The following is a 57,671-nucleotide window of genomic DNA, read 5'->3' as shown; positions in this document are numbered from 1 at the left end:
TTGTATTTATCTAAAAACTCTTCGGCACCAGAAAATGCTACCTGGTTGATGTATTTTTCAACTTCTTCAGCACTCATACCAATACCTTGATCGATAATGTGAAGTTTTTTTCCTTCTTTGTCTATTTTAACTTCAATTTGTGGGTTGCCATATTCTGAAGTTGACTCACCGATACTGGTTAGGTGTTTTAATTTTAAAGTGGCATCGGTACCATTACTTATTAATTCACGTAAAAAGATTTCGTGGTCGCTGTATAAGAATTTTTTAATGAGCGGGAAGATGTTTTCAACCGAAACATTAATATTTCCTTTTGTCATGATATATTGTTTTTATTCTGTTTATAATTATATGTTTTTGCTTTATTCAACAAAAATGCCAACCCAAAAAATGTGACAAACTGACATTAAAAAAGGTCATTCTGTAACTTTGAATGACCTTTTTGTGAATTTTATATGTTTTATAATTTATTCTTCTACTTTCCTGTTTTTTACGTGTTTTTCTAACCATTGGTCTTGTTCCCATAACAGGTGAAGTATAGATTCTTCAGCTGCATAACCATGACTTTCTTTAGGTAACATAACTAATCTTACAGGAGCGCCTAATCCTTTTAAGGCATTAAAATAACGCTCACTTTGTAGTGGGTATGTTCCGGAATTATTGTCTGCTTCACCATGAATTAATAATAAAGGTGTTTTCATGGTATCGGCATGCATAAATGGCGACATATTATAATATATTTCCGGGGCTTCCCAGTAATTGCGTTCTTCACTTTGGAAGCCGAATGGGGTAAGTGTTCTGTTGTAAGCACCACTTCTGGCAATTCCTGCAGCAAATAGGTTAGAGTGAGAAAGTAAGTTAGCGGTCATGAATGCCCCATAGGAATGTCCGCCAACAGCCACTTTATTTCTGTCTATATAACCTAAGTCGTCAACAGCATCAATTGCAGCTTTAGCATTTCCAACTAATTGTTTAATAAAGGTGTCGTTAGGTTCTTCGTCACCTTCACCAACAATTGGGAAAGAAGCATCGTCTAAAACCACATAGCCTTTTGTAATCCAGAAAATTGGTGAGCCATAAGAAGGATACGTAAATTCGTTAGAGTTGGAGGTGCTTTGTCCGGCACTGCTTTTGTCTTTGTATTCTCTGGGGTACGCCCACATCACCATAGGGCACTTTTTACCTGGTTCGTAGTCGGTAGGTAAGTATAAGGTTCCGGTTAGTTCTAAACCATCATAGCGTTTGTATTTGATGATTTCTTTATGAACATCCTGAATACTTTTAAACGGATTTTCAAACAGAGTAAGAGGCACGGGAGCCATACGTTTCTTAATATTTCTTACATAGTAGTTTGGGTATTCGTTTTTAGATTCTACTCGAACTAAAATTTCACCTTTGTTAATATCTATGGCCATAGCTATATCTTCTATTTTGTCTTTGAGTGAAGATTGATATAGTCTGGTTGTTTTTTTTGTGTTTAAATCGAATTCATCAACAAAAGGAAATTTCCCGTTTTCGGTATAACCATCACCAATTAAAAATATTTTATTTCTGTTAATATTTAATGTATAACGTCCGTATTCATTTCTCGACGTTACAGGATTACCAGGATTGCTGTATACATCCTGATAATTTCTATCGTAAATAATCTCTGGTTTTAATTTATTGTTGGAAGGATTAAAGATATAAGCTTTAGTGTTTCTGGTGTTCCACCATCTATCAAAAGCGATAGCGGTAGTTTCATTACCCCATTCAATACCTGCATAGCGATTAATGGTTTTTAATAACGATGTTGGCTGGTCTGAAAAGGGTGCTTTTTGTTGGAATATCTCGTCTCTAAAGTCGACTTCTACAGCAGGGTCTCCTTGATCTAAGGCTTCTGCCCAAACAAGTGTTGCCGGCTGGTCGTCTCTCCAGGATAGATTACGCATACCTGTTCTAACAGCCATAAACCCCTGAGGTAAATCTTCAATTAAAGGAACTTCTAAAATGTTTTTAATAAGTTTGGCATTGGTGTCATAAATTTTAGTTGCCGAGGGGAATCTGGAATAAGGAACCAGATATGAAAAGGGTTTTTTTATGGTTTCTACCATAATGTAATTCCCATCCGGTGAAAAGGAAATGTCAGAATACATATCACTAGCCATCCATGATGATTCTTTACCATTTAAATCTACTTTGTGTAATTCTGAAGTTACCAGCTGTTCAAAATTATGTTCGTCAGTTTTGTTTTTAAGTAAATCCTGATACGTTCTGTTTTGTGCCATAACACCAGCTTCACTTTCGGAAATTGTAGGACCGGTTGGAACAGCTGTTTTTGTGTCAATAAGATCTTGTCTTGTTTTAGGTAAAACTTTAATTAGCAAAGAGGCATTATCTTTAAACCAGTAAAAAGGATTTCCTGTATTAGCGTTTAAATTATCGTTCGTGATTTTTTTAGCTGATTTTGTGGCAATATCCAATACCCAAAGTTCAACACCGTTAGAGGTTGTATTTGTAAATGCCATTTTTTCCTGATTTGGAGACCATGAAAAATTAGAAAATCTTGGGTTTGTAGGTAATCCTGAAACATCACTTTCCAAGCTTTTTCTTCCAACACGAACTTTTAAATGGTTATAATAACGTTCTCTACTACTTATGTTGGTTTTCGGATTAATACGTAAACCACCTAAACGCATTTCGGTTTCCGATAATGTAGCAATGCTTTTGAAATTACTGCGGTATAGAAATACCATATTTTCTCCTTTACTATCAATTCGAATGGAAGGAGCCAAAGGCGCAGTCGCAAGTTCTAAGATTTCTTTAGAAGGTTTTTGATAGGTTAAGTTTTCTTGGCCATGAATAGTAAGTCCGGTGACAAGAAAACAGTAAAATAGAATTTTTTTCATTTTGAATGATTTGAATTAGTCAAGTTTTAAATTTAATTAAAACGGGGTAATAAAATTAAAAAGTAATGTTAAAAGGTCTGGTATGCTGACTTGAGATGTTAGAATACATTTTAATGGCTTTTTGTAGTTTTGATAGTAAATAATATATAACTTGTAATGAGTATAACTAAACTAAATTCAAAATAATGTATAATTCAAAAATTATTGGCTTAGGAAAGTATGTACCGGATCATGTGGTAACCAATCAGGATTTATCTAAAATGATGGATACCAATGATGAATGGATTCAGGAACGTACAGGAATACAGGAGCGCCGATGGGTGAAAGAAGGAAGTGGAGATACCACGGCCACCATGGGTGTTAAAGCCGCTAAAGTTGCGATTGAGCGCGCAGGGATTGATAAAGATGATATCGATTTTATCATATTCGCGACCTTGAGTCCGGATATGTATTTCCCAGGACCGGGTGTTCAGGTGCAACATGCCTTAGATATAAAAACCGTGGGAGCTTTAGATGTTAGAAATCAGTGTTCAGGTTTTGTTTATGCGCTTTCTGTTGCCGACAATTTTATTAAAACTGGCATGTATAAAAACATATTGGTTATTGGTAGTGAATTGCATTCTCACGGATTAGATAAAACAACTCGGGGACGTGGGGTTTCGGTGATTTTTGGTGATGGAGCAGGTGCTGCTGTATTAACCAGAGAAGAAGATAATACAAAGGGCATTTTATCAACCCATTTACATGCTCAGGGAGAGCATGCCGAAGAATTGGTATTAATGGCTCCTGGTATGGGAACGCGTTGGGTAAATGATATTTTGGCAGATAACGACCCGAATGATGAAAGTTACTATCCGTATATGAACGGACAGTTTGTGTTTAAAAATGCCGTAGTTCGTTTTAGCGAGGTGATAATGGAAGGCCTACTGAAAAATAATTTAACGCCTGAAGCTATCGACATGCTTATTCCTCATCAGGCGAACTTACGTATCGCTCAGTTTATTCAAAAGAAATTTAATTTGAAGGATGATCGGGTATTTAATAATATCCAGAAATATGGTAATACCACAGCAGCATCAATTCCTATTGCACTAACTGAAGCTTGGGAAGAAGGCAAAATAAAAGAAGGAGACACGGTGGTTTTAGCGGCTTTCGGAAGCGGTTTCACCTGGGGTAGTGTGATCATCAACTGGTAAAAAAAACAATAAAAAAACCCAAAACGATAAGTTTTGGGTTTCAAAGCTATTAATCAACTTCAAATTAACACAATCTGTATGTTTTGAAGAATGTACTATATAAGACGTTGTAAAATGTATTTTATTGCAATGGTCTTTCTGTTTAACGTCATTTTAACAGAATAAAAAATCCGGAAGTTTGAGAACAACCGGATTTTGTTTATACAATTCTTACATGTGTAATGTTATAATAATGTGTAGACGACTAACTCTAAATAATTATTTTTTTGAATAATAGCAAGATTGTATAGAATCGTAACGTATAGGATTTCTAATTATTGTGTAACAAATGTAATTTTTTTAAAACTTTAACATTTTGACAATTAATTAGTTATAATTTAATGAAAATAAAGCCTCAAAGTATTTATGCTTTGAGGCTTCTTTTCAGCGATAAAAAGGAATCACTAATCAAAAATTTTTATTTAAAGATTTTTAATGTTCATTTTACATAAATCCGCCACCACCAGATTTGGTATTATTATCTCTGTTTTTTCTTGATTTTGCTTTGTATTTTCCTCCACCAAATCTATAGGATAATCCAACATTCCAGGTGTTGCTTTCCCAGTTAAAGGCACCTTCCTGTATAAACGGTTTCTCTCCATAAAAGGCGAATTCCATGGTGTTGAAAATATCGTTGTAATTTAAACTCAACATGCCTCGGCCTTGGGCAAATGCCACACGAGCTCCAAGATTAACAAAATACATTGGTTTTCTCTCAAACTGAATGGTTTTGTTTTTTCCACGGTAAAACCCAAAGGCGGTTAGACTAACTGTTTTACTAAGACTAAAGTTGTTGTACATTCTTAAATTCCATAGCACATTGTCTACTTCATCAATATTGGTTTCTATATCGTTAACAGTTGCATTTTCAATAGGTGCGGTTAATTCTTCAGCAATACCCTTTTGGGTTTGAGAGTATAAATCGAAGCTACCATTAATATTCCACCATTTAAAAGGACGGTAATTACTGGATAATTCCATTCCAAAGGCTGAGGTGTCGTCAAAATTGTCGTGAGTTAAAATGACTCTTCCCGAAGTCACATCACTTCTGTCGATAAATAGGGCTCTATTAATTTCATTCGAGATTATTCTGTAAAACACACCGCCGGTAACGGTTCCTTTGTGTTTGTTAAGGGTTCTGGTATAATTGGCTTCGATGGAATTGGTGAATTGAGGTTCTAAATTAATATTACCGTAAGAAGAAATTAATGGCGTACTCCATTCTTTAATTGGGTTGACCTGACCAATGCCTGGACGATCAACACGACGACTATAACTGAGCTGATAGGCATTTTTTTCTGAAGGCGTATAGGTGAAAAATGCTGAAGGATATAATTCAAAATAATCATTTTTAAATCGTTGCGTACTTTCAGCTTCTGAAGATAAAGCATAGGCATCTTCTTTTACATTTTCAGCACGCAGGCCGATTTGATAGTTCCATTTTTCGAAAGATTTACTGTAAGTTGCATACGCCGAATAAATATCTCGGGTGTAGTCGAAATTAGTATCTGGTGTTGGTCTTAAAATACCTTCACTATTTAGGGTTTTCCCGGTTGATGAATAAGCAATCTCCGAATTAAACAATCGTGCTTGCAGACCGGCTTCTAATTTTGCAGTTTCAGAAAGTGGGTTTACATAATCTAAGTTTAGAGTAATACTTTCTCGATCGGTAAAATTAAAATCTTTATAATCTTCATTTGGGCCAAGAAGAAAGGTGAAATCAACAGGGCTTTCATCGTCAAACACATTGTAATCGGCTTCAAATTCAATATTGTGTCCTTCTTTTTTAAAATCTAATTTATAGTCAAAATTGTATTGAGACGAATTGTTGTTTCCTGTAGAATTGAAAATCTGACTTTGGTTATAGATTTCATCATCGTAAAAAATGGCATCTGTTTTACCATAAGTGCTGTTTTCAGAGGTATTTTGTGTGGTGAAAACAGAAATGGTGTTTTTGTCGTTTAAATAAAAATCAACCCCAACTTTATATAGATGTGATTTCCTTTTGTCTAGAAAATTGAAAAACTGTTCAGAATTGTTTTCAGGTCTGTAAACGTAGCCGTTATTTCTGTTTTTTGAGATGTCGTTGCTATAACTTCCGTAAAAATTAAATTTCCCGTTGCGATAATTTAAATCCAGAGAACTGTTGAATTTCGCTTCATATTCATGAGTAAGTCCTACAGAAACATTGCCGTTAAAACCTTGCATGGTGTTTTTATGAAGAATGATATTGATAATACCACTCATACCTTCAGGATTATATTTTGCCGAAGGATTGGTAATAAGTTCTATGGATTTAATAGCCGTTGAAGGAATTTGTTTTAGTAACTGGGCTGTTGGAATATTAGATAGTTTACCATCGACCATAACCCGAACGTTTTGGTTTCCGCGTAAGCTAATATCTCCGGTTTGCTCATCGATACTTACAGATGGAATCCCAACCATAAGTTGTGATGCGCTTCCGGTTGCTGCCAGATCTTTACCAATGGTTATTATTTTTCTATCCACTTTTTGTTGAATGGATGAGACATCGGCAACGACAGTAACTTCATCCAAACCTTCGGCTTCTTCCTCCAAAAGAATATTCCCTAAATTAATGTCGTAGCTGTTTTTTCCTATAAAAATAGGTTTGTTTACAGTTTTGTAACCAATGTATTGAATATTGACAACGATATTGCCTTCCTCTAATTTTTCAATTTTAAACGTTCCGTTTTCCTGGGTGATACCGCCTGTGATAATTGATCCGTTGGATGATTTTATAACGATATTTACATAGGGTAAGGGTTGGTTTAAATTAGCGTCTAATACGGTGCCGAAAATAGTACCTTTTTTGTCTGTAGATAATGCAAAAGCTTCAATAGTAGAGAGGACTACTATTAAGTATAGTGCCAGTAGTTTTTTCATTTTGATTGATTGATTTTTTGATTGATGTATAATTAAGACGCTCCAATTCAAAATCTGTTACTATATTTAAAAAGTATTAACAGTTTTTAACATATGAATAAGAAAACACTTGTGCTTGGCGCTTCCTTAAAACCCGGTAGATATTCTAATTATGCAATTCACAAATTAGTGGAAGAGAATTTTGAAGTCGTGGCTATTGGAAACCTTAAAGGTGAGGTCGCAGGAGTTAAAATTGATACTGCCCAATTACCTTATGAAGGTATTCATACCGTGACCTTATATTTAAATCCGAAGAATCAGATACCCTATTATGATTATATTGTTTCGTTAAAACCACAGCGCGTAATATTTAACCCAGGAACAGAAAATCCGGAGTTATTTGTGATTTTAAAGGAGAATAATATTTATTTTGAAACGGCCTGTTCGTTAGTGCTGCTTTCTACGAATCAGTATTAAACCTAAAAAGGTAAGTAGTCCGTTAATGATTAATATTTCAAACCCAATTTGGTAGCCGTTAAGCAATTCAACGGAATATTCATTGATGAAATAAGAGAATATTGGAGCTACCAAAGCGATAATCCAAACGTACTTGTCTTTTAGATTTTCTTTGGTGAAAATACCGAAAGCGAACAAACCAAGTAATGGTCCGTAAGTATAGCCTGCAGCTTTAAACAGTTCCCAAATCACGGAAACGTCTTTAAATAAAGCATCGAAAATAATAATGACAACAACAAGAAGTGCACTAATAAAGGCATGAGCTTGCTTTCTAATACGTTTTCTGTTGGCTTCAGGTTTTTTATCTAATTCAATAATATCTATACAAAACGATGTTGTTAAAGAGGTTAAGGCAGAGTCTGCACTACTGTAAGCCGCCGCAATTAAACCTAGGATAAAAAAGGCTGAAGTGGCGAAGCCGATGTCTGGTAACATGGCAATGGTCGGAAATAAATCGTCCTTTCTTGCTGTAATATTATTTTGAATGGCATATTGCGTTAGCAAAAGTCCTAAAACCAGGAATAGGATATTTACAAAAATTAAAACCACACTAAATGAAAGCATATTTTTTTGAGCTTCCTTTATATTTCGGCAGGTTAAATTTTTCTGCATCATATCCTGATCTAGTCCGGTCATGGTAATGGTGATAAACATACCAGATAAAAAGCTTTTTATAAAATACTGTGCATCGTTAACATCATCAAAAAAGAAGACTTTACTCATAGCATTCGATGTTACATTGTTGTACACATCTGAAATACTATGAAGTTCTAAAGCATTAGCTAAAAAGAAAATGGTAACCACAACCGATATGAGCATGAATAAGGTTTGAAGCGTATCGGTAAAAATGATGGTTTTTATGCCGCCTTTAAAGGTATAAAGCCAAATAAGTAATACAGTAATAATTACAGTAATCGAAAAAGGAATGCCGTATTGGTCGAATACCAAAAGCTGTAAAACTTTAGCAACTAAAAACAATCGGAATGAAGCCCCAACGATTCTGGAAATTAAAAATGCAACCGATCCTGTTTTATAACTGGTGTTTCCAAAACGGTCTCTTAAATACGTATAAATAGAGGTTAAGTTAAGTTTATAATAAATAGGAAGCAACACATAGGCAATAGCCAGATAGCCAAAGAAATATCCGAAAACAACCTGTAAATACCCAAATTGTTTGGTTTCAACGGCTCCAGGAACAGAAATGAAGGTTACACCCGAAAGCGAAGCGCCAATCATCCCAAAAGCAACCAAATACCATGGAGCAGATTTGTTGGCCTTAAAAAAGGCATCGTTAGAGTCTTCCTTTCCTGTGAAATAGGAGATTAAAATTAAAACACTAAAATAAACTGCAATTAAGATTAAGATTTGAGTTGCCGACATTTAAATTTGTTTTAGCGACCAAAATACAAAATTACTTTTCAGTCTTAGGAATTCATATAGTTTTATTAATTTAATACTTATTAATTAAGATGTTTAAAAAATATTAAATTCACGGCATGGAATTCTCATCAAAATTATTAGAACGCGCAGTTAATGAAATGTCTCAGTTACCAGGTATTGGTAAACGAACGGCCTTGCGTTTGGTGCTCCATATGTTAAAGCAGCCCAAAGAACAAACGTCAATGCTTGTAGCGGCTTTACAGACAATGCGAAACGATATCAAGTTTTGCAAGTCCTGTAATAATATTAGTGATGTGGAATTGTGTGAAATATGCTCAAATCCAAACCGAGATGAATCGGTTGTTTGTGTTGTTGAAGATATTAGAGACGTGATGGCTATTGAAAATACAAGTTCATTTAAAGGCTTGTACCATGTGCTTGGTGGTAAAATTTCTCCAATGGATGGGGTGGGACCTCATGATCTTAATATTCAGCCTTTAATAAAAAAAGTTCAGGAAGGTAAAATAAAGGAGCTCATTTTTGCGTTAAGTTCTACTATGGAAGGCGACACCACTAATTTTTATATCTATAAACAGATACAGGAATATAATATTTACACCTCTACAATTGCCCGTGGTATTTCTGTTGGCGACGAATTAGAGTATGCTGATGAAATTACCTTAGGTCGGAGTATTGTGAATCGAGTTCCTTTCGAATCATCTTTAAAATCTTAATAGCTAACAAAAACCAAATAAATTGCAACCTCCCAAAAGCTGTATCAATCATCCTTTGAAACTCTCAATAGTCATTTTAAATTATAACGTACGCTACTTTTTAGAGCTCTGCTTAAAAAGTGTTCAGGCTGCTATCACAGATGTTGACGCAGAAATCATCGTTGTTGATAATGATTCTGAAGATGATAGTTGTAAAATGGTTAAAGAGTTATTTCCGGAAGTAAAACTTATAGAAAATAAAGAAAATTACGGATTCTCCAAAGGAAATAATATAGGTGTTGCTCAGGCAAAAGGAGAATACATATGTATATTAAATCCCGACACAGTAGTTGCTGAAGATACTTTTATCAAGCTATTAAATTTTGCAGATAATACCACCGATTTAGGTATTGTTGGTTGTAAATTGATTAACGGAAGCGGTGAGTTTTTACCGGAAAGTAAACGTAATGTGCCTTATGTAAAGGTGGCTTTCAAAAAAATGCTTGGCAAACCTGAATTGTATTATGCCAATCATATTGATGAAAATGCAATAGGAAAAGCTAAAATATTAGTAGGAGCCTTTATGTTGATGAAGAAAGATGTTTTTTTTGAGGTTGGCGCGTTCGATGAGGAGTATTTTATGTATGGTGAAGATATCGATTTGTCATACAGTATTTATAAAGCAGGATATTCTAATTATTATTTTGGGGAAACTACCGTTTTACATTATAAAGGAGAAAGTACCCTAAGAGATAAACACTATGTAAAACGCTTTTATGGGGCGATGCAGATTTTCTATCAGAAGCATTTTAAAAAGAATTTACTTTGTGATTTCACGGTTTGGTCTGCGGTTAAAATGGCTTATCTAATAAATAAAGCGCCAGTAAGTAAGGCAAAACAGGTTAATGAGTACGCCTTCATGTCATCTCAAATGAACGACAGTTTAAAGGCGGTATTGCCAAAAGAAGTTGTTCTGAAAAATTGTTTGGAAAGTATTCAGGATACCACCGAAATTATATTTGATGGAAATACCTGGTCTTATAAAGAAATTATAACAGCCATTGAGAAGAAAAAGGCTTATAAATCGGTTACTTACAAAATCTTACCTAAAGACAGTGCCTATATTATAGGAAGTGATAATGCCATCTGTAGAGGTGAAATTATAAATTTAACTTAGTTTTAATTGAAAATTATTTAAAGGAATTGATGATTTTTAAGTAATTTTGCAAGCGCAAATTAAAAACTAAGTATTACTTTATTGATATGGCAAAATTCGAACTTAAGTTACCAAAAATGGGAGAAAGTGTTGCAGAGGCAACCATTACATCTTGGTTAAAAGAAGTAGGAGATACGATTGAACTGGATGAAACCGTCTTAGAAATTGCAACAGATAAAGTAGATAGTGAAGTGCCAAGTGAAGTAGAAGGGGTGCTTATCGAAAAGTGTTTCGATGTTGACGATGTGGTTCAGGTAGGACAGGTTGTCGCAATTATAGAAACAGAAGGAGAAGGAGTTATTGAGAAAGAGGCGACTGAAACTTCAGTTGTTGAGTCTAATGATGAAGAAACTGTTGCGGTAGAGGAAGTTGTTGAGTCTATAAAGAAAGTAAAGGAAACTTTGGCACCTGTTGCTGTAGCTTCAACTGAAGATAGATTTTATTCACCGTTAGTTAAGAATATCGCAAAAGAAGAAGGTATTGCTCAGGAAGAGTTAGATGCTATTATTGGAACAGGGAAAGAAGGAAGAGTAACTAAAAACGATATTTTAGACTATATCGCCAATAAAGAAAACGGTACAGTTGTAGCACCAAAAGTTGAAATTAAACCTGTAGCCGAACCAAAAGCTCCGGAAAAACCAAAAGCGGCACCGGCTCCTGTAATCAGTAGCGATGGTGACGAGATTATTGAAATGACGCGTATGGGTAAAATCATTGCGCATCACATGGTGGAGTCGGTACAGACTTCGGCTCACGTGCAAAGTTTTATTGAGGCTGATGTAACAAATATCTGGAACTGGAGAAAGAAAGTTAAAGATAACTTCATGAAACGTGAAGGAGAAAATCTGACTTTTACACCGATCTTCATGGAAGCGATTGCTAAGGCTTTACGCGATTATCCGCTAATGAATATTTCTGTGCAAGGCGATACCATTGTAAAGAAAAAGAATATCAACCTAGGTATGGCAGCGTCTTTACCTGATGGAAATTTAATTGTTCCGGTTATTAAAAATGCCGATCAGTTAAACTTGGTTGGTATGACAAAGCAGGTTAACGATTTAGCAAAACGTGCTAGAGCAAATCAGTTAAAGCCAGACGATATTCAGGGTGGAACGTATACAGTTACTAATGTGGGAACCTTTGGCAGTATCATGGGAACGCCAATTATCAATCAGCCACAAGTAGGTATTTTAGCGCTTGGAGCGATTAGAAAAGTGCCTGCGGTTATTGAAACGCCTGATGGAGATTTTATCGGTATCCGTTATAAAATGTTCTTATCGCACTCGTACGATCACCGTGTAGTTAATGGTGCTTTAGGAGGAGAGTTTGTAAAAGCGGTTAAAGATTATCTTGAAGCTTGGGATATGAACAGAGAAATCTAAAGAAAAATTAAAATCAAATTATATCGAAACCAACCTATAAAAGGGTTGGTTTTGTTTTTTACGCTTACTCAATTTAGTATCTTTACCGCAAAGTAATTGTTTCCTTTTTCAAATAGAGGGAAGAGATAAGAGATTGATGATTCGAATCAGGTTTCGAAGGAATCTATTCTCATTTAATGAGTAAAAATTATAGAATGCAACTTAATTTAAATAAGCCCATTTGTTTTTTCGATCTAGAAACAACAGGTGTAAACATTACAACCGACAGAATTGTTGAAATTGCCATTTTAAAAGTACATCCTAACGGAAAGGAAGAAAGTAAGCGTTGGTTGGTCAATCCAACCATTCCAATTCCTAAAGAAGTAACGGCCATTCATGGTATTTCAGATGAAGATGTAGCCGATAAACCAACGTTTAAGGAAGTTGCTAAAGAAGTTTATAACCTGATAAAGGATTCCGATTTAGGCGGATTTAACAGTAATCGATTTGACATTCCCTTGTTAGCTGAAGAAATGCTGCGTGCTGAGGTAGATTTCGATATGAAAAACAGATTGGCGGTAGATGTCCAAACCATTTTTCACAAAATGGAACAACGTACCTTAAGTGCTGCTTATAAGTTTTACTGCGATAAAAATCTAGAAGATGCACATACGGCAGAGGCCGATACTTTGGCGACTTACGAAGTGCTGAAAGCGCAGATCGCCAAGTACGACGATTTAGAAAACGACACCAAGTTTTTGGCAGAATTTAGTTCAAGAAAACAGTTTGCAGATTTTGCAGGATTCATAGCTTATAATAAAAATGGAGAAGAATGTTTCTCTTTTGGAAAACATAAAGGGAAATTAGTAACCGAAATTTTAGAGGCTGAACCAGGCTATTTTGGATGGTTGCTTAATGCCGATTTTCCGCTTTACACTAAAAAAGTATTAACATCCATTAAGCTAAGAAGCTTAAATAATAAACTTGGGTAATCTCTATTTCAATCTGTTTTAATTATGAAGATTATTTGCATCGGTAGAAATTATACCGAACATATTAACGAGTTGCAAAATGAAAAACCAACCGATCCGGTGGTTTTTTTGAAACCTGACACCTCGGTATTGTTAAAGAAACAACCGTTTTTTATTCCAGATTTTTCAAACGATGTACACCACGAAGTTGAGATCCTTGTTAAAATCAATCGCATTGGTAAGCATATCGACAGAAAGTTTGCGCATAAATATTATAGTGAGATTGGCTTGGGTATTGACTTCACGGCACGCGATCTGCAAAGCGAATTAAAAGCTAAAGGCCTACCTTGGGAAAAAGCAAAATCTTTTGATGGAGCAGCAGTAATAGGTGAGTGGTTACCGGTATCTGATTTCGAGGATATTAATGCCGTTGAATTTTCGTTAAAAAAGAACGAAAAAATTGTGCAATTAGGAAATACCAGCCACATGCTTTGGAAAATTGATGAATTAATAGAATATGTTTCTAAATATTTCACTTTAAAGATTGGAGATATTATATTTACGGGAACTCCATCTGGCGTTGAAAAAGTGAATGCAAACGATAAGCTCAAGGGCTATATAGGAGAAAAAGAAATGTTTTCAATAACAGTTAAATAAATGGAACAGCATTACAAATTAGAAAGAGTACGCGAATTAGCAGATAACGACGAAGATTTCATAAAAACTTTGGCTGAGGCGTTTTTAGAAGAAGTGCCGGAAGATGCCGAGCGTTTAAAAAAGGCCGTTGCCGAAAAAGATTATAATGAAGCCTATCAGGCGGCACATAAAATGAAACCTACAATAGATTTATTCGAATTAGGGGTTTTAGAAACGTTGATAGAAGTACAGGACTGGGGGAAGTTTACAAAAACAGATTTAGATATAACCAATCAACTGGAAATAGTAATAGCAGCTGTCGATAATGCCGTAGCTGAAATAAAATCAGACTTTAATATATAGAGAATTACATGTTAGCCGAAATCATCACCATAGGAGACGAACTTCTAATTGGTCAAGTTATTGATACCAATTCTGCATTTATTGCAAAGCAGCTCAATAAAATTGGGGTTTCGGTGTATCAGATAACCTCGGTTCAGGATGATAAGGATCATATATTAAAGGCGCTTGAAGATGCTGAAAAACATGTCGATGTCGTTATTCTTACCGGAGGTTTAGGACCAACGAAAGACGATATTACTAAAAAAACGATAGCCGAGTATTTTGGTGATACTTTAGTGAGGAACGAAGCTGTTCTAAAAAATATAGAGACTATTTGGAGTGGACACGTAAGCGGACTTTTACTTCAGGTAAATAAAGATCAGGCTTTAGTGCCTTCGAAATCTAAAGTACTTATGAACCGTTTAGGAACGGCACCAGGTATGTGGATGGAAAAAGGAGATAAGACCTTTATTTCGCTTCCGGGTGTACCACATGAGATGCAGGCTTTGGTTGAAAACGAAGTCATTCCAAAAGTTAAAGGCAAATACAATTGTCCTTTTATTTTACACAAAACTTTATTGGTTTATGGCTTAGGTGAAAGCGCCCTTGCCGAACGTATTGAGGCCTGGGAAGATGCTTTGCCTAAATATATTAAACTGGCGTATTTGCCAAGTTTGGGTAAAATGCGTTTGCGCCTATCCGCGAAAGGATTTGATGAAACCGAGTTGCGTAAAAATGTAGATGCCGAAATCGCGAAAGTTATTCCTTTAATTAAAGACGAGTTTTTCGGATTAGAGGATGAAGAGGGTTCTGTTGAAGTGGTAATCGCTAACAGATTGACCAAAATAGGGAAGACCCTGGCTATGGCCGAAAGTTGTACAGGAGGAAAAATTGCCGAGCAATTCACATCACACCCGGGGGCATCAGCTTATTTTAAGGGAGGTGTTGTAACGTATTCTACACAATCGAAAATCAATATTTTAGGAATTTCAAAAGAACTTGTTGAAGAGCATTCGGTGGTTAGCAAAGCTGTTGTTGAAGCGATGGCTAAAAATGCTTTAGATTTATTTCAATCAGACTTTGCCGTAGCCACGACAGGTAATGCCGGACCAAGTAAAGGCGATTCTGATGCCGAAATTGGTACGGTTCATATTGCCATTGCTACAAAAAATGGGGTCTATTCAGAAAAATTTATGCTTGGAAATCAGCGTGTGAAAGTGATTGATAAAGCAGTAAATAAGGCCTTGGAAATGCTTTTAAAAGAAATTTTTAAAAATTGATGAAATTTAAGTTGTTACAAATGAAAGAATTTGTATATTTGCACCTCGATTTTAAACAATAAAGAAAATTTAAAGTTATATAATAATGTCAAGAGTTTGTGAACTAACAGGAAAGAAGGCAATGGTTGGAAACAACGTGTCTCATGCTATGAATAAAACTAAACGCAAATTTAATGCGAATTTAGTAAAGAAACGTTTTTACATTCCAGAAGAAGACAACTGGATAACTTTAAAGGTTTCTACATCTGCATTAAAAACTATCAATAAAATTGGTATTTCTGCAGCGTTAAAAGAGGCAAAGTCTAAAGGATTTTTAAAATAATAGCCACATTTAATACGATAGAAAAATGGCAAAGAAAGGTAATAGAATACAGGTAATTTTAGAGTGTACTGAGCACAAAGAGTCTGGACAACCAGGAACTTCAAGATACATCACTACAAAAAATAAAAAGAATACGCCAGACAGAATGGAGATTAAAAAATTTAATCCTATCCTTAAGCGTATGACTGTTCACAAAGAAATAAAATAATTATTAGTCATGGCAAAGAAAACAGTAGCATCGTTACAAACGTCTTCTAAAAGATTAACAAAAGCGATTAAAATGGTAAAGTCACCAAAAACTGGTGCTTATATGTTTGTTGAGTCTATCATGGCTCCTGAAGTAGTTGATGATTACTTTAAACAAAAGTAAAAACAAACTTTTTTGAGATATACAAAGCTGCTTTCATTTCGAAAGCAGCTTTTTTATATTTATATTTGACAGGTTTCTGCCATAATTTTTGAAAATAATTGTGGTAGGGAATTTGACAATAGTGTTGTAGTCGTTTTTTAACCAACCAGGGTTTTAAGACGCTTAACATAGTAACCAACCAATAAAAGTGAACAATGAGCTTTTTTAAAAAAATATTTTCTTCAGAAAAAAAGGAAACTCTTGATAAGGGGTTAGAAAAATCAAAAACCAGTTTTTTTGGTAAGTTAAGTAAAGCCGTAGCAGGAAAATCTAAGGTAGATGATGAAGTTTTAGATAACCTGGAGGAAGTATTGGTTAGTAGTGATGTTGGTGTTAATACCACATTAAAAGTTATTGAGCGTATAGAAGAACGTGTATCTAAAGATAAATATTTAGGTACTGAAGAGCTCAATCAGATTTTACGTGAAGAAATAGCTGGGTTATTAAGTGAAACAAATACAGGAGAAGAAACCGAATATACGATTCCTGCATTAGCACCTCAGGCAGACGGAACAAAAACACCGTATGTTTTAATGGTTGTAGGGGTTAATGGCGTTGGAAAAACAACAACCATTGGTAAGTTAGCATATCAATTCAAGAAAAAAGGGTTGAATGTTGTTTTAGGAGCAGCCGATACCTTTAGAGCTGCAGCTATCGATCAGCTTCAGGTTTGGGCCGATCGTGTAGATGTGCCATTAGTAAAACAAGCTATGGGAAGCGATCCGGCTTCAGTGGCTTTCGATACCTTAAAAAGTGCGGTGTCGCAAAATGCAGATGTGGTAATTATCGATACTGCCGGTCGTTTACATAATAAAGTTAACTTAATGAATGAGCTAACCAAGGTGAAGCGTGTCATGCAAAAAGTAGTTGCCGATGCACCTCACGATGTCTTGTTGGTGTTAGATGGTTCTACGGGGCAGAATGCTTTCGAACAGGCAAAACAGTTCACGGCAGCAACCGAAGTAACATCATTAGCCGTAACTAAGTTAGACGGAACAGCCAAGGGTGGTGTTGTTATTGGGATTAGCGATCAGTTTAAAATTCCGGTAAAGTATATCGGTGTAGGAGAAGGAATCGAAGATTTACAGGTATTTAATAAATACGAGTTTGTAGATTCATTCTTTAAATAATCACAAACGTATAAATGATATAAAAGGTAGTTGATTTTAAATTAACTACCTTTTTTTGTAGATATTTAGTAAATTTAGGTATGAGTTTTAATATTTACCATAACCTGATAATTAATGCGTCTCAAAAGGAGGTTTTTGATGCGGTGTCAAAGCCAGAACATCTCGATAACTGGTGGTCACTAAAAAGTACAGGAACTCCGGAGCTTGAAGCAGAATATAATCTGAATTTTACAGAGGAGTATAATTGGTTTTGTAAGGTTTCGAAAATTGAGCCTGACAGTATCATTGCTTTTAAAATGACGGTGTCTGATAAAGATTGGAATCCTACCACCTTTCAATTCGAATTGGAACCATATAAAGAAGGAACCATGCTAAAGTTTAGCCATGTGAACTGGCCGGAGGCAAATGATCATTTCAAGTATTCTTCGTTTTGCTGGGCGATGTTATTAAACGGATTGAAAAATTATTTAGAAAAGGGAATTATCGTTCCTTTTGAAGAACGTAATTAATTAATCACTTCATTTATTTTAGCCCACAACTCATTATCAAAATTAGATAGAGCAAAATTGTCAGCATCGGCAGCATCACCCATTCTAATCACTACAAGTTTCTTACTGGGTACGACATAAATTTTCTGATCGTTTTTTCCAAGAGCGGCATACATGTCATTTGGAGCATTCGGAATTAGAGAGCCACTAAATTGTAACTGAGTTTGTGGTAAATGATAACTTGATTTTCCATTTAACCACCATAAATAACCATAAGCTTCATTAATTGATTGTGAGGTTTTAATGGCATCATCAAAATAGGATTCAGGTATAATTTGAGTATCGTTCCATTTGCCTCTATTGTAAGCTAATAAGCCAAAACGAGCCATACTTCTCGTGTTACTGTAGTACACACTTAAGTTGTCAAGATTTAACCACGTACCAGACATACCAATTTTATCTCTTAGCTTTGTGCTGAAGTAATTACTCCAGGTATCATTTGTTGTTTCAGCTACAACATCTTGTAATTTGACATAAACATTATGATAGGCCCAACGCGTCCCGGCATCAGCCTTGTAAAATAGGTTTTCAGGAGAAACATCATCACCGTAACTATCGTCTATACCTGAAGTCATGGTTAACAGGTGTTTGCAGGTAATCAGGTTTTCCTGTTCTAAAGTCGTGCTGGTCCATCCTGTTCCTATATAGTCCGATACTTTGTTGTTAATGTTTATATAGCCTTCAGCTTCAGCAATACCGGTAACAGCAGAGGTTAGGGTTTTTCCGGCACTGGCCCAATACCAGGGTTTTGTTGCATTATGATCATTAAAATAGGTTTCCACAACAATTTTACCGTTTTGTAACATGATAAAACTCTTGGTGTTTTTTTCGGCAAGGAAATCGAGTAGGGGTTGTACTTCCGAAGTATTCCAGTTAGCATCAGTAACAGATATGGTTTCCCATGTATCAGAATTTATTGGTGGAAAATAAAGGCTAACATCTTCGGTTTGATCATCCTTAACGGATTCATCTTTAGAACAATTAAAGAGAAGGAAAAATAATATTATGATTAAGTAGGGCAGCTTTTTCATAATCAGTGTTTTAGGTTAAGGTAGTTAAATATACTAAAGGTTTCTTAATATCAGGAGTTAATCGCACTAAAAACAAAATCTAGGCATAAAAATCGACTATGATTATGTATCTTTGCGCCCTGATTTAATAAAAATTATGCGTACAAAATCACTTAAAAAGAACAGGATTAATGTAGTAACCTTAGGTTGTAGTAAAAATGTTTACGACAGCGAAGTTTTAATGGGGCAACTGAAAGCCAGTGGTAAGGATGTTGTTCATGAAGAAGAAGGTAATATTGTTGTGATTAATACCTGTGGATTTATTAACAATGCCAAAGAAGAAAGCGTGAATACTATTTTAGAGTACATGCAGAAGAAGGAGGATGGCGAAGTTGATAAAGTCTTTGTTACAGGATGTTTAAGTGAACGCTATAAGCCGGATTTAGAAAAGGAAATTCCGAATGTCGATCAGTATTTCGGAACCACTGAATTACCAGGATTATTAAAAGCTTTAGGTGCCGATTATAAACACGAATTAATAGGTGAGCGTTTAACGACAACACCTAAAAATTATGCGTATTTAAAAATAGCCGAAGGTTGCGACCGTCCGTGTAGCTTCTGTGCCATTCCATTAATGCGTGGTAAGCACAAAAGCACGCCTATTGAAGATTTGGTTATTGAAGCTGAAAAATTAGCAGCTAATGGTGTTAAGGAGTTAATACTTATCGCTCAGGATTTAACCTATTACGGACTTGATTTATACAAAAAACGTAATCTGGCAGAATTACTTGAAGCTTTAGTGAAAGTTGAAGGTATCGAATGGATTCGTTTGCATTATGCATTCCCTACAGGTTTCCCAATGGACGTGTTGGAGGTGATGAATCGTGAGCCAAAAATCTGTAATTATTTAGATATTCCGTTGCAACACATTTCAGATGCTATTTTAAAGAGTATGCGTCGTGGTACAACCAAAGAAAAAACCACGAAGTTACTGAAAGACTTTAGAGCAGCTGTACCAAACATGACCATTCGTACCACGTTAATCGTGGGATATCCGGGAGAAACTCAGGAAGATTATGAAACTCTTAGAGACTGGGTGAAAGAGATGCGTTTTGAGCGTTTAGGTTGTTTTACGTATAGTCATGAGGAAAATACGCATGCGTATACTTTAGAGGACGATGTTCCGGAAGAAGTAAAACAAGAGCGTGCCAACGAAATTATGGAAATCCAGTCGCAGATTTCTTGGGAATTAAATCAGGAGAAAATCGGTCAGGAATTTAAAGTGGTTATCGATAGAAAAGAAGGAAACTACTTTGTAGGTCGTACGGAATTCGATTCTCCGGATGTAGATAACGAAGTGTTAATCGATGCCAGCACGACATACTTAAAAACTGGTGAATTTGCTACTGTAAAAGTAACTGATGCTGCCGATTTCGATTTATACGCTGAAGTGGTTTAATCAGGCAGTTAGATACATTAGAATTTAAGAAAATTAGAAATGGCGTCAATTCAAGTGATTCCGAGTAATTAGAGATTGTATAGAGGTTTATACTTTTTTGAGTTTCTTTTTTCTTTAACCGTTATTAGTTTTTCTATCTTTTTTGTCAAAACACATGAGTGAGCTACAGGCTATTTTCAGTCATAGGTCGTTTTTATTTCTTATGGGAGGCAAAATTTAGGATTGAAGGAGAATTGTGAAGAGAAGTTAAGTGTAGGCAATCATCAGAACGATCGGTGCGAAGCAATGACCTAAAATAGTCTTGACTTTTTTGGTTCGTTTTTGTGTCAAGACAAAATGAACATATCTAAACCATTTCTTTGTTTAGATTTTCTAATTTAGATTATTAAATTTTGACATCAAGGAATATGAAATTATTCTCAGAAACGCTGAATACTTCAATAATAAAACCAATAAGTGTTTTAGATATTCCAAATACTGGTGAAAACTATGTGGCTATAGACTTATCTGAAACCAATACTGTTTTAGATCAAGTGGATGTGTCTTCTTCTGAAAAATTCAGTCAATATATTGAGTCGTATCTGACATCTAATAAGGCCGATGTGGCTTTTGGTGGCTATTTGGAGCCTAGAAACATTTACAAACGTAGTTTGCATTTTAATCAGGAAGATAACCTTACAGAGCGCAACATCCATTTGGGGATTGATTTATGGTGTTCAGCCGGAACAGCTGTTCAGGCAGCTCTAGATGGAGAAGTGCATAGTTTTAAAAATAATACCAATTTTGGCGATTATGGTCCGACCATTATTTTAAAACATCAGGTTGCCGGTATTGAATTTTATACCCTTTACGGACATTTAAGTTTGGAATCGATAGAGAATTTAAAAGAGGGTGAAAAAGTAAAACAAGGCGAATGTATTGCCGCTTTAGGTGAACCAAAAGTTAACGGCGATTATCCGCCGCATTTGCACTTTCAGATTATAAAAGATTTGCAAGGATCTGAAGGTGATTATCCAGGTGTTTCTAATATAAGGGATTTAGACTTTTATATGACCAACTGCCCGGACCCTAATCAATTGTTGGGACTTTATTAAATATAATCTTTTAGCTCTGCTTTGAGTTTGTGGTAAGCTCTTAATTTTCCTTTTAAAATCTCTTCCTCAGATTTGGATTCTGAAATTATAGCAGGAGGTTCAAAGTTCTCATTAATGACTTCAATGGTAATTTTATCTCCTAATTTTAAAGGGGTGTCAATCCATTTAACATGTTGATGACTTTCAGAATCTAATCCAGATACACTAAGATCCAAACCTGTTTCAGGACTTAGCTCTCTTTTGAAAGAATTTAAAATACAGGAAATGATAAAATTTTGGTCTTCAAGTCCGGCATTGGTTAGTAATTCATCATTTAAAGATACTCTAAATCCGTTGTTATTGTTCATGATATTTTAGGATTAATCAAATGGAATATAAAAAAAAATCCGACAAACATGTCGGATTTTTTATTTTTATCTCTGTTTTATAGGTGTAATATTAATCTTCAACAAGAACCCATTCACCTTTAGCTAATAAAGGTTCGGCTTGTTTGTATTTTACAGATTTGCTTTCACCGTTCATAACATTTTTAATAGTCACATGATCGTTACGACCAATTTTTGCATGGTCGCGTACAATAGTTTCAGTGACTTGAGGTCGCTGCTGTTGGGTGTTTGCTACAGCTCTGTTTTGAGCAGAACGCTCATCTAAATTAGGAATTTCCTCTTTTTCGATGTTTAATTTTTCCTGTCTGCGTTCTCTGGCTTCCTGAATGGTTTCCTGAGTTTCCTGAGGTAATTCACCTTTAAATAAGAAGGAGATGACATCTTTATTCACTTGGTCAATCATGGCTTTGAATAACTCAAACGCTTCAAACTTGTAAATTAATAACGGATCTTTTTGCTCGTGAACGGCTAACTGTACCGATTGTTTCAACTCATCCATTTTACGTAAATGGGTTTTCCATGAGTCGTCAATAATTGCCAAGGTAATGTTCTTTTCGAAATCGGTAATTAATTGTTTACCGTTGGTTTCGTAAGCTTTTTCAAGATCGGTAACCACATTTAAACTCTTAATACCATCAGTAAATGGCACCACGATACGCTTGAAACGGTCACGCTGGTTTTCGTAAACATTTTTAATCACAGGGAAGGCGATTTCAGCGTTACGAGCCATTTTTTCTTTGTAGTGATCAAATGCAGCACGATATACTTTAGAAGTGATTTCCTGAGCAGAAAGTTTACCAAATTCATCTTCAGTAATTGGAGATGTTAAAGAGAAATAACGAATCAATTCAAACTCGAAATTTTTAAAATCGTTAGCACCTTTGTTTCCTTCAGAAATACCTTCAGCAGTATCGAATATCATATTCGCTAAGTCTACACGTAAACGCTCTCCAAATAAAGCGTGGTGACGACGTTTGTAAACCACTTCACGCTGTGCGTTCATCACGTCATCATATTCTAATAAACGCTTACGAACACCAAAGTTGTTTTCTTCTACTTTTTTCTGAGCACGCTCGATAGATTTAGAGATCATAGAATGCTGAATCACTTCACCTTCTTTAAGACCCATTCTGTCCATCATTTTGGCAATACGCTCACTACCAAATAAACGCATTAAATTGTCTTCAAGCGATACGTAGAATTGAGAACTTCCCGGATCTCCCTGACGACCAGCACGACCACGTAACTGACGGTCGACACGACGTGAATCGTGACGCTCAGTACCAATAATGGCTAAACCACCGGCTTTCTTAACCTCGTCGGTTAATTTAATATCGGTACCACGACCTGCCATATTGGTAGCAATGGTAACCTGACCTGGGCGACCTGCTTCGGCAACAATGTCGGCCTCGCGTTTATGTTGTTTCGCATTTAAGACGTTGTGAGATATTTTGCGAATACTAAGCATTTTACCAAGTAATTCACTAATCTCAACCGAAGTGGTACCAATTAATACTGGTCTGCCAGCTTCGGAAAGTTTTACAACTTCATCAATAACGGCGTTGTATTTTTCACGTTTTGTTTTGTAAACTAAATCATCTCGGTCATCACGAGCAATTGGGCGGTTAGTTGGAATTTCAACAACATCTAATTCGTAGATTTCCCAAAACTCACCAGCTTCAGTAACCGCTGTACCCGTCATACCAGAAAGTTTACGGTACATTCTAAAGTAATTTTGAAGGGTTACCGTTGCGAAGGTTTGCGTCGCATCTTCAATTTTTACGTTTTCTTTAGCTTCAATCGCTTGATGTAAGCCGTCTGAATAACGACGACCATCCATAATACGACCAGTTTGCTCATCGACAATCATAACTTTGTTGTCCATAACAACATACTGAATGTCTTTTTCAAACAGTGCGTAAGCTTTTAATAACTGATTTAAAGTGTGAATACGTTCAGATTTTACACCAAAATCTTTATAAAGCTCTTCTTTTAATGCCGCTTCTTCTTCTTTAGATAGGTTTTGCTGCTCGATTTTAGCAATTTCTAATCCTATTTCAGGTAAGATGAAGAAGTTTGGATTGTCTGCTCCGGATAGGAAATCAACCCCTTTGTCGGTTAATTCTACCTGATTATTTTTTTCTTCAATAACATAGTACAACTCGGCGTCAACCTTAGGCATCTCGCGGTTATTGTCCTGCATGTAGAAGTTTTCAGTTTTTTGTAAAAGTTGTTTTACACCTTCCTCACTTAAGAATTTAATAAGTGCTTTGTTTTTAGGCATACCGCGATAAACACGTAATAGTTGGAATCCACCTTCTTTGGTGTCACCTTCTTTAATAAGCTTTTTAGCTTCAGCTAAAACACCGGTTAAATATTTGCGTTGAACCGATACAATGTTATCAACTTTTGGTTTTAATTCAATAAACTCATGACGTTCACCTTGCGGAATAGGACCGGAGATGATTAACGGCGTACGTGCGTCATCGACTAATACAGAATCGACCTCATCGACAATCGCATAGTGGTGCGGACGCTGTACTAAATCGTTTGGCGAGTGTGCCATGTTATCACGTAGGTAATCGAAACCAAATTCGTTATTAGTTCCGTAAGTGATATCGGCATTATAAGCATTTCTTCGACCTTCAGAGTTTGGCTGATGATGATCAATACAATCTACGGTTAAACCATGGAACTGAAATAAAGGTGCCATCCAGGCGCTATCACGTTTTGCTAAGTAGTCGTTTACGGTTACTAAGTGCACCCCTTGACCAGCTAAAGCATTTAGGTAAACCGGTAATGTAGCAACCAAAGTTTTACCTTCACCTGTTTGCATTTCTGCAATTTTACCCTGGTGCATCGCCACACCACCAATAAGCTGTACATCGTAGTGAATCATATCCCAGGTGATGGCTTTTCCGGCAGCATCCCAGGAGTTCGCCCATGTGGCTTGTTCGCCTTCAAGGGTTACATAATCTTTAGATCCCGATAATTCTCTGTCGAAAGCACTAGCCGTAACGGTAATTGACGTGTTGTTGGCAAAACGCTTGGCTGTTTCTTTAACAACGGCAAAAGCTTCAGGTAAGATGTCGTTTAAAACCGCTTCGGTTTTTTCGTAAACTTCATCTTTTAGTTTATCGATATCGGCGTAGATATCTTCACGACGATCGATATCATCGGTATTTTCAGCTTCTTCAAGAAGTCCGTTTATTTTATCATTTAGAGGTTTAATCGCTTCAGCAATAAGACCTTTAAATTCGGTTGTTTTAGCACGTAAAGCATCGTGTGAAAGTCCTTCTAAAGAGGCTTCGAAGGATTTAATTTTATTAACTATAGGTGTGATGGCTTTAACATCTTGTTTCGATTTGTCGCCAACAAATACCTTAAGTACAGAATTTAAAAAACTCATGTGTTTATATGTTATTTAATTCCAGGGCTTGCCTGGAGGTGTTTCAGTTAGTTAACTGTATTTAGTGAATTGCTTCAAAGATACAGTTTGTAATGTGTTTTTATAAAGGTTAGGAACAAAAAAAAGCCTCGAATCGAGACTTTTTAACTTTTCCTTATACTTTATATTAATATTCGTCCTCGTTCCAGAGGTAATCTTCATCTGAGGGATAGTCTGACCAAATTTCCTCTATCGAATCGTAAGCGTCTCCTTCGTCTTCAATAGACTGCAAATTCTCAACAACTTCTAAAGGTGCACCAGTTCTAATAGCATAATCGATCAACTCATCTTTTGTTGCTGGCCAAGGAGCATCGCTCAAATAATTTGCTAATTCTAAAGTCCAATACATGTTAAATGTGTTTTAATTTTGTGCAAAAATAAATTTTTGAGTTAAACATGCAAGAAAAAAATCATTTATTTAACGGTAATTTAAAAGAACGTATTTTTTTACAGGAAAAACTTAGAAATTAATAGTTGCGTTACTAAAAATTAATAATTTGATTTTTCTTTTCGCTTATTGAAAATATTTAGGATTGTTTTTCGGGAATCCATTTAATTTCATAGGCTTGCAGGTCGTAGGACAACTTCCGTGCCAACACAAAAAGATAGTCAGATAGGCGGTTTAAGTAGATTAAACAGTTCGTGTCAACGGGTTCGATGTCATTAAGGGCAGTCGCTAAACGCTCGGCTCTACGGCATACACAGCGTGCTATGTGACAGAATGACACGGTTTGGTGACCGCCTGGAAGTACAAAGTGTGTCATAGGAGGTAAAGCGGCATCCATAGTATCCATTTCATGTTCCAAACGCGTGATGTTTTCTTCAGAGATCTTAGGAATATTTAAACGCTCTTTACCATTTTTTAGCACCACCTTCTCTGGGTCGGTAGCCATAATAGCGCCAACGGTAAATAAGCGGTCCTGAATATGAATTAAGGTTTCTTTATAATCTGCATTAATATTCTGGTCTCTGATGAGACCAAGATGTGAATTTAATTCATCGACAGTGCCGTAGCTTTCAATTCTTATATGGTGTTTAGGTACGCGAGTACCTCCAAACAGTGCAGTAGAGCCTTTATCTCCGGTTTTGGTGTAAATTTTCATAAGTTTATTTAAGCTTTAAAGCATATTACGAAGTTATAAGTAATAAATTAAACCTTAAAAAGAATTCGTGCGAAATTTTGAGATTGCGCGCTACAGACGAATAGTAAAATGTTCCTTTTCCTGTTCTTTTCTAAAGAATACCAATCCCCAGTAAAAGGTGTCGATAGTCACTTTTACTTTAGGATGCTGTTTAATGGTTTCCCAGGCTTCAGTCATGTCTTCAGACCAGTAAATGTCGTCAAAAATAAACACCGAGTCGTTATGTGTACTGTTTAATAAAGCTTCAAAATAAGCTAAAGTCGCCTGTTTTGTGTGATGACCATCAAAGAACACCAGATCGTAGGCATTTGATTTTAGGTTTTCAATAGCCGAACTAAAGTCGGAATGTATTAGTGTGGTATTCGTTAAACTTTTCAGGTTTTCCTTAGTGAAATTATAAATATTCGGGCAACCTTCAACGGTCGAAATCTTTGAGTTTTTGCCTAATGCCATGGCATGAGTTCCTATACCTAAAGAGGTTCCTAATTCTAATACCAGCTGGCATTCCAGATAATTCACTAAGCGGTATAATAATTTAGCACGCTTTAATGAGGTTCCGGCATGTTTGGCAATCGACCGAATGGGCCTGGTATTTTGATTGCTAGTAAGGGAACCAGCTCCTAAATCTGTGATGGTGATGATTTCTTTGTTGTTCGTTAATGCTTTTTTGTAAGCTGTAATAGCCTTGTATGCCGGGTAGGTTTTACGGTCGTAAAAGCATTTAGTAACTAAATTGTATACAAAAGGGGAGTGCACTCCATGTTGATTGCTGGAGCGGATTAAGAATTTCAGGTATTGTGAAACTTGGTATTTCATAAGGTATGATACTTATTCAAAATAGACGATTCAGAAATCAGTTAAGTGAAATTTTACGGTCAAGCTGAGCGCAGTCGAAGCTTTTTTGTTTTATTTGTATTTATGGTGAGTAGCATTTCTACATTCCGATAGAATTTGCAGCATATTATAGTCACCATTAATTAAAGCTTCTTTTTTTGCTCTGCTCTACTTTTTTATTTTCTTTTCAAAAGCAATCGCCTGTTCGGGGTGATTGAAATTTTGTTGGAATTCTAAAGATATTGGCCTTCTATTATACGTGTAGGCATTTTTTTTGAGACCCGATTGATGTTCAGAAAATCTTTTTTCTAAATTATTAGTTATTCCTGTATAGTATGTATCGTCACTACATTTAAGAATATAGACAAAGAAACATTTCATAACGGGTGAAGTTTAATGATCTACACAAACGTATAAAATTAATCTTAATATTTTTTTTAAATTGGGTTCGACTGCGATCACCCTGACAATTTTACTAGATCACACTACTCTTCCAGTTTAGACGATAACTCAAACCAGCGTTCTTCTTTGGCTTCAATGGCATCAATAATATCCTGAAGTTTTAAAGACAGCTCATTAATTTCATCTTGAGTTAAATCCGGATTATTGAATTTAGCTTCCATTTCTTTTTTATCGTAAGCTAAGGAATTCAGTTTACTTTCAATGTTTTTAAGCTCCTTTTCTTCATTATAACTCAGCTTATTCGCTTCATTCTGCTTCCAGGATTTCTTTTCCTTTTTGTCTTCGGTAACCGTTGGCTCGGCAGGCTGACTGTCTTCATACACACGGTAATCGGTGTAGTTTCCAGGGAAATCTTCAATCTCACCGTCACCCTTAAAGACTAAAAGGTGGTCTACAACCTTGTCCATAAAGTAACGGTCGTGAGACACCACGATAATACAACCCGGGAAGTCCATTAGGAAGCTTTCCAGTACATTAAGGGTTACGATATCTAAATCGTTGGTAGGCTCATCGAGAATTAAAAAGTTAGGATTCTGAATAAGAACGGTACATAAATATAAACGTTTACGTTCCCCGCCACTTAGTTTCTCAACAAAGTCGTATTGTTTTTTTCTGCTGAATAAAAAACGTTCCAGAAGTTGTTGCGCACTAATTTGTCTTCCTTTTTTTAAAGGGATGTAATCGCCAAACTCGCGGATGACATCAATAACTTTTTGCTCAGGTTTTATTTCAATACCATTCTGGGTGTAGTAACCAAACTTCACGGTTTCACCTAAAATCACTTTTCCTCCATCGGGCTCTGCAGTTTGGGTAAGAATGTTCAGGAAGGACGTTTTTCCGGTTCCGTTTTTACCAATAATCCCAACACGTTCTCCTTTTTGGAACGTATAGTCGAACTTATCTAAAATGATTTTCTCCTTAAAGGCTTTCGAGACTTTGTGGAACTCCAGAATCTTACTGCCCAGACGTTCCATATTCAATTCCAGTTGCACCTGGTGGTCTTTACGACGTTGATGTGCCCGGTGCTTGATATCGCTAAAATCGTCGATGCGCGATTTCGATTTGGTGGTACGTGCTTTTGGTTGGCGACGCATCCACTCCAGTTCCTTTTTAAAAAGTTGTTTGGCTTTACCGGTTTCAGTTTCGAATTGTTCAATACGGGCTTCACGCTTCTCTAAGTAATAGGAATAATTTCCTTTATAACTGTATAATTGCCCCTCATCCAGTTCGATAATTTCGTTACATACCCGCTCTAAAAAGTAGCGGTCGTGCGTTACCATAAACAGGGTAATATTTTCCTTGGCAAAGAAGGCTTCCAGCCACTCAATCATTTCCAGATCCAGATGGTTGGTAGGCTCATCGAGAATCAATAAATCCGGTTTGTTGATCAGGGCATTGGCCAGCGCCAGACGTTTTTTTTGACCTCCGGAAAGCGAACCCACTTTCTGATGTAAGTTGTCCAGCTTCAATTTAAAAAGAATCTGCTTGTACTGGGTTTCGAAGTCCCAGGCCTGATGCAGTTCCATTTGCTCGAAGGCTTTCTGGTAAGCATCGGCATCTTCTGGATTTTCCAGTGCCTTTTCGTAATTCCCTATAACTTTTAAAATATCGTTATCGCTGGCAAATATGGTTTCTTCTACAGTAAGGTCCGGGTTAAAATGCGGATCCTGAGATAAGAAGGACACCGTAATATCTTTTCGGTAAATCACCTGACCAGAGTCCGGGGTGTCTTCACCGGAAATGATACGTAAAATGGAGGTTTTTCCCGTTCCGTTTTTAGCAACAAAGGCTATTTTCTGGTCTTTGTGGATGCTAAATGAAATGTCCTGGAACAGTGAAAGTTCGCCGTAGGATTTCGATATATTTTCGACAGTTAAGTAATTCAAAAGTTATAATTTTTTGCAAATAACGTATAAAAAACCAAAAATACGGGTATATATTTTATACTTCCCTCTTAAAAGTTATATTTGTGATAAAGCTAAGCTCCATATGATAAAACAATTGTTCGGTATCTTCTGCCTTGTTATGACTGTATTGTGCAGCTCATGTATTACCAATAAGGATGTGGTGTATTTACAGGATAAAGGGAATGTGACGGCAAGCGATTCGCTTCAAATTCAAGCCTTGTCGAAACCTTACCGCATTCAGGTTAATGATATATTAAGTATTGATGTGAAGGCCTTAGATAAAGAGCTAGTAGAGATTTTTAACCCCACAACGTCTTCTTCAAACAATTCAGGAAGAGGGGCTGAACAGGGGCTTTACTTTTCTGGGTTTACAGTAGATTTACATGGAAATATCGAGTTTCCCATACTTGGGGAGTTAAATGTATTGGGGTATACCGTAGAGGAAATTGAAGCTATGGTAAAAAAGGAGCTTTTAGCGCAATATTTCAAGGAAACTGCTCAGATTTTTGTAACTGTTAAGTTAGCTGGATTAAAATATACCACCTTGGGGGAAATAAATGCCGGAACGCGTGTTATTTACAGAGACCGGGTGAATATACTTGAGGCGATTGCCAATGCAGGTGACATTAAGCTAACAGGGGACCGGAAGGATGTGATGATTATTAGGCAGTATCCGCAAGGACAAAAGATTCATCATATTGATTTAACTGATATCAACGCGATGAAGTCGGAGTTCTATTATATTCAACCAAACGACATGATTCTGGTGAAGCCTTTAAAACGTAAGGCTTTAGGAGGCGGTCAAACAGCCGTACAAAATCTAACAACTATTGTAAGTGTGTTTTCAGTATTGGTGAGTACTTATTTTATTATAAAGAGTCTATAAGCTATGGAAGACGATTATACATCCCCACAGTATACTTTGAATTTCGATTTTAAGGCTTTTTTATTACGGGCTTTAAGTTACTGGAAGTGGTTATTACTGGCATTAATTGTCGGGCTTTATGTGGTATATCAACAAAATATAAGGAAGGAGTTTCCGTATACTTTAGGTGCCTCTATATCTGTTCAGGATGATAAAAATCCATTATTTACTTCCAATACGAGCTTAATTTTTAATTATGGAGGTATTTCCGGTAAGATACAGGATGTATTACTCAATCTAAAATCCAGAAAGCATCATGAAAAGGTGGTGGATAGTCTGGATTTGTGTCTGAGTTATTTACAACAGGGGCGATTTCATATGACTGATATTTATAAGGCTGTGCCTTTTATTTTAGAAGGAGATTCTGATGCGTTTCAGGTTATTGGTCATCCTATTAAAATTACTTTTATTGATGATGAGCAATTTACCTTGTCTTACGATTTTGGTGAAGTTAAGTCTGTTGCAGTTCAGAACTTTAAAACAAAAGATATTAAGACTATTTCTGTTGTTAATAGTCAATTAGAACAAACCTATTCTTTTAATGATTATATCAATCTTGATGTCCTTAAAGGGCGCATTGTTAAAAATGAGAAGTCCCTTAACTTGTCCGGGAAGGAGTTTTATATTGAATATACCAATTATAATACCACAGTATCGCAATTTGTTAACCGTTTTTCTGTTGTTAATGAAGGTGGCACTCCACTGTTAACCCTTCGTTTAACCTATAGGAACAAAGCAAAAATAGTTGATTATCTTAATGCCAGTATCGCCATTTTGGATCGTGATTTATTACAGCGTAAAAACCAGTATGCCATTAATACCATTAATTTTATTGATAAGCAACTGGAACGAGTAAAAGCTGAGTTAACTAAAAAAGTAGATTCTCTAAATACATTTAAGAAAAAAAATAATATTTATGACATAAGTAGTGAAAGTAATTTGCTTGTTAATAAAATACAAGATTATGAGAATCAAAAACTGACTTTAGAAGAGTCTGTGTTGTATTATGATTTATTAAAGAGCTATTTAGAGACCAGTAAAGACTTTACTAACTTTCCGGCACCAGCGGTTCAGGGGATTGATGATGGGAATATTACTAAGGCTATTTCTCAAATCATCCAATTGTCGGGAGAAAAGTCTAAACTGGAGTATTCGGTGCGAAATGATGCCGCAGTTTTTGATGATTTAAACAGACAAATTGAAGGGCTTAAGCAGGTGATTTATGAGAGTGTATCGTCCAATAAGGCGAATATTAGATTTCAGATTCAAACCATAAACAGAAACATCGCCAATTTAGAGCGAGAGTTTTCAGTCATGCCTGAAAACCAACAAAAACTACAGGGAATTGAGCGTGAGTATTTGCTAAGTCAGAATACCTATAATTTATATTTAGCCAAACGAGGAGAAGCTGACCTCGTAAAAGCCTCTAATATTTCCGATATTATTATTATAGAGCCAGCTAAAGACATTGGGCAGGGGCCGCGAGTTACAAATTTAAGTATCCGCTATGTGTTTGCTATAATCGCTGCGTTTATCCCAATTTTACTAGTTGCTTTTATTGTAACTTTTTTTGATAGAAAAATTCATAATCCTGTAGATCTGGAACCGTTAACCAAGATGCCTCTTTTAGGTGTCGTAGGTTGGAGTAATGCCGATAGCAATCTGGTGGTATTAAAGAAATCGAATTCTGCTGTGGCTGAGGCTTTCAGGTCCATTCGTACCAGTTTGCAGTTTATTTATAAACGCCAGGAGGTATCAGGGTCTAAAACCGTTATGCTCACATCTTCTGTAAGTGGTGAAGGAAAAACCTTTTGTTCTATTAATATTGCTTCGGTATTTGCTTTAAGTGGTAAGAAAACCGTTCTGGTGGGGTTAGACTTACGTAAGCCTAAAATCTTTGATGACTTTGGAATAGAGAATACTACAGGAGCGGTTAATTATTTAATTGGTCAGGCAACTTTGATGGATATCGTCCAGCACACCAGTATAGAAAACCTGGATGTTATTACCTCGGGGCCAGTGCCTCCAAATCCGTCGGAATTATTGATCGGGGATTATATGCATGATTTAATTACCGATTTAAAATCACAGTACGATTATATTATACTGGATACGCCTCCGGTAGGACTGGTGTCTGATGCTCTGGAATTAACGCCTTATGTGGATGCGACCCTCTATGTGATTCGTCAGGATTATACCAAGAAAGATATGCTTCAATTAATTAACGATAGGTATAAAAAGGGTGAAGTAAAAAATATCAGTCTATTGTATAATTTCTATGATCAGAAGTCTAAATATGGCTATGGGTACGGCTACGGTTACGGTGCTTATGGTAACGGGTATCATGGAGAGAGTTCTAAGAAGCCAGGTTGGTTTGGGAAGTTGAAGAAGCGGTTTAAAGGTTAGTGGTTGTTAGTTCTCCGTTGTCCGTTGTGAGAAGTTGTTGACAGTGAGATTCCGAAACAAGTTCGGAATGACAGGATGAAGTTATTCTGTCATGCTGAATTCAGTTCAGCATCCTACGCTCAGGTAGGGAATAAAATATAAAATTATAATGAACAAACTACTATTAATAGCCATAAAAGCAGCCGTTGCAGCAGGAGCCGAAATCATGCAGGTATATTCGGGAGACTTTGAGGTACAACTTAAAGAAGATGACTCACCTCTAACAGTGGCTGATGAGCGCGCCAATGCAGTTATTAATTCTTATTTAACAGATACCGCTATTCCCGTGATTAGTGAGGAAAATAAGCAAATAGATTATGCGGTCCGTAAAGATTGGGACACTTGCTGGATGGTCGATCCGTTGGATGGTACCAAGGAGTTTGTAAAACGTAATGGGGAGTTTACGGTGAATATTGCTCTCATAGAAAAAGGGAAGCCTGTGTTGGGTGTTATTTATGTGCCGGTTACAGAAACCTTGTATTATGCTGAGGTAAAAACTGAAAAGGCATATAAGTGTAACATTCCTAATCATGCCTTTAGTGAAGATCTTTTAAACACCTCAGTTTCCATTAGTCCGGAATGGAATATAAGTTCCACGCTGCGTATTGTGGCCAGTAAATCCCATCAGAGTCCGGATACCGATGTGTTTATTAAGGAACTCAAGCAAGAAGGTTATGACGTGGAGCTGGTCTCAAAAGGCAGTTCTTTAAAATTCTGTTTAATGGCCGAAGGGTCTGCCGATATGTATCCGCGATTTGCACCCACCATGGAGTGGGATACGGCCGCCGGGCATGCCTTGTGTCTTGCCGTGGGATTAGAGGTATCGCAGATAGATCAGGATAAACCTTTAACGTACAATAAATCCAATTTGTTGAATCCTTATTTTATAGTTCAGTAGGCGGTTATGGAACATAATAAAAAGCAAGATTATAGTATTACCAAAACAGACAGGGTTGGCTTAAATAGGCATAAGCCTTGTTTAATCTGGTTCACGGGGCTTTCGGGTTCCGGTAAATCGACCATTGCCAATCTGCTGGAAAAGGAACTTCATAAACAGCAGATTCATACCTATACTCTTGATGGCGATAATTTACGCCGTGGCTTAAACAAGGATTTAGGGTTTACTAAAGAAGAGCGTGAAGAGAATTTGCGCCGAACAGCTGAAGTAGCCCGATTGTTTATTGATGCTGGTATGGTGGTGATTGCTGCCTTTATTTCTCCTTATAACAGTATTCGGGACATGATAAAAACCATTGTCGGGGAGCCTTATTATGTTGAGGTGTTTGTGAATACCCCTCTCGAAATTTGTGAACAACGTGATGTTAAAGGCTTGTATAAAAAGGCGAGAGCCGGAGAAATAAAAAACTTTACCGGTATTAGTGCGCCTTTTGAGATGCCTTTGAGTCCGACAATTGAAATTAAAACGGTTGAGGTTGCGCCTGAAGATGCGGTAAAAAAGATTTTGGATGTGTTGGAAGGGAAACTTTAGAGCTGAGATGTGAATAGGGAAAACATATATAAAAAGAGGAAGTAAGCTTCCTCTTTTTTGTTTAGGTGATGTACAGAATTTTAAGGACGTTGTAGGTTCCGTTGTTGAGGGCGTACTGGATACCGTTTATTTCCTGATATAAGGCTATCTTGATGCAGAACATTTTAAATCATGCCTGTAGTCATTATAATATTTATTCAAATGAATATTCAGGAAGTGGATTGGAGCTGGTGTACAGGGTAATTTTAAAATATTCCAAAACTTTACCCATATTTTGTAGTTGTTCTGGAGATAAATGTGTTTTCCAATGAGATAATCTTTTGGTGGTTTCAAGAGGGCTGTCAGCTTTTGTAGTGAAACTATTTTGTTTAAAATTAATTGAATTTAAATTGTATTTTACATCCCATGCATTTAATATTCGTTTTATAGACTTTTCTGGATTCAGCACCAAATCTTCGTACGTAAGAGTAATCCATTTTTTATTGTTGTTAGGGCTGGATAAAGGAATCATATTAGATATGCACCACATGGCTACAAGATTTTCTTCTTTTGTTTTAAGAGATTTTAGATACGATTCGTGAGTTTTGTAGATCGTGTTATATGGAGTGTTTGGTAATTTAAATTCAGAATAATCATAATTCCAGGCGCCATGTCTTAGTTGTGAACTTACTACAGCAAAAGGATGTCTTAAAAGATAAATGGGTTTATAGTTAAACTGAAAATTATTGCACAACCAGGGCAATAGTGCACTTCCTCTACAGATTTTGAACAACAGGCTTTTAGAGTAAAATATGTTATAAAAGGAGTTGTGTTTTAATATATCTTGAGTTAGTATTTTTCCAGTGAATAGTTGTGCAAATACATTATGTGCTTCGTTCCATTTTTCATGTTCAGGGATGTACTGTCTCCAGTCAAAATTGAGTGATTTAAAAGGGTTTTGTTTTTTGTTAAGGTGTAATGGCTCCCATATAATAGGTTCATTTGTGATGCTTTTTATGATTTCCATTAACCAGGTACTTCCTCCACGTGGATCCGCAAAAATGTAATGATTGTTAGCTATTTTATAGTTTTTGTAATTAACAATATAAGGTGTTAAAGTATTTTTTAATTTTCGTTTGGTGTTTTTAAGGCTTTTCATAAGGTAAATGTAACAAAATAAGGAGCAAAATTAAATATGAAGTTTGTGCTAGAGTTAGTATGGTAAAATTATTTCAATTTGAATTTCGATTAATTAATTTTATTTCTAGCATAAATTTATAAATGTCTTTTAGAAAACCATAAATAAATTTTACATGAATACAAATTAGTATAGATGATAATTAGGTGAAGGAATGAATAATTGATATTATGTATATATAACATGGAATATTTATGAAGTAAAATATGTATGTTTAAAGGTAAGTAGTAGAATTTAATACCATGGTTTTTAATTTTCGCCGAATACCGTTTAGGTTTCTATGATTAGCCACAAAAAAATTGTTTATTTGTTTTGCATCATATTTATAGACTATATTTAATAGTTGAAAAAATCTATAAAAGACCTACTTAAGCATTTGGAGACGCATATATATTCTAATAGTAATCGATTTAGTATTAGGCAAATACTAAAAAATAGTATTAAAGGGTACCAAAATTCGTTCTATTTGGCGAAGCAACTGGCCAAGCGAGATATAACTTCTCAATATCGACAATCTATATTAGGTTTTTTTTGGGTGTTATTTCCTGTGATAATGAATGCCCTTGTTTGGATATTTTTGCAGCGAACGGGAACTGTAAAGCTTAGCGATACGGGAATTCCCTATCCTTTGTTTGCATTAGTAGGTACTACCATATGGTCGGTGTTTAATGAATGTTTAAATATGCCCATCAAATCGGTAAATGGTAATAGAGCAATTATTAGTAAAATTAATTTCGACAAGGAAGGGCTTATTACTTTGGGGTTTATAAAGCTCTGTTTTAACCTTCTTATAAAAATTGGTCTAATTATTTTTTTTATTTTGTATTTTGATGTTATTCCTAGTGGTTCTATATTCCTGTTTATTCCGCTAATTTTAATTGTTTTTCTGCTTTTTATTAGTTTGGGTGTCTTACTGGTGCCCTTGGGGGTTTTATATAAAGATATAGGGCGAATGATTCCTGTGGGGATGCAATTATTAATGTATATAACTCCTGTATTATATATTATGCCTAAAAGCGGTTTTATGCATCAGGTTATGCGATTTAATCCATTAAGTTATTTTATAAGTGATATTCGAAATTGTTTAACCGGATTACCTGTAGCGCATGCAGGCTTTTGGTTGGTAGCATTAAGCTGTGCTGTGGTATTAAGTGTTTTGGCAACTGTAGTGTACAGGGTGTCTATGCCCATAATAACAGAACGCATGAGTGCATAAAATTAAGGATGCTGTTTTAGTGAAGTAAACTATTTTTCATTTATTAAAGAAAGCGAAGATTATGAGTGAAAACAGATGATGGTAATTTATTAAAAATTAAAATTGAAAACGAAGGAACATTATATAGAGTCAGATCAGGAGGTGTTGGTGCGCGTAGAAGGGGTGTCGAAAAAGTTTGCGAAGAGCCTGAAAAAAAGCCTTTTGTATGGAGTGCATGATCTGTGGCATGGTATTTTGCAAAAACCAAAAACTGATGGTTTGCGTCCTGATGAATTCTGGGCAGTTAAAGACGTGAGTTTTGAACTGCGTCGAGGGGAATGTCTGGGCTTAATAGGGCATAACGGTGCGGGTAAAAGTACCCTGCTAAAAATTTTAAATGGTCTTATTAATCCAGATGACGGTGTGGTAACCATGAAAGGCCGGGTGGGTGCCCTAATTGAGCTAGGAGCCGGATTTAACCCGATATTAACAGGCAGAGAAAATATATATAACAATGGCGCAGTTTTAGGATTTACCAAAAAAGAAATAGATAATAAAGTAGAGGCAATTATAGATTTTGCCGAAATACAGGAGTTTATCGATATGCCTGTACGAAACTACAGTTCTGGTATGAAGGTGCGTTTAGGTTTTGCGGTAGCGGCACAAATGGAACCTGATGTGCTCATTATTGATGAGGTTTTGGCTGTAGGGGATATTGGGTTTCGTGTAAAATGTTTTAATAGAATAGCCGAGCTACTTAATACTTGCGCAGTAATTTTTGTTAGCCATTCTATGCCACAAATAGCAAGAGTGAGTACCCATGTTATGCATATGAAAAAGGGAGCTGCAGATTATTTTGGTACTGATATTTCTGTTGGTTTACAATTGTATCATGCAGATTTTAATACTGAATCGACGACTGTTATTGGAGGTGATTTTGTAGTTAATGATTTTAAGTTAATAGATGCAAAAGGATTTACTAAAACCAGTTTTGAGGTAGATGAAACCATTTGTTTAAAATTGGAATTTTCAAACAGGTTTGATTGTGAAGACTATTTTATAAGTGTTGTTATTATGGATGCGAATTTAAATGGGGTAGCATCGCTTAGTAGTTTACAAGAAGCGATTAGCATCGGTAAATCAACAAGTATTGTAGAAATTAGTTTTAAAAATATTTTTACACCAGGGCAATATAGTATAAATGTAAATTTCATTGAAAATGTACCTTCCAACGATTATAAATTTGGCAAGACTTTATGTAGTGTTAGAAGTTTAACTTATTTTAAAAGTACAGGAGGTGTATTGATAGGAACAGTACCTGTACAAATAGATTCAAATTGGAAAGTATAATTCAATTAAATATTAATAAAATTTTAAATGCAGATATTTAAGAAAAGCAAAACAATTGTTCATTGTTGTACACAAAAAACGGCGAGTCAATGGTTTATTTTGTTTTTGTCTGATATAGTAGCTGAAAGAAATAAAAAGTTTAAAAAACTAACTTTTGTTGATTATAGAAAATCGATCATATTTAAAGAAAGTATTTTTAAAAAACCAAGTTATTTGCTTCAAAAAGAATTATATACAACACAAAGAGGTGGTGTTAGTTTTGAAAAATTAAAAAAAAGGTTTTTGTATACAAATTTTTATGTTGGACCTAATATTTTAAAGAACTTAAACGCAAAGTATTTTAGAGTTTTTTTTATACTTAGAGACCCTCGTGATTTGGTTGTTAGTTGGTATTATTCTGCTAAATATAGTCATTCGTTAACAGAAGATATAAAAAGAGTTAGGTCTTATTTAAAGGAGTGTTCATTTGAAGAAGGTATTAAATATTCAATAGATCAAATGAGTGAATTTGGTTTATTTGAAGGTGTCCGAGGATGGATGCAAAAGAGTAAAAATGATGATTTTTTTAGAATATACCTTTATGAAGATTTTGTTGAGCATTATCGGGATTTTTGTGTTAATCTTATTTCTTTTTTGGACTTACAAACACCGAATGTTTCGTATGATAAAATTATAGATAAACATGCTTATGAAAATTATTCAAATGGTAGGATTAAAGGTAATTCAGATGTTAAATCTCATTATCGATCAGCAGCAATAAACCAATGGAAAACTGAGTTTAATAGTGAACTTATTGAATATTTTGAAATAAAAACGAATAACTTGGGTCAGCTATACGATTTGCAAAAAAAGGAATTTAAAATTTAATAAACACTAAGTGGAAATTAAATTAAAACTATACAAAATAAAGGAAAAGGTTAAAAATAAGCTTGCTTTATATAGGCGTGATTTTGTGTTTTTAAGACAGTTAAATTCAGGACAAGCCCCGGTTTGTATTAGTCCTTTATTAAATGCAAATTCTAAACCTACGGTGTTAAACCTTAACATTATTGATAGTTGCAACTCTAAGTGTACAATGTGTAACATCTGGAAACAAGATGAAGCTCTAGAAATTACCCCGGAGCAATTAAAAGATGTGCTTTCTAATCCTTTATTCTCAGAATTACAACATGTTGGCGTTACAGGTGGAGAGCCTACCATAAGGCAGGATTTACCACAAGTTTATGAGAAAATTATTGAAGCACTACCAAACATTAAAGGTTTAAGTATTATTACCAATGCTATAGTAGAAGCCGATGTTAAACAACGCATTTTTGAAGTAAAGCAGGTATGTGATAGTTTTGGTGTGCCATTTTCTGCAATGGTTTCTATTGATGGTTTGGGCAAGGCACATGATAATGTTAGAGGAACCCAAGGGAATTTTAAAACGGCAATAAGTGTATTTAATTATTTGCGAAATGATTTAAATATACCCGTTTCATTTGGTTGTACTATTTCTAAGATTAATGTCTGGGATGTTGATGATTTCCTGTTTTATGTTAAAGCACATAACATGTACGGGCGATTTAGAATCGCTGAAAGTATTAACCGACTTTATAATCTAGATCGTGGTAAGGTTATACGTAATTTTGATGAAGATGAAACCTATAATTTACTATTGTTTTTTGAGAAGTTGAAGCATTCGTTTGAAAAGAATACCACTTACAAACGTACGTATTCAAGTATTCAAAATATTTTACAAGGTGGCGATCGATTAATAGGGTGTCCGTACCATAACAATGGCGTGGTTTTAGGGTCTAAAGGTCAGCTGAGTTATTGTGCGCCAAAATCAAAAGAAATTGGTAATGCCTTAATTCAAGATGCTCAGAGCATTTATGTCAATCAGTTTGAAGAGAAACACCGTATTCTTAAAGAACACTGTAATACATGTATCCATGATTATCATGCGCCAATAACTCAGCAAGAAATACACTTGCAAAGTCAAGAACAGTTTTATGCCAGATATTTAAAAATAGGGCAATTACATAAAATAGTTACCATAGCTAGATGGATAAAAAAAATACCTAAAAAAAATACAATAACTCGCATCTTTATTTTTGGCTGGTATGGTACAGAAACCGTTGGCGATAAAGCTATTCTGGGAGGTATTGTAAATTATTATAAAGGCCTGTTTGGAGAAAGAGTTGAGTTTGTTATTGGTAGTCTATACCCATTTGTAACTAAAAGAACGTGTTACGAATTGTCTATAAAAGCCACCATAATATCTACAAAAACTTTTGAACTATTGGCTTATGCCAAAAGTTCTGATATAGTAGTTATGGGAGGTGGGCCATTAATGGATTTAAACGAGCTTTATATACCGTTGTTAGGTTTTAAAGTTGCCAAGGCATACAACAATAAAACAGTAGTTTTTGGTTGTGGCATTGGCCCGTTAAAATACCAGAAATTTGAAAACGCGGTTAAACAAATTTTGAAATACAGCGATGAGATTAAGTTAAGAGACCTTAAAAGTGTTGAAATAGCAAAATCTTATGGGGTAACCAAAACGATAGAGTGTTTTGGAGATCCTGCGAAAGTATATTTACAATCTATAAAAAGCACTTTATCAGTAAAGCAGGAAAATACTTTAACCTGTTATTTAAGAGACTGGACGTTTGAATATTTTAATGGAAGTAAAAACGAATTTGCAGTTGCAAAAAAGCAATTTGAGCAAGGATTAGCCCATTTGATCAAAACTCATGCTGATCGTATGCAGGTAGATCGGATAGAGTTTCATCATATGCATAATTTTGTAATTGGTAATGATGATCGTGATTTTTCGAGGTATTTTATAGAAACCTATTTTATGGATGATCATCGTGTTACGTTTAATAAAAAATTATCGACCGTTAAAAGTATTTCAGAATCTATGCTTAAATCCAGATTAAATATTTGTATGCGTTTCCATTCGGTTTTATTTGCACATACATTAGACACTAACTTTATAGCTGTGGATTATACCCTTGGAGGGAAGATTTATAATTATTTAAGGGATAATAATTGCTTGGATAACCTTAAGAATATTGAGGATTTAATTGAACATAAATAACAGTAATATGCTTATGCTATGTAAGGTTTGTGAAAAGGAAATGATACCTAAAATCTTGTTTAAAGGTAAAGAAGATTCTGGTGATATATATAGATGTTTGCAATGCAAAGTGGCTTTTGTTTTTCCTCAGCCGAGCGATGAGATTCTTAATAAATATTATAATGGGATGTATTCGGATTTAACCATTTCATTTGATGAAAGGAAAATGAAATGGGCTAGGAGTTCTATGTTAGGATATTTAAAAGAATTAAAAAATATAGATATTGATTTAACTTCTAATACAACTTTTTTAGATTTAGGGGGAGGGTTGGGGTATTATACAAAGGCAGCTGAAGAAAATAATTTAGATTCTATTTTAGTGGAAAAGGATCCTGTATCAATAGTTTTTGCAAAAAAGCATTTACAGCTTAAGAATATTATTGAAATGGATTTGCTTGAGTTTTTTAAAACAAATAAAAAACAGTATGATATTGTATTTTTTAGACATGTAATAGAGCATGTTAAAGATCCGTCATTGATAGTTGAAAACCTTTACGGTGTATTAAAACAAAATGGAGTTTTAATTATTGAAACAGATAATAATGCAGGTATAGAACTTTTATTTAAAGATGGTGTAAGGAAGTTTTATCTGGATTTATATAGAAAAAGTTTTAGTAGTGTATCATTTGTAAAGCTCTTAATTAAAAGACCTTTTGCGATTGATCCACCAAGACATCTTTTTGCTTTTAGAATTAATAATTTATCTGGATTATTAAAGGCTCATGGTTTAATTCCAAAAAAGCGAGTGCATTATCGTTTGGGACATCCTATATATTGGCCTAATATACCCTCACCAAGTTTTAAAAAATTAGTTAAATCATTTTTAAAACTTGAAATAAGAAAGTTTTTATGTTTATTTAAATCATACATGAATTTAATTTTTAGAAGATTTTTACAATTTGTTGGTCTTTCTTCGGGAATATGTATTTATGCTAAAAAAGTTTGAAAATGAAGGTTCTATTGGTAAATACTTTAGATAAGGGAGGAGCAGCAAGGGCTTGTAAACGTTTGCATATTGAGTTGCTCTTAAAGGGGATGCAATCTAAAGTGCTACTCAGGGTAACAAGCAATTGGCCAAACGCTTTTTGTTTGAATTCTATGCCAAAAAAGCTTTCGATAGTTATCAGAGTAGGAAATAAATTAAAAAGAATTTTAAAGGAGTTTAAATTATATGTTCTTAAGCAAACTGATAAAAGTGAGTTAATTCTTTTTTTAGATAAGAGACTTAAAGGCCTTGAAATGTTTAGTTTCCCGAATAGCCAGTATGATATTGTGCAGAGTGATTTATATAAAGAAGCCGATATTATTAATTTACATTGGGTAGCCAATTTTTTAGATTATACTTCTTTTTTTAAAACAAATAAAAAACCTGTGGTTTGGACCTTGCATGATATGAACCCATTTAGTGGAGGGGAACATTACGAAGAACAGTATTTAGGAATTGATGATGAGGGATTTCCAAAAAAAAGGCCGGTAACAGAAGATGAAAAAAAAGTCTGGAATAAAAATATAGAAATTAAGAAACGAGCATTACAACATGTAGATAATCTCACTGTAGTAGCCCCGTCTGAATGGCTGGCTAAAGAAGCCCGTAATAGTGAGGTGTTTAAAGGTTTCCCTATTTTTTGTATACCAAATGGAGTAGACTCTGAAGTTTTTAAACCAAGAGATAAAAATTATTCCAGAGATGTATTAGGAATCCCTAAGGATAAAAAGGTTGTGTTATTTATAGCAGATTCTATTAGCAATAATAGAAAGGGCTACGTGTTTTTAAAACGGGCTTTAGAACAAATTTCGGATTCACAGTCGCTGTTGTGTGCTGTAGGTAATAAAAATTCGGAGTTGGAATCGATTGATAATTTGATGGAGTTAGGTGTAATTGATGACGAGAGGTTTTTAAGTTTAGTTTATTCGGCAGCCGATGTGTTTGTAATTCCTTCGTTAATTGATAATTTACCCAATACTATTATAGAATCTTTAATGTGTGGTACACCCGTAGTTGGTTTTCCTGTTGGAGGTATATGTGAAATGATTGAAAATGGGGAAAATGGATTGCTAACTAAAGAAGTAAGTGTTTCAGCTTTAGTTGATTCTTTGTCTTTGTTTTTAAAGTCAATACATCAGTTTGATAGAGAGCAAATACGAAGAGAAGCCTTGAAAAAGTATGATGTATCGTTGCAATCTAAAAAATATCAAGCCTTATTTTCTAGTATTGTTGATAAAGAAATAAAAAATAACCATGCCTAAATTATCAATCATAACTATAAACTATAATAATGCCAAGGGGTTAAAACAAACTATAGACAGTGTGTGTAGCCAAACCTTTAACGATTATGAGTATGTGGTTATTGATGGAGGCTCTACCGATGGGAGCCAGGAGGTTTTACAACAGTATAAGCATAAGTTCGATTACTGTATAAGCGAGCCTGATGGCGGCATTTATAATGCCATGAATAAAGGTATTAAAGCCGCGAAGGGCGATTATTTATTGTTTTTAAACAGTGGAGACTGGCTGGCAGATAATGAGGTGTTAGACTCTGTGGTATGTGAGTTTGGAGATGCCCATATTATTTATGGAAATATGGCTAAAGTTTATGCCAATGGTACTGTTAAAATTGATTATGGAGTGGCAGGTGAACCAATAACTCTTCGAACTTTTGTGGCAGGAAATTTAAACCATCAATCTGTTTTTATAAAGAAAAGCTTATTCGACGCCTATGGTTATTATGATGAAAGTTTAAAAGTTGTTGCCGATTGGAAGCTATATCTTTTAGCTTTAGGATTGAATGCTGGAAGGGCGGTTTATGTGGATCGACTTATTTCTTATTTTGATATGAGTGGTATTAGCAGTACAAATTTAGAGTTAAGAAATAAAGAACGCAACCAAGTGATTCAAACCCTTGTACCAGAACCTATACTAAATGATGTTAGACGGTTAATGTATTTGGAGAAATTAGTTAAAAATCAAAATTATAAATTATTTGAGGCGATACAAAAGCAACCTTATTTGCTAAAAATTAGCAAAATCATAGTGAAGGGTTTAAATAAGATGGGTGTTGGTAAAGTAAAAAAGAAGTCTTTATAGTATGTTGTTGCCGTTAGTCTCCATTATTATTCCAACCTACAATAGTGCTCATTTAATAGGAGACACCCTTAAAAGTGTTTTGCTACAGGATTATGCTTATTGGGAATGTATTATAATTGATGATGGAAGTACAGATCAAACCAATACAATTGTAGAGCCATGGTTGGCAAAGGATACGAGGTTTTCCTTTATACGAATTGATAATGCCGGAGCTTCTCACGCAAGGAATGTAGGCCTGAGAAAATCTAAAGGAGCGTATATTCAGTTTTTGGATGCAGATGATATTTTACATCCTGAAAAAATTACGTTGCAAGTACGAGAGATGCAGCATACTGAGGCAGACATTTCATTTTCTTTATGGTCATATTTTGAGCATAGTATAGAGTATGCTACACCATTTAAATTTAGTGAAGTTCCTTATAGTATTCCTAATACAGGTTTGGAGATGTTAACTAGTTTTGGTATGCATCATTGGTTTATGCCGCCGATAGCATGGTTAACTAAGCGGTCTGTAATCGAACAGGCAGGGTTGTGGAATATCCATTTATGTAATAATGATGATGGCGAATACTTTACCCGGGTATTAATTAATTGCAAAAAGTTAATTTGTATAGATAAAGTATTGGCCTATTACAGACAGGTAATAACAGCTAATAGTTTAAGTAAATTAAATACCGTAAAAAAAATAGATTCGGCATATAAGAGTTATGGGTTGATATTGACTCATTTACAGCCTTTTGGTAAAATGGCATTAAGTTACCCTAAGCGATTGTACTATATGCAGTATATCATGATAAAGGGAACTTATCCTAAGTTAGCAAAACGAGCGGCTAAAGGTTTTGATGCCATTGACAGCCCTAGTTTTTTAATGAAGAAAAAACGTTATTGGTATTTTGTACAAGGTTTAGGACTTTATAATGGAACTAAGGTTTATAAGTTTTTATTAAAAATATACGTGTTTTTTAAAGGTTAATAATGATGAAAACCATTTGTTTTGTTGTCCCTTCTTTCCCTGTTGTTTCAGAGACCTTTGTGCTAAACCAGATTTTGGAAGCTAAAGCTCATGGTTTTAAGATTAGAATTTTAGCCAACAAGAAATTGCCATTAGCTAACTCTTCACAGCGGGAATTGTTAGAGCGAAACCATATTATGGAAGTTGTAAGTGTATTAGATTATAAGATACCTGAAAACAAACTGATACATCGCCTAAAGGCATTATATCTTACGATTTTAAATTTTAAAAGCTGGAAACAGGTAAAGGGGGTAACTTTAAGAAAGCGATTGGCTTTGTTGCCTTTTCAAATTGCATTCTTTAAAAAGTTTAGAGATGTTGATGTGTTTCATGCTCAATTTGCTCATGTAGGTATAAGAATTGCTGAAATGAAGAAAATTGGTGTGTTAAAAGGGAAATTAATAACGACATTTCATGGTTATGATGCGCATTTTGAAAATGATATAGAATTAAAAGTGCGGAAAATGCGTTACGAACAATTACTAAGTATTTCGGATTGTGTAACTGTTAATACCATGTATTTAGGTCATAAAGTTATAGCCTTAGGCTGCAATAAAAATAAATTGCATGTGATACCTATGGGAGTAAATATAGATTTTTTTAAGTATGACGCTAGGAATTCTATTGGTTCTGTGAAGTGTATAAAATTGCTTTCTGCAGGACGTCTGGTAAAGTTAAAGGGGTTTGATTTTGCGATTAGAGTAGTTAAGGTATTACTGGATAAGGGGTACAATGTAGAGTATAGTATAGTAGGAGAGGGTGTTGAAAAGGAGAATTTAGCAGCTTTGGTTAAGACATTAGGTTTGGAAACAAAGATTACACTTTTAGGAAAACAAACCCAGGAGGATTTAAAACACCTTTATGCTACTCATGATATATTTATTATGAGTTCTGTTACTGATGATACAGGACGAGCTGAAGCACAAGGTGTAGTAACGGCAGAGGCACAAGCTATGGGGCTTCCTGTGGTAGCATTTAATAGTGGTGGTGTGCCATATACCATGAAAGATGGAGAAACCGGGTATCTTGTTGCTGAAAAGGATATTACTTCGATGGCAAAGGCTATTATTAAGATAATAACATTTGAAGACATTTATACAAAAATGAGTGCATCTGCAATAGCCTTTGTGCATTCTGAGTTTTCGTCGACATTAATGTTACAACGGTTTTTAACCCTTTACAATAATTAATTAATAAGTATAATGAATTGACCTTGTGTTCTTCTTACATCTGGTTTCAAATTTTCTATATTAGCAGGAGTTTATAGCACAGCATGAATAAAAGGCCTTTAGTATCCATAATTATACCCACTTATAATCGAGCTCATCTTATAGGCGAAACGCTGGATAGTGTATTAGCACAAACCTATGCCAATTGGGAGTGTATTGTGGTGGATGATGGGAGTACAGATGGTACTACAGAAGTCATGCAGATGTATTTGGAGAAAGATGCCCGCTTTAGATACTATAACAGACCAGATGAACATTTGCCTGGAGGAAACGGAGCTAGGAGCTATGGCTTTAAAGTAAGCAGGGGCGATTACATTCAGTGGCTGGATAGTGATGATTTACTTGAAGAACAAAAGATTTATAAGCAATTAGAGCTTTTATTACGCTCAGAGTGTAAAGTTTGTGTATCTAACGCAGTTATTTTTGTTGATACCCCGTATAAAGGTAAATTGAAATTGTGGAGTAAAGAACTAAATGCTGAAAATGTTCAAGATGCATTGATTACTCAAAAAATGAGATGGGCAAATGGAACTTTATTAATAAAAAAGGAAGTTATTAATCCAAAATTTTGGGATGAAAATTTATTTGGAGGACAGGAGTGGTTGTTTCATATTTTATTGTCATTAAGTTTAACAGATAAAGATTTCTGTTTTATTAATGATTCTCTTTTATTAATCAGAGGGTCCCATGATTCCATTACCAGCTCTATAAATTCAAAACGTTATGAGAATTACCTGTTGGCACGATTGAAACTTTTAAAGTTTTTAAAAATTCATTATCCGCTATTATCAAATAAATATTTTTTTGTAACCTCTCGCATTTCAGTAAAATATATGAGGGTATTGATTAACGAAAACAAATTTAGGGTAATTTGGGAATATTATCTTTTCGTTCTTAACAAGTCTTTAGTTGTAGCATTTTATTTTTTTTACGCTATACTGGTATTTAAACTATTCAGAAAGGATATTTATTTAAGAAAGTGTTTTGGTAAATACAATTAATACATGTTTGTAATTAAGATTTATGGATAATAAGTTAATTTACTACGTTAATAGATACGATTTGCATAAGCCTTTAAATGTAAAGAATTACTCTGGCTATGAACAAATTGTTAAGTATTCTTCCAGATTTCAAAGGGTTAAAAAAAACTTATGGGCTCAAAAAATGCTTAATAAATTTTTTTTGAAGTCCTTGCCAAAAGGTTATCTGTCGGCTAACTTAAGTAAGGAACTTAAACTTTTTTTTAAAACATTATTTACTGGGTATCCTGTTTTTTATTTGTATGCCGACAAGGATGCCTTTCTTTTACCTTTATTAAAACGGTATTTTAAATTAAAGCGTTTAAAAATTTATGGCACGTTACATTGGTCTGTGCAAGAAAGTGGAGACTATTCGTTTTACAAGCATGGATTAATAACAGAGTTTAATGGAATTATAGCCTTATCAAAGGGACTTTGTATTAAGGGTTCTAACAGTATGGTTATACCACATGGTATTAATCTGGATTTTTGGAAATCTTCAAATATTGAAAAAAGAAATCTTTATTTGCTTATTGGAGTAAGTAACAGAAACCACAAGGGGCAAGCCGATATTGTAAAATCTATTTTGCAGATTGACTCTGAAGCTGTTTTTATTTTGTTAAGTAAAGACAAAAAGGAGTTTAAGCATTACGTAAATATTAACCAAATTTCAATATGTAAAGACTGGATAACTGATGTGAAATTGCGAGAACTTTATGATCAAGCAAAGGCAGTTATTTTAATTCAGAATTATTGTTTTGCTTCTAATGTTGTTCTGGAATCAATGGCTATGGGTGTGCCATTAATAGCTAATCGAGTAGGAGATATTGAAGAGTATTTAGGTGGAACTTATCCTCTTTATATAGAAATTGAAGATAAATGTCATTCGGATAAAATTAAGCAATTGTGTCATGATAAGGATTTTTATTATCAGATACAGTCTTACTTGCAGAGCCGAAAATATTTGTTTGAATGGAACAGAATAACCGAACAAACAGAGAAGTTTATATTAAAAAAATAATATGTGTGGATTTTTAACTGAAATTGTTTTTAATACCTCCAAGGAGATTACAAAAAAGGAGCAATTTGAAAAGTTATTGTCATTATCTAAACACCGTGGCCCGGATTCGACGGAGATCCAAATAGGTGGGTATTATCAATTGGGGTTTAATAGGCTAGCTGTTTTGGATTTAAGTGAAAATGGTAATCAACCGGTATACAGTCCTTCAGAAAGGTTTCATGTTGTTTTTAATGGAGAAATCTATAATTATAAACTATTAATACAGAAATATTCTTTAACAGACTTACGATCTAGTTCTGATACAGAAGTCCTTTGTTGCCTGTTGGATAAGTTAGGTATTGAATCTACAATAAAGGAACTAAATGGTATGTTTGCCATTGCCATTATTGATACTCTAGATAAATCTTTATATCTCACTCGCGATTTTGCAGGAATAAAACCTTTGTTTTTTGGGGTGTCTCAATCAGGAGTGGTCTCGGCCTCACAATTTGATCAGATCTTTAAGCATCCTTGGTTTAGTGGTAATCTTAGTTTGCGAAAAGATGCCATGAAAACGTATTTTGGATTGGGATATATGCCAGCTCCTGATACAATTTATGATCATATTTTTCAGGTAAATCCAGGTGAGCTAATTCGTTTTTTTGAGAATGGTACCATTTCTAAAAATCAAATTGTGCAATTTGACAGTATGCCGGAAGAAGTGGTTAGCATGACTGATGATACCTATTTAAAACGTTTGGAAAAGGTTGTGGGTGAAGTAGTTGAAAGACAGAGTCAAAGTGATGTGCCTTTAGCAGCGTTTTTAAGTGGCGGTATTGATAGCCCTTTAATTTGTGCCATGTTAAAACGACTTCATCCTAATGTTAAGGCGTTTACGGTTAAAGTAAGTGCTCCTCATTTAAATGAAAGTGGTATAGCAAAAAGTTATGCTGACGCTTTAGATATAGAACAAATGGTAAAAGATATTAAGGATTCTGATTTACTTGAAATTATTGAAAGACATTTTGAAGCTTATCCGGAGCCATTTGGTGATTATTCAAGTATTCCAACTTATTTGATTACGCAAATGGCAAAGCAGAATCATACTGTAATGTTATCTGGTGATGGAGGTGATGAACTGTTTTTTGGATATCCAAGAATGTTAGATATTATGGATAAGAGGCATTGGTTTAAAATACCCTTCTATATGAGAATATTTTTAGTAAGAGTAACCAATACTCTTGGCATAACAAAGACTTGGAGCCCCTTCTTTAGGCGGTTTGATGATTTTGTTATGAATAAGCATCTTCACATATCTGAGAATATTTTAAAAAACGTTTTTAAAGACACTCCATTTGTTGCTAATATAAATGAAGGATATAAGTTATTTATTAATGGTGGTTATAGGGAGATACTTCACAGTTTGAGAAAGAATGAGTTTTACAATCATTTGCAACGCATTTTAATTAAAGTTGATCGAGCCAGTATGAAACATAGCTTGGAAGTTCGGGTGCCTTTTTTGGATAAGGATATAATTGACTTTGCCTGGCAAGGGTATTTACCTTTGAATGATAAAGCGGATTTAAAAAAGCCTTTAAAATTATTGTTATCTCAATTTGTTCCTAAATCGATTGTGAATACAAAAAAAATGGGTTTTACGGTACCGCTCCAAAATTGGTTGCATAACGATTTAAAAGAAGATGTATTGAAAATGATTTATTCGGTGCCGTTTTATGGAGATACTGTTATGGATATTTCGATATTAAGAAAATATGTGGATGAGTTTTATGAAGGGAAGCATAATAATGCTTGGGGAGTTTGGCATATTTATGCCTGGCAAAAATGGGCGTATTGTCATGCTAATAAATAAGATATCTTACGTTAAAAGATTGGATGTACTCGAAATATTATTTTTTATAATGATAAATTAGATTAATTTGTTCCTATTTAACCTGGATATGATGGTATTGAATTGTATAATTTTATTATCTTGGACTTAGTTGTCTATGTTTATTAAAACCCCCATTATACCAACAAAGCATACTTTTGCTAAAGTTAATGCTAAGCATGAACTTCACTTAGAAGCAATTTGTGTTTTTATAGCACTAGGCTTTTTTCTGGATGATGATACTTTTTTTAAAGACGAAGTTTGTCTTAAGCCTGGGTATAATTATACTTTGGATAATAATAGAAATATTATTCATAGTGAACCTTGGTTTAATTGGAACTATAGCCCAAAGAATATTAGTTTTCAGGAAGCGCTAGAAGGCTATATTGATTTGTTGACCTCCATAATGAAAGATCAGATAGGGGATAATTCGGTTATTTTACCACTATCAGGAGGGTTAGATAGCCGAAGTTTAGCGGTTGTATTGAAAGGTTTAGGTCATTCTGTTGAATCCTATAGTTATTCGTTTACGGGTGGATATCCAGAAACTCGTTTAGCACAGCAAATATCTGTAGCATGTGGGTTTGATTTTCAAAGTTTTAGGATACCTAAAGGGTATCTTTGGGATAGTATAGAAGATTTGGCTACTATTAATGGCTGTTATTCAGAATTCACACACCCACGACAAATGGCTGTTCTTCCATATTTAAAACAATTTAAGGGCGTTTTTTGTTTGGGTCATTGGGGAGATGTTTTGTTCGATAAAGGAGTTCCTGAAGATACCCAAGCCAGTGAAGTTATCACCTTATTGTTAAAAAAAATGGTGAAACCTGATGGAATGGCTTTGGCCAATGCATTATGGGAAGTTTGGAACTTGGAAGGAAACTTTGGTGACTATTTGAGGAGTAGAATAGAAGTGGCTTTAGATAGAATTTCAATAGATAACATAAGTGCCAAGGTTAGGGCTTTTAAAACAAACCAATGGGCACATCGCTGGACAACAACAAATCTTGCTGTGTTTTCTGAAGCTCATAAGATAACATTACCGTATTATGATGACCGGATGGTTGAATTTATTAATAAAGTACCAGAACGCTATTTAGCTGACAGGAAATTGCAGATAGCTCACATAAAAACAAATCCAGAATTATCTAAAATTACTTGGCAGGCTCAACGTCCGTTTAATCTACATACCTTTAAGTACAATACTTTGCCCTATAATTTGCCCTATCGCATTGTTAGTAAAATTAAAAGAGAAATGAAAAACGCCCTAGGCTATCCATATATTCAACGTAATTGGGAATTACAATTCGTAGGACGTGAAAACGAGAAGCATTTAAAACAATATTTATTATCACCAGATTTTTTGCAATGGATTCCTGAACGTCTTGTTAGAGAGTCATATGATAAATTTAAGACAAAAGAAAGAGTCCATTATTCTCATTCCGTAAGCATGTTGTTAACTTTGTCTTTGTGGTATAAACAAAATGGTTTAAAATGATGCTGTCGGTTGTTATTCCAGTTTTTAATGGTGCAGCTTTTATAGAGCAGTCTTATCAGCAAATAGAGAGACAGGGTATTATAGATTTGGAGTTGATTTATGTTAATAACAATTCTACGGATGCCTCAGAAGAGATTATTAAAGTTTTAATGGAGCGCGACCTAAGAGTTAAATACTTAAAGCAACCTAAACAAGGGGCAGCTGCGGCTCGAAATATGGGTATTAGTGAGGCCAAGGGAAAATATATATACATGTTTGATGTAGATGATGAGATTTTTCCGGGAATCTTAAAGCGCATGATTAAGATTTTAGATGAATATCCAGATATAGATGCTGTGTTTGGAAAGATGGTTAAATCAAATAAAAGTATAGGTGATATTGAAAAACCTGAGGATGAAACTCATGAAGTGATATTGAAGAGTACTCCATACTGGGGATTACTTTGGTTTGAAGATTTGAGTACAGTGGTGGGGCCGCCGGCTTTTTTATATAGAAAAACTGTGTTATTGGAATTAGGAGGGTATAATGAAGACCTAAGAATAGGGCAGGATACAGCCTTAGATATTGAATTAGGTATGACGAAACAGTTAGCGTTTTTAGATACCTATGTGTATTTGTATTTTAAGCATGAAAATTCTACAATCCAACAGTCAAAAAGTAAAATGCCACGTGCTTTTATGATTTGGACTAGGTTGGTGAAAGCTCATATACCATTTTATTTAAGTTATAAGGTGCCATTGAAGTTTAAGCAATTGTTATATAGTCAGTTGTGTCAATCTATGGCGAGGCAATTATGTTTTACCCAAGGTTTGTTACAACGTCATTTCCTAAAAAATAAATTGCTCTTAGAAATAGCTCCTCTTAGGGTTCCTTTTATAATTGGTCTATATTTGAGTATTTTAGTTTTGTTACCCTGGACGATTTTAAGAAAATTTTACGGATATTATTTAGTGCCTTTTGTTATTAATAGATTAAAAATTTAATTCATCATCATGTTGAGAATCTTTAAATATATATTTAAAAAAATACTAATCTATTTTTTGTACTCTCAATATGCGATAAGGTTTGAAGAGGTTCAAGAAGATGTGAGGCAAACACTTAAAACGAGAGGAAGTAAAGTGTTAAATGCTTCATCAAAGAGGCGGTTTGAGCATGCGATGTTATACTACCCCGAATTTGCGTTTATTTTCTTTTGGAGAATAAATAAAAAACCTTGGTATTATTATTTATTTGCTAGAGATTTTCAATGTAAAATATTCAGAAGTACTAAAATTAAAGGAGGATTAATGTGTTATCATCCTTTTGCTACGGTGATTAACGCAAAAGCAATAGGTGAAAATTTTCAATTTAGAAATGGTCTTACTATAGGCAATAAAAATAATGATAACACCCAGTTGCCTATTATAGGTGATAATGTTACAATTGGTGCTAATGCAGTAATTATTGGGGGTATTACCATTGGTGATAATGTTGTTGTAGGAGCTGGAGCTGTGGTGGTTAAAGATGTGCCTTCGAATAGTATAGTAGCAGGAAACCCTGCATGTATTATAAGAACCTTGTCTCATGAGTAAACGTATAAGGATTTTGTTTACAATATCTAATTTTAATACGGCCGGAAGTGGTAAAGTATTGTATGATTTAGTGCGCTACTTAGATAAGGAAGTCTTTGATGTTGCTATAGCTTGTGGGGATAGAAAGGGAACGTTTTTCAAAACAATAGAGAATCTGGGTTTGCCTGTTTATATTTTTGAAACAAAAACAGAATACAGACCCTATTTGACTCTTTTGTTTAGAATTTTAAAAATATCTAGGTTTTATAAAAAACATCAATTTGATTTAATTCATTCTTGGCAATGGAGTAGTGATTGGACAGAGGTTTTAGCAGCAAAACTAATTGGTGTTAAATGGGTATATACCAAAAAAGCTATGGGTTTTAAGAGTAGGCATTGGAAATATAAAAGTTATTTGGCTGATTTTATAATAACCATTAATGATGAAATGCATTCTTATTTTCCTAAAAATAAGAATCAGCGACTTATTCCATTAGGCTTAGACACAGATTATTATAATCCAAACTATTTTGAAAAAAGGAAAAATCCAAATTTTCAATTGGTTACCGTGGCGAATCTGGTTCCAGTTAAGGGGATTGAAGTTTTATTATATGCAGTAAGTCTTTTAAAAGATAATTCGGTGTTATTGAAAATCGTCGGGAGTTCAGATACAGATTATGACTTGTATTTAAAAACACTTTGCGGGAAACTTAATATAAAAAATCAGGTTAGTTTTATTAGTAAACAATTAGATGTGCGGCCATTTATTGCATCGGCAGATCTTTTTGTCATCCCCACTTTAAATAAGGGTAGAAAAGAAGGTATGCCAATGGCGCTGGTGGAAGCAATGAGTATGGGAGTGCCTGTTTTGGGGTCGAATATTACTGGTATTAATTTTGTTCTAAAATCATTTAAAGAATTGCTTTTTGAGGCTGGTAATCCAGAATCTTTAAAAGAAAAAATAATAAGCATCATGGCGTTGAATGAAGTTGAAAGAAGCCAACTAGGGGATGCTTTGAGAGATTATTGCGTAAATCATTTTTCTATTAAAAACTTTGTAACAAATCATGAAATTTTGTATCAAGAACTAATTAGGAAATTGTAATGGTATATAATAAACATCTTGTTATTGTTGGTACAGCTAGAAGTGGTACTAGTTGGCTGAGTGAAACTATAGCAAAGCAGTATAGGTATCGGATGATTTTTGAACCGGAGCATGAATTTCAGACACAACAGGGGCATTTGCTTTGTGACCAATGGATAACGTTAAAGGAAGAGCATCAACAAGCGGATGTTTATTTAAAACGAATATTTGCTAATAGAGTGGATTGCGATTGGATTGCCCAAAACAGTAACCGTCGTTTTAAAAGACATCTGTGGCCATTTGTGCCTAAAAAATATATTATCAAATTTGTTAGGGGTAATTTGTTAGCTTCATATATTGATAAGTGTTTTGGCATACCTGTAGTTCATATGTTACGAAATCCATATGATGTAATATTTTCCCAGAAACAGGTTAATTTTCCTTGGCTATTGGATTTAGATAGGTTTGTAAGTCAACCGAAGTTGGTTCAGCAGATTAAATCACATTTTGGTTATGATATCAGTCAATATCGAAGCCTTTCAGATATAGAGATTTTATGTTTAAGATGGTGTATTGAAAATGTCCTTCCTCTTGAAGTTTTTGATGTTAATGTGACTGCTGTGGATGTAGTGAGATATGAAGCGTTATTTTCTGATATTGAAGTTTTTTTTGATTTGTGTAAAAGACATCATCTGACTCCTGTCGATGAGATTGAAGCTGTTTATAAGTTGCCTTCTACCAAAACACATCCTTCTAAACATACCTTACACAATAAAGAAAATAAAATTTATAAATGGGGAAGTAACGAGTTAAAACAAATAAATAATATTTTAGATGTGTTTGAAACCCAGTTGTATAATAGAATTTAAACTATAGGTGTATGGTATTTAATTCCCTGATTTTTACTGTTTATTTGCCTTTGGTTTTTATACTTTATTGGGGTTTCTTTAAAAAATCATTGGCTTGGCAAAACTCTTTACTTTTATGTGCTAGTTATGTGTTTTATGGATGGTGGGACTGGCGGTTTTTAAGTTTGATTTTATTTAGTACTTTATTAGATTACGGTATTGCTATACAACTATCTAAAGCTAAGGAGTTTCGAAATCGAAAAAGGTATTTGATATTAAGTTTAATTTTGAATTTGAGCTTATTAGGGTTTTTTAAGTATTATAATTTTTTTGTAGACAATTGGATAAAAGCTTGGGGTTTATTAGGCGTTTCTATGTCACATGATACTATGAGTATAATTTTACCAGTTGGCATTAGTTTTTACACTTTTCAAACATTGAGCTATACTATTGATGTTTATAGGAATAGGGTAAAGGCTTCGACTAATATTATACAATTTGCGGCTTATGTATCATTTTTTCCACAACTTGTAGCAGGTCCTATAGAACGAGCGAAAGAATTTTTGCCCCAATTTCAGGTAATAAGGAAGTTTAATGCAAAGTTTGCTTTAAGTGGTGTTAATTTAATGGTTTGGGGACTATTTAAAAAAGTGGTTGTTGCTGATAATTGTGCTTTTTTAGTTAATTCAATATTTAGTCATTCTGAAAACTACAACTCAATGACCTTGTTTTTAGGTGCAGTTTTGTTTTCCCTACAAATATATGGGGATTTTTCTGGGTATTCAGATATGGCTATTGGTATATCTCGTCTGTTTGGGTTTCGATTAATGACCAATTTTAAATTTCCTTATTTTTCTAGGAATATAGCTGAGTTTTGGAGGCGTTGGCATATTTCTTTGTCTACTTGGTTTCGTGATTATTTATATATACCGATGGGAGGATCTAAAGGGAGCTTTTGGAAAAGAATAAGAAATGTTTTTGTAGTGTTTTTAGTAAGTGGGTTTTGGCATGGAGCTAATTGGACTTTTCTTGCTTGGGGAGGGGTGCATGTTTTGTTGTTTTTACCTCTTTTTGCGGTTCAAAAACACAAAACAAATATAGAGACTTCAAGGTTTTCAATAATGCAGGTTTTTAATATAGTTAGTACTTTTTGTTTGGTTACTTTGGCTTGGGTATTTTTTAGATCCGATACAATTGAGAAGGCTTTAGAATTTATGTTGGATATTTTTAAATTTTCAGGAATTTCTTTAAATTATTTTATAAGTACACCGAAATTGTTTTTGTTTAGTATGATTGTTGTAATGAGTAGTGCTGTACTATTGCTTTTTGAATTTTTTGCTGTTCAGAATAATCAGAAAGAGTTGGCTTTATCACCAATTCAAGTTGTTTTTATAGGTGTATTAATTGTGTTTATGGGAGTATTTAAGAATCCAGAAACGTTTATTTATTTTCAGTTTTAATATGAAGGAATTTTTAAGGAGGACAGGTTTGTATCTGCTGTTTTTTTCAATCATAGTAACTGTATTATCGGAGGTAAGTTTGTATCTAATGAGGCAAGCTTCTTTTTATAAACCTTCTTTTGTGGTAAGTGAAGTGAATTTTAATGATTATGATTATATTGTTTTAGGTTCTAGTATAGGATTAACGACACTTAATACTGAAATAATAGATTCCATTACAGGATTTCAAGGGCTTAACCTAAGTATGGATGATACTGGTATTGGCGAGCAATGTTTGATGTTTGAGCATTTTTTAGCAGAAAGAAAAACTACTAAAGTTTGCGTATTGGCAACCAGTGCCGTTAGTCTGAATTCAAAACATCCTGGTTTAAGTACAAATTCATATAGGTTTTTGCCTTTTATAAAACGTGATTATGTAAATGATTTTTTTACGAAAAATCAAAGTTATGAATCTACACTTTTGGAACTTTCCAAATATGCAGCTGTTTTTGGTGTTTCATATTATAATGTTGAAATTTTTTATCCATCCATATTAAGTGCTTTTGAGCCACATAGACATAATAGGTTTGACGATAAAGGAAATTATCATTATCCTGTTGATTTGAATAAGTCACATAAAAAGTTAAATTTTACTAATTGGCCTATACGCTTACAAAATCCTTATTTAAAGCGTTTGAAATCATTGTGTAAAAAGCACAAAGTAAAATTAATGGTTTAT

The 57,671-nt window shown here is 34.6% G+C and carries 52 protein-coding genes (2 of these 52 cut by a window edge); 39 read left to right on the top strand and 13 right to left on the bottom strand.

Annotated features, from left to right (window positions below; genetic code table 11):
• Positions 1 to 317, bottom strand: partial view of a molecular chaperone HtpG gene (gene htpG / locus NO995_RS01800; RefSeq protein ID WP_258226047.1) — the 5' portion only. 1,594 nt of this gene lie to the left of the window's left edge; 317 of the gene's 1,911 nt are visible here — the first part of the coding sequence; it begins with the start codon at positions 315 to 317; its stop codon lies off the left edge, out of view.
• Positions 318 to 464: 147 nt separating this feature from the next.
• Complete coding sequence (locus NO995_RS01795; protein WP_258226046.1) at positions 465 to 2,885, bottom strand: S9 family peptidase; 2,421 nt, start codon at positions 2,883 to 2,885, stop codon at positions 465 to 467.
• A 185-nt stretch (positions 2,886 to 3,070) separates the two neighbouring features.
• Here NO995_RS01795 and NO995_RS01790 point away from each other — a divergent pair, with 185 nt between their 5' ends.
• On the top strand, positions 3,071 to 4,081 hold the full coding sequence (locus tag NO995_RS01790) for a 3-oxoacyl-ACP synthase III family protein (RefSeq protein ID WP_258226045.1): 1,011 nt from the start codon (positions 3,071 to 3,073) through the stop codon (positions 4,079 to 4,081).
• A 483-nt stretch (positions 4,082 to 4,564) separates the two neighbouring features.
• Here NO995_RS01790 and NO995_RS01785 read toward each other — a convergent pair whose 3' ends face one another.
• Positions 4,565 to 7,024 (bottom strand): outer membrane beta-barrel family protein, encoded by a 2,460-nt coding sequence (locus NO995_RS01785; protein ID WP_258226044.1) that lies wholly within the window; start codon positions 7,022 to 7,024, stop codon positions 4,565 to 4,567.
• Positions 7,025 to 7,117: 93 nt separating this feature from the next.
• Here NO995_RS01785 and NO995_RS01780 point away from each other — a divergent pair, with 93 nt between their 5' ends.
• Positions 7,118 to 7,480: a CoA-binding protein gene (locus tag NO995_RS01780; protein WP_258226043.1), complete on the top strand. Its 363-nt coding sequence runs from the start codon at positions 7,118 to 7,120 to the stop codon at positions 7,478 to 7,480.
• Here NO995_RS01780 and NO995_RS01775 read toward each other — a convergent pair.
• A complete protein-coding gene (locus NO995_RS01775) occupies positions 7,451 to 8,899 on the bottom strand; it encodes a sodium:solute symporter (RefSeq protein ID WP_258226042.1) in 1,449 nt (482 codons plus the stop codon). The two genes, NO995_RS01780 and NO995_RS01775, sit on opposite strands and share 30 nt — an antisense overlap.
• Before the next feature lie 116 nt (positions 8,900 to 9,015).
• On the opposite strand from NO995_RS01775, the gene recR reads away from it, so the two are divergent.
• The 12 genes from recR to NO995_RS01715 all read left to right on the top strand — a co-directional run bounded on the left by recR (position 9,016) and on the right by NO995_RS01715 (position 17,788).
• The gene (gene recR / locus NO995_RS01770) at positions 9,016 to 9,633 is read left to right on the top strand and encodes a recombination mediator RecR (RefSeq protein WP_240571578.1); all 618 of its coding nucleotides are present in this window, start codon (positions 9,016 to 9,018) and stop codon (positions 9,631 to 9,633) included.
• A 55-nt stretch (positions 9,634 to 9,688) separates the two neighbouring features.
• Positions 9,689 to 10,789, top strand: a complete 1,101-nt coding sequence (locus NO995_RS01765; protein ID WP_258226041.1) for a glycosyltransferase family 2 protein — start codon at positions 9,689 to 9,691, stop codon at positions 10,787 to 10,789.
• 86 nt (positions 10,790 to 10,875) lie between these two features.
• Positions 10,876 to 12,210 carry a dihydrolipoamide acetyltransferase family protein gene (locus NO995_RS01760; protein ID WP_258226040.1) on the top strand — a complete coding sequence of 445 codons (1,335 nt, stop codon included), beginning with the start codon at positions 10,876 to 10,878 and terminating at the stop codon, positions 12,208 to 12,210.
• A 194-nt stretch (positions 12,211 to 12,404) separates the two neighbouring features.
• Positions 12,405 to 13,181, top strand: coding sequence for a 3'-5' exonuclease (locus NO995_RS01755; protein WP_258226039.1), 777 nt, complete (start codon positions 12,405 to 12,407; stop codon positions 13,179 to 13,181).
• 24 nt (positions 13,182 to 13,205) lie between these two features.
• A complete protein-coding gene (locus NO995_RS01750) occupies positions 13,206 to 13,817 on the top strand; it encodes a fumarylacetoacetate hydrolase family protein (RefSeq protein ID WP_258226038.1) in 612 nt (203 codons plus the stop codon).
• A complete protein-coding gene (locus NO995_RS01745; protein WP_258226037.1) occupies positions 13,818 to 14,159 on the top strand; it encodes an Hpt domain-containing protein in 342 nt (113 codons plus the stop codon).
• A gap of 8 nt (positions 14,160 to 14,167) precedes the next feature.
• Positions 14,168 to 15,418, top strand: a complete 1,251-nt coding sequence (locus NO995_RS01740) for a competence/damage-inducible protein A (protein WP_258226036.1) — start codon at positions 14,168 to 14,170, stop codon at positions 15,416 to 15,418.
• An 85-nt stretch (positions 15,419 to 15,503) separates the two neighbouring features.
• The gene (gene rpmB / locus NO995_RS01735; protein WP_188215045.1) at positions 15,504 to 15,740 is read left to right on the top strand and encodes a 50S ribosomal protein L28; all 237 of its coding nucleotides are present in this window, start codon (positions 15,504 to 15,506) and stop codon (positions 15,738 to 15,740) included.
• 25 nt (positions 15,741 to 15,765) lie between these two features.
• A complete protein-coding gene (rpmG, locus tag NO995_RS01730; protein ID WP_007648529.1) occupies positions 15,766 to 15,948 on the top strand; it encodes a 50S ribosomal protein L33 in 183 nt (60 codons plus the stop codon).
• A 9-nt stretch (positions 15,949 to 15,957) separates the two neighbouring features.
• A complete protein-coding gene (locus tag NO995_RS01725; RefSeq protein ID WP_240571570.1) occupies positions 15,958 to 16,110 on the top strand; it encodes a DUF4295 domain-containing protein in 153 nt (50 codons plus the stop codon).
• 194 nt (positions 16,111 to 16,304) lie between these two features.
• On the top strand, positions 16,305 to 17,279 hold the full coding sequence (ftsY, locus tag NO995_RS01720; RefSeq protein ID WP_240571569.1) for a signal recognition particle-docking protein FtsY: 975 nt from the start codon (positions 16,305 to 16,307) through the stop codon (positions 17,277 to 17,279).
• An 80-nt stretch (positions 17,280 to 17,359) separates the two neighbouring features.
• Positions 17,360 to 17,788, top strand: coding sequence for an SRPBCC domain-containing protein (locus NO995_RS01715; protein WP_258226035.1), 429 nt, complete (start codon positions 17,360 to 17,362; stop codon positions 17,786 to 17,788).
• Here NO995_RS01715 and NO995_RS01710 read toward each other — a convergent pair.
• Positions 17,785 to 18,858: a serine hydrolase gene (locus NO995_RS01710; RefSeq protein WP_258226034.1), complete on the bottom strand. Its 1,074-nt coding sequence runs from the start codon at positions 18,856 to 18,858 to the stop codon at positions 17,785 to 17,787. The two genes, NO995_RS01715 and NO995_RS01710, sit on opposite strands and share 4 nt — an antisense overlap.
• Positions 18,859 to 18,994: 136 nt before the next feature.
• On the opposite strand from NO995_RS01710, the gene rimO reads away from it, so the two are divergent.
• Together rimO and NO995_RS01700 are read left to right on the top strand one after the other, a co-directional pair.
• Positions 18,995 to 20,296 (top strand): 30S ribosomal protein S12 methylthiotransferase RimO, encoded by a 1,302-nt coding sequence (rimO, locus tag NO995_RS01705; protein ID WP_258226033.1) that lies wholly within the window; start codon positions 18,995 to 18,997, stop codon positions 20,294 to 20,296.
• Positions 20,297 to 20,703: 407 nt separating this feature from the next.
• A complete protein-coding gene (locus NO995_RS01700; protein WP_258226032.1) occupies positions 20,704 to 21,390 on the top strand; it encodes a peptidoglycan DD-metalloendopeptidase family protein in 687 nt (228 codons plus the stop codon).
• On the opposite strand, the gene NO995_RS01695 is transcribed toward NO995_RS01700, so the two are convergent.
• From NO995_RS01695 to NO995_RS01665, 7 genes are all read right to left on the bottom strand, one after another.
• Entirely contained in the window at positions 21,387 to 21,737 is a 351-nt protein-coding gene (locus tag NO995_RS01695) for a hypothetical protein (protein WP_258226031.1), read from the bottom strand. The genes NO995_RS01700 and NO995_RS01695 overlap by 4 nt on opposite strands.
• Positions 21,738 to 21,828: 91 nt before the next feature.
• Positions 21,829 to 25,185: a preprotein translocase subunit SecA gene (secA, locus tag NO995_RS01690; RefSeq protein ID WP_258226030.1), complete on the bottom strand. Its 3,357-nt coding sequence runs from the start codon at positions 25,183 to 25,185 to the stop codon at positions 21,829 to 21,831.
• Between the two features lie 166 nt (positions 25,186 to 25,351).
• A complete protein-coding gene (locus NO995_RS01685) occupies positions 25,352 to 25,573 on the bottom strand; it encodes a DUF2795 domain-containing protein (RefSeq protein ID WP_240571560.1) in 222 nt (73 codons plus the stop codon).
• A 178-nt stretch (positions 25,574 to 25,751) separates the two neighbouring features.
• A complete protein-coding gene (locus tag NO995_RS01680) occupies positions 25,752 to 26,327 on the bottom strand; it encodes a cob(I)yrinic acid a,c-diamide adenosyltransferase (protein WP_258226029.1) in 576 nt (191 codons plus the stop codon).
• Between the two features lie 90 nt (positions 26,328 to 26,417).
• A complete protein-coding gene (locus tag NO995_RS01675) occupies positions 26,418 to 27,182 on the bottom strand; it encodes an O-methyltransferase (RefSeq protein ID WP_258226028.1) in 765 nt (254 codons plus the stop codon).
• A gap of 186 nt (positions 27,183 to 27,368) precedes the next feature.
• Positions 27,369 to 27,581, bottom strand: coding sequence for a GIY-YIG nuclease family protein (locus tag NO995_RS01670; protein WP_375141540.1), 213 nt, complete (start codon positions 27,579 to 27,581; stop codon positions 27,369 to 27,371).
• Positions 27,582 to 27,685: 104 nt separating this feature from the next.
• Positions 27,686 to 29,548: an ABC-F family ATP-binding cassette domain-containing protein gene (locus NO995_RS01665; protein WP_258226027.1), complete on the bottom strand. Its 1,863-nt coding sequence runs from the start codon at positions 29,546 to 29,548 to the stop codon at positions 27,686 to 27,688.
• Positions 29,549 to 29,651: 103 nt separating this feature from the next.
• On the opposite strand from NO995_RS01665, the gene NO995_RS01660 reads away from it, so the two are divergent.
• The 4 genes from NO995_RS01660 to cysC all read left to right on the top strand — a co-directional run bounded on the left by NO995_RS01660 (position 29,652) and on the right by cysC (position 34,428).
• Positions 29,652 to 30,455, top strand: coding sequence for a polysaccharide biosynthesis/export family protein (locus NO995_RS01660; protein WP_258226026.1), 804 nt, complete (start codon positions 29,652 to 29,654; stop codon positions 30,453 to 30,455).
• A gap of 3 nt (positions 30,456 to 30,458) precedes the next feature.
• Positions 30,459 to 32,900 (top strand): polysaccharide biosynthesis tyrosine autokinase, encoded by a 2,442-nt coding sequence (locus tag NO995_RS01655; RefSeq protein WP_258226025.1) that lies wholly within the window; start codon positions 30,459 to 30,461, stop codon positions 32,898 to 32,900.
• Positions 32,901 to 33,048: 148 nt separating this feature from the next.
• Entirely contained in the window at positions 33,049 to 33,837 is a 789-nt protein-coding gene (gene cysQ / locus NO995_RS01650; protein ID WP_258226024.1) for a 3'(2'),5'-bisphosphate nucleotidase CysQ, read from the top strand.
• Positions 33,838 to 33,843: 6 nt separating this feature from the next.
• Positions 33,844 to 34,428, top strand: coding sequence for an adenylyl-sulfate kinase (gene cysC, locus NO995_RS01645; protein ID WP_258226023.1), 585 nt, complete (start codon positions 33,844 to 33,846; stop codon positions 34,426 to 34,428).
• 193 nt (positions 34,429 to 34,621) lie between these two features.
• On the opposite strand, the gene NO995_RS01640 is transcribed toward cysC, so the two are convergent.
• Complete coding sequence (locus NO995_RS01640) at positions 34,622 to 35,566, bottom strand: sulfotransferase domain-containing protein (protein WP_258226022.1); 945 nt, start codon at positions 35,564 to 35,566, stop codon at positions 34,622 to 34,624.
• 505 nt (positions 35,567 to 36,071) lie between these two features.
• Between NO995_RS01640 and NO995_RS01635 the strand changes: the two genes are divergently transcribed.
• The 19 genes from NO995_RS01635 to NO995_RS01545 form a co-directional block, all read left to right on the top strand.
• On the top strand, positions 36,072 to 36,821 hold the full coding sequence (locus tag NO995_RS01635) for an ABC transporter permease (protein ID WP_258226021.1): 750 nt from the start codon (positions 36,072 to 36,074) through the stop codon (positions 36,819 to 36,821).
• 102 nt (positions 36,822 to 36,923) lie between these two features.
• On the top strand, positions 36,924 to 38,150 hold the full coding sequence (locus tag NO995_RS01630) for an ABC transporter ATP-binding protein (protein ID WP_258226020.1): 1,227 nt from the start codon (positions 36,924 to 36,926) through the stop codon (positions 38,148 to 38,150).
• A gap of 27 nt (positions 38,151 to 38,177) precedes the next feature.
• Positions 38,178 to 39,017, top strand: coding sequence for a sulfotransferase domain-containing protein (locus NO995_RS01625; RefSeq protein ID WP_258226019.1), 840 nt, complete (start codon positions 38,178 to 38,180; stop codon positions 39,015 to 39,017).
• 10 nt (positions 39,018 to 39,027) lie between these two features.
• Positions 39,028 to 41,238, top strand: a complete 2,211-nt coding sequence (locus NO995_RS01620; RefSeq protein ID WP_258226018.1) for a polysaccharide pyruvyl transferase family protein — start codon at positions 39,028 to 39,030, stop codon at positions 41,236 to 41,238.
• A 13-nt stretch (positions 41,239 to 41,251) separates the two neighbouring features.
• The gene (locus NO995_RS01615; RefSeq protein WP_258226017.1) at positions 41,252 to 42,223 is read left to right on the top strand and encodes a class I SAM-dependent methyltransferase; all 972 of its coding nucleotides are present in this window, start codon (positions 41,252 to 41,254) and stop codon (positions 42,221 to 42,223) included.
• Positions 42,224 to 42,225: 2 nt separating this feature from the next.
• Complete coding sequence (locus NO995_RS01610; protein ID WP_258226016.1) at positions 42,226 to 43,524, top strand: glycosyltransferase; 1,299 nt, start codon at positions 42,226 to 42,228, stop codon at positions 43,522 to 43,524.
• Entirely contained in the window at positions 43,517 to 44,362 is an 846-nt protein-coding gene (locus tag NO995_RS01605) for a glycosyltransferase family 2 protein (RefSeq protein ID WP_258226015.1), read from the top strand. Before NO995_RS01610 ends, NO995_RS01605 begins: the two co-directional genes overlap by 8 nt.
• Position 44,363: 1 nt before the next feature.
• Entirely contained in the window at positions 44,364 to 45,335 is a 972-nt protein-coding gene (locus NO995_RS01600; protein WP_258226014.1) for a glycosyltransferase family 2 protein, read from the top strand.
• Positions 45,336 to 45,337: 2 nt separating this feature from the next.
• Entirely contained in the window at positions 45,338 to 46,564 is a 1,227-nt protein-coding gene (locus NO995_RS01595) for a glycosyltransferase (RefSeq protein ID WP_258226013.1), read from the top strand.
• 83 nt (positions 46,565 to 46,647) lie between these two features.
• Positions 46,648 to 47,604 (top strand): glycosyltransferase family 2 protein, encoded by a 957-nt coding sequence (locus NO995_RS01590; protein WP_258226012.1) that lies wholly within the window; start codon positions 46,648 to 46,650, stop codon positions 47,602 to 47,604.
• Positions 47,605 to 47,767: 163 nt separating this feature from the next.
• Positions 47,768 to 48,643, top strand: a complete 876-nt coding sequence (locus NO995_RS01585) for a glycosyltransferase (protein WP_258226011.1) — start codon at positions 47,768 to 47,770, stop codon at positions 48,641 to 48,643.
• A gap of 1 nt (position 48,644) precedes the next feature.
• A complete protein-coding gene (asnB, locus tag NO995_RS01580; protein WP_258226010.1) occupies positions 48,645 to 50,492 on the top strand; it encodes an asparagine synthase (glutamine-hydrolyzing) in 1,848 nt (615 codons plus the stop codon).
• Between the two features lie 136 nt (positions 50,493 to 50,628).
• Positions 50,629 to 52,011 (top strand): asparagine synthase C-terminal domain-containing protein, encoded by a 1,383-nt coding sequence (locus NO995_RS01575; protein WP_258226009.1) that lies wholly within the window; start codon positions 50,629 to 50,631, stop codon positions 52,009 to 52,011.
• Positions 52,008 to 52,994: a glycosyltransferase family 2 protein gene (locus NO995_RS01570; RefSeq protein ID WP_258226008.1), complete on the top strand. Its 987-nt coding sequence runs from the start codon at positions 52,008 to 52,010 to the stop codon at positions 52,992 to 52,994. Before NO995_RS01575 ends, NO995_RS01570 begins: the two co-directional genes overlap by 4 nt.
• Positions 52,995 to 53,051: 57 nt before the next feature.
• Positions 53,052 to 53,582 (top strand): DapH/DapD/GlmU-related protein, encoded by a 531-nt coding sequence (locus NO995_RS01565; RefSeq protein ID WP_258226007.1) that lies wholly within the window; start codon positions 53,052 to 53,054, stop codon positions 53,580 to 53,582.
• Positions 53,575 to 54,666, top strand: a complete 1,092-nt coding sequence (locus NO995_RS01560; RefSeq protein WP_258226006.1) for a glycosyltransferase family 4 protein — start codon at positions 53,575 to 53,577, stop codon at positions 54,664 to 54,666. The genes NO995_RS01565 and NO995_RS01560 overlap by 8 nt, the downstream gene beginning before the upstream one ends.
• The gene (locus NO995_RS01555; protein WP_258226005.1) at positions 54,666 to 55,514 is read left to right on the top strand and encodes a sulfotransferase family protein; all 849 of its coding nucleotides are present in this window, start codon (positions 54,666 to 54,668) and stop codon (positions 55,512 to 55,514) included. The genes NO995_RS01560 and NO995_RS01555 overlap by 1 nt, the downstream gene beginning before the upstream one ends.
• 11 nt (positions 55,515 to 55,525) lie before the next feature.
• Complete coding sequence (locus NO995_RS01550) at positions 55,526 to 56,953, top strand: MBOAT family protein (RefSeq protein ID WP_258226004.1); 1,428 nt, start codon at positions 55,526 to 55,528, stop codon at positions 56,951 to 56,953.
• 88 nt (positions 56,954 to 57,041) lie between these two features.
• Positions 57,042 to 57,671, top strand: partial view of a hypothetical protein gene (locus NO995_RS01545; protein WP_258226003.1) — the 5' portion only. It continues 189 nt past the right edge of the window; the window shows 630 of its 819 coding nt (coding positions 1–630); the start codon lies at positions 57,042 to 57,044; its stop codon lies off the right edge, out of view.

Origin of the sequence: Aestuariibaculum sp. M13, assembly GCF_024723255.1 — a bacterium.
Lineage (GTDB): Bacteria > Bacteroidota > Bacteroidia > Flavobacteriales > Flavobacteriaceae > Aestuariibaculum > Aestuariibaculum lutulentum.
This window is presented reverse-complemented; position numbering and strand designations above follow the sequence as displayed.

What these genes read in the sequence shown, in the direction of transcription:
- NO995_RS01795 (WP_258226046.1), bottom strand. Translation starts at nt 2,885, where the DNA reads ATGAAAAAAATTCTATTTTACTGTTTTCTTGTCACCGGACTTACTATT.
- NO995_RS01790 (WP_258226045.1), top strand. Translation starts at nt 3,071, where the DNA reads ATGTATAATTCAAAAATTATTGGCTTAGGAAAGTATGTACCGGATCAT.
- NO995_RS01785 (WP_258226044.1), bottom strand. Translation starts at nt 7,024, where the DNA reads ATGAAAAAACTACTGGCACTATACTTAATAGTAGTCCTCTCTACTATT.
- NO995_RS01780 (WP_258226043.1), top strand. Translation starts at nt 7,118, where the DNA reads ATGAATAAGAAAACACTTGTGCTTGGCGCTTCCTTAAAACCCGGTAGA.
- NO995_RS01775 (WP_258226042.1), bottom strand. Translation starts at nt 8,899, where the DNA reads ATGTCGGCAACTCAAATCTTAATCTTAATTGCAGTTTATTTTAGTGTT.
- recR (WP_240571578.1), top strand. Translation starts at nt 9,016, where the DNA reads ATGGAATTCTCATCAAAATTATTAGAACGCGCAGTTAATGAAATGTCT.
- NO995_RS01760 (WP_258226040.1), top strand. Translation starts at nt 10,876, where the DNA reads ATGGCAAAATTCGAACTTAAGTTACCAAAAATGGGAGAAAGTGTTGCA.
- NO995_RS01755 (WP_258226039.1), top strand. Translation starts at nt 12,405, where the DNA reads ATGCAACTTAATTTAAATAAGCCCATTTGTTTTTTCGATCTAGAAACA.
- NO995_RS01750 (WP_258226038.1), top strand. Translation starts at nt 13,206, where the DNA reads ATGAAGATTATTTGCATCGGTAGAAATTATACCGAACATATTAACGAG.
- NO995_RS01745 (WP_258226037.1), top strand. Translation starts at nt 13,818, where the DNA reads ATGGAACAGCATTACAAATTAGAAAGAGTACGCGAATTAGCAGATAAC.
- NO995_RS01740 (WP_258226036.1), top strand. Translation starts at nt 14,168, where the DNA reads ATGTTAGCCGAAATCATCACCATAGGAGACGAACTTCTAATTGGTCAA.
- rpmB (WP_188215045.1), top strand. Translation starts at nt 15,504, where the DNA reads ATGTCAAGAGTTTGTGAACTAACAGGAAAGAAGGCAATGGTTGGAAAC.
- rpmG (WP_007648529.1), top strand. Translation starts at nt 15,766, where the DNA reads ATGGCAAAGAAAGGTAATAGAATACAGGTAATTTTAGAGTGTACTGAG.
- NO995_RS01725 (WP_240571570.1), top strand. Translation starts at nt 15,958, where the DNA reads ATGGCAAAGAAAACAGTAGCATCGTTACAAACGTCTTCTAAAAGATTA.
- ftsY (WP_240571569.1), top strand. Translation starts at nt 16,305, where the DNA reads ATGAGCTTTTTTAAAAAAATATTTTCTTCAGAAAAAAAGGAAACTCTT.
- NO995_RS01715 (WP_258226035.1), top strand. Translation starts at nt 17,360, where the DNA reads ATGAGTTTTAATATTTACCATAACCTGATAATTAATGCGTCTCAAAAG.
- NO995_RS01710 (WP_258226034.1), bottom strand. Translation starts at nt 18,858, where the DNA reads ATGAAAAAGCTGCCCTACTTAATCATAATATTATTTTTCCTTCTCTTT.
- rimO (WP_258226033.1), top strand. Translation starts at nt 18,995, where the DNA reads ATGCGTACAAAATCACTTAAAAAGAACAGGATTAATGTAGTAACCTTA.
- NO995_RS01700 (WP_258226032.1), top strand. Translation starts at nt 20,704, where the DNA reads ATGAAATTATTCTCAGAAACGCTGAATACTTCAATAATAAAACCAATA.
- NO995_RS01695 (WP_258226031.1), bottom strand. Translation starts at nt 21,737, where the DNA reads ATGAACAATAACAACGGATTTAGAGTATCTTTAAATGATGAATTACTA.
- secA (WP_258226030.1), bottom strand. Translation starts at nt 25,185, where the DNA reads ATGAGTTTTTTAAATTCTGTACTTAAGGTATTTGTTGGCGACAAATCG.
- NO995_RS01685 (WP_240571560.1), bottom strand. Translation starts at nt 25,573, where the DNA reads ATGTATTGGACTTTAGAATTAGCAAATTATTTGAGCGATGCTCCTTGG.
- NO995_RS01680 (WP_258226029.1), bottom strand. Translation starts at nt 26,327, where the DNA reads ATGAAAATTTACACCAAAACCGGAGATAAAGGCTCTACTGCACTGTTT.
- NO995_RS01675 (WP_258226028.1), bottom strand. Translation starts at nt 27,182, where the DNA reads ATGAAATACCAAGTTTCACAATACCTGAAATTCTTAATCCGCTCCAGC.
- NO995_RS01670 (WP_375141540.1), bottom strand. Translation starts at nt 27,581, where the DNA reads ATGAAATGTTTCTTTGTCTATATTCTTAAATGTAGTGACGATACATAC.
- NO995_RS01660 (WP_258226026.1), top strand. Translation starts at nt 29,652, where the DNA reads ATGATAAAACAATTGTTCGGTATCTTCTGCCTTGTTATGACTGTATTG.
- NO995_RS01655 (WP_258226025.1), top strand. Translation starts at nt 30,459, where the DNA reads ATGGAAGACGATTATACATCCCCACAGTATACTTTGAATTTCGATTTT.
- cysQ (WP_258226024.1), top strand. Translation starts at nt 33,049, where the DNA reads ATGAACAAACTACTATTAATAGCCATAAAAGCAGCCGTTGCAGCAGGA.
- cysC (WP_258226023.1), top strand. Translation starts at nt 33,844, where the DNA reads ATGGAACATAATAAAAAGCAAGATTATAGTATTACCAAAACAGACAGG.
- NO995_RS01640 (WP_258226022.1), bottom strand. Translation starts at nt 35,566, where the DNA reads ATGAAAAGCCTTAAAAACACCAAACGAAAATTAAAAAATACTTTAACA.
- NO995_RS01625 (WP_258226019.1), top strand. Translation starts at nt 38,178, where the DNA reads ATGCAGATATTTAAGAAAAGCAAAACAATTGTTCATTGTTGTACACAA.
- NO995_RS01615 (WP_258226017.1), top strand. Translation starts at nt 41,252, where the DNA reads ATGCTATGTAAGGTTTGTGAAAAGGAAATGATACCTAAAATCTTGTTT.
- NO995_RS01610 (WP_258226016.1), top strand. Translation starts at nt 42,226, where the DNA reads ATGAAGGTTCTATTGGTAAATACTTTAGATAAGGGAGGAGCAGCAAGG.
- NO995_RS01605 (WP_258226015.1), top strand. Translation starts at nt 43,517, where the DNA reads ATGCCTAAATTATCAATCATAACTATAAACTATAATAATGCCAAGGGG.
- NO995_RS01600 (WP_258226014.1), top strand. Translation starts at nt 44,364, where the DNA reads ATGTTGTTGCCGTTAGTCTCCATTATTATTCCAACCTACAATAGTGCT.
- NO995_RS01595 (WP_258226013.1), top strand. Translation starts at nt 45,338, where the DNA reads ATGATGAAAACCATTTGTTTTGTTGTCCCTTCTTTCCCTGTTGTTTCA.
- NO995_RS01590 (WP_258226012.1), top strand. Translation starts at nt 46,648, where the DNA reads ATGAATAAAAGGCCTTTAGTATCCATAATTATACCCACTTATAATCGA.
- NO995_RS01585 (WP_258226011.1), top strand. Translation starts at nt 47,768, where the DNA reads ATGCTTAATAAATTTTTTTTGAAGTCCTTGCCAAAAGGTTATCTGTCG.
- asnB (WP_258226010.1), top strand. Translation starts at nt 48,645, where the DNA reads ATGTGTGGATTTTTAACTGAAATTGTTTTTAATACCTCCAAGGAGATT.
- NO995_RS01575 (WP_258226009.1), top strand. Translation starts at nt 50,629, where the DNA reads ATGTTTATTAAAACCCCCATTATACCAACAAAGCATACTTTTGCTAAA.
- NO995_RS01570 (WP_258226008.1), top strand. Translation starts at nt 52,008, where the DNA reads ATGATGCTGTCGGTTGTTATTCCAGTTTTTAATGGTGCAGCTTTTATA.
- NO995_RS01560 (WP_258226006.1), top strand. Translation starts at nt 53,575, where the DNA reads ATGAGTAAACGTATAAGGATTTTGTTTACAATATCTAATTTTAATACG.
- NO995_RS01555 (WP_258226005.1), top strand. Translation starts at nt 54,666, where the DNA reads ATGGTATATAATAAACATCTTGTTATTGTTGGTACAGCTAGAAGTGGT.
- NO995_RS01550 (WP_258226004.1), top strand. Translation starts at nt 55,526, where the DNA reads ATGGTATTTAATTCCCTGATTTTTACTGTTTATTTGCCTTTGGTTTTT.